This window comes from Paenibacillus sp. PAMC21692, assembly GCF_014303795.1.
GTDB lineage: Bacteria > Bacillota > Bacilli > Paenibacillales > Paenibacillaceae > Pristimantibacillus > Pristimantibacillus agaridevorans.
Window position 1 is genome coordinate 7,510,590 of sequence record NZ_CP060293.1, and the last position, 57,671, is coordinate 7,568,260.

The following is a 57,671-nucleotide window of genomic DNA, read 5'->3' on the forward strand; positions in this document are numbered from 1 at the left end:
GAGGTGTGCTCCGTGTTCAAGTCCCCATGCGCGTCCACCCAGATCACCCCCAGCTTGTCGTATACGCGAGACATGCCGGCAAGCGTACCTATCGCTACGCTATGGTCACCGCCAAGCACAAGCGGGAAGCTTCCGTACAGGGCGGCCCGCGCCACGCGATCCGCCGTTCGTTCGCACATCGCCCTCACTTGCGGCTCATATTTGATGATCCCGTCCTGTCGGTTTCGCGGAGACAGGTTAAGACTGCTGTTCGCATAAACGGACTCCGAGTTCGTATGCGCACTGGCGGCGTCCCGATACGGTTGTTCCATCCGTACCTCGTCACAACTCACCCCATGCGGCGCCAGATGCTTCAATTCATCCAGCAAACCTGCCGCCAGTATGCTCGCCGGCCCCTGTTCCGCACCGGCAATGGCGCCTCCCAAGCCAAACGGCACCCGGATTACCGATATTTTATCCCGCGAAATGTTCATGCCGCTCATCCTCCCAAGATGACTTTACAGGCAGCTACGGAGTGGCAGATTCCAAAACTCGCTTGATGCGGATAACGTCCCAGTCGATAGATAACATGAACCGATTGCCCTCTAGATCGGTGACCCGGATCCCTTCCCACTTGCAATAACAATGGGCATCGGCTTGTAATTGCAGGCTCTATATTACTCGGCCAGCGTCATGGCGTCCCATGATGAAGGCTTCGGCGTTGGCATGTTCTGCGAAAGTCCCCCTCGTCGCCTAATGTGTTATTATCCTATTCACGGGACAACGCCTGCGAACCATAAATCATTATTTTTTTTGGCTGACGGGCAGCTTCACGACGAACGTCGTACCGATCCCAAGCTTGCTCTTAACTTCAATTGAGCCCCCATGAACGGCGACAAATTCTTTGGCAATGGCAAGTCCCAGTCCCATCCCCCCGCTATTACGATCGCGAGCATCGTCGCTGCGATAGAATCGGTCAAAAATATAAGGCAGATGCTCCGGCGCTATGCCCGGGCCTGTATCCGCAATGGCTGCAACGACCACCGGCGCTTCGCTGCCAGCAGGTTCAAGCTCAGCGCTGATCTCGACAGTGATCGTTCCTTCGTCAGGCGTATAACGCATCGCGTTCCCGATCAAATTTAGGAATACTTGCGTCATGCGATCCCAATCCAGCCATAGCTGAGGGTTGCCGCTTCGATCCTCCAGGACGAGCGTCATCCCGCGCTCCTCTGCTTCCTCGCCGTATCGGTTCAAGATCCGTCCCAGCAGTTCTTCCAGCGACCCCGGTTTACGATCCAACACAAGCTTGTGCGCTTCCGCCATCGACAATTGATGTAGTTCGTTAACCAGCTTGCCGAGCCGGATCAACTCATCCTGCAGCGATAACAGCTCATGGGGCTCGGCGGCTCTCCCCTGCTGCTGAAGCAAGTCCAGCTGGCCTTGCAAGATGGTCAGCGGCGTCCGCAGCTCATGCGCAACGTCCGCCACCAGACTCCTTCTGGCCATCTCCGTTCGCTCCAGTTGAGTCGACATCGCATTAAACGACTCGGCAACTTTACCGTATTCATCCTTGCCGAGCACGGGCACCTGCGCGCCGAGTTCTCCGCCGCCCAACCGATCGATGGCGGGCACGAGCGCCTGAAGGGGAGCTGTCATCCGTTTGGCAAGCCAATAGGCCACGATGAGCGATACAAGCAGCAGAATAACCGAGAACGCCAGCAGGATCACCGTTACAGAGCTTCCGATCCCGTATTGGAGCTTGGTCAGATTAGCCGCCTCGGGATGGTAATAATACAGAATGCCGACTTCGACTCCATTCGCTACGAGATCATGCTTCTCCCCGAATGTTCGAATCTCGGCTTCATTGCGGGTACCGGCAAGAAGCAGCAATTCCCGATTTTTCGATATCAGGAGAAAGCTGGTCTCGAGCGGCCATGCGTCTTCGGATGTGATCAGGTTCGTTGCATCAATGCCGCTCCATGTGTTGTCGTGAGCGTTATAGTAGTCCAATAGCCGGTCCGCCAGATGGGCGATCTCTTCGTCGCGATTCGCGATATCCATATATTTTAACGCCCCGTTTACGACGAAAACGGCAATCAGGATATGAATGAGACTCAGACTGCCGACGAGCGCCGCCATCGCGAGGAACAGCTTGCGCCGAACGGTCATGAGGATGCACCGCCGCCGAATCGGTAGCCGAAGCCGTATACCGTTTGAATATAAACCGGGCTTGACGGATCGGCTTCGATTTTTTTGCGGATGCGGCTAATGTGCGCGTCGACCGTTCTCTCGTCGTTGAGCAGATCCTCGGCCAGCGCAGCCTGAAGCAGCTGCAGCCGGCTGTACACGATGCCCGGCTTCGCCGCCAGCGTCAGAAGCAGCTTCAGCTCCGTAGGCGTCAACGTTATTTCCTCGCCCTGCTTCCAGACTCTGCATTGCGATTCCGAGATCGTGAGTTCGCTCCGCTGCAGAATCCTCTCCTTGTCGCCTCCCGCTCCTCCCTCCATCCGCCGAAGAACCGCTCGGATTCGCGCATGCAGCTCTCTTAGGGAGAAAGGTTTTGTCAGGTAATCGTCGGCGCCCATCTCGAGCCCTACGATTTTGTCCGTCTCGTCCGTCCGGGCCGTTACCATGATGATGCCCATCGCAGTCTCGCGACGCAGCTCCCGACAGACGTCGATGCCGCTCATTTCCGGCAGCATCCAGTCCAGAATGGCAAGCTCTGGCTTATGTTCCTTCGCCAGACGAAGCGCATCAAGGCCAGTCTTCGCCGTTACGACGACATAACCTTCACCCTTCAGGTAAGGCTCCACGAAGTCCAGTACCTTCTGTTCGTCATCTACAAGCAGCAGCGTATGCGCCATGCAAGATCCTCCCTTTGTTGAAAATATAGAAACGAGTCGACATCCTTTTTCGATTTTTCCCGGAATGTAACGCGCTTCGCCACGAAAAGGCGACAGTCGTTTCACCTTGTGCTTCTAGGTTGTATGTTAGAGCTCCGGAATCGCCTTGTCAAAAAAAGAATAACCTTTCTCCGCAATTTCACGGAATGCGAAAAACTTCGTCACAAGTTCACAACATTTCATTGCTACAATCGGTACATCCACTTAGGAAATGAGGCGAAATCATAGATGAAACGACTACGATCCCCGCTGGTTCCGATGCTCTGCATCGCCGCCCTCTTGGCGCTGCTCCCCCTCGTAACGGCGGCCTGCGGCATGTGTAAGCTGAAATATCCGGAGGAGATCAATATGGCCGATATGAGCGGTCATGCCGACCATGCCGGGCATATGAACTCCGGGAGTGGCACGGCAGGCGATGGGGGCTCCTCCTGCGCAGACATGACGGAGGCGTCGTCCTCCGCGCCAACTTCGTCCTTTGAGATGACGGCCTATAAGACGAAGGTCGATATCGGCGGCCGAACCGTCTCCGCCTGGACCTTCGACGGGACGACGCCCGGTCCCGAGCTTCGAGTTCAACAAGGGGACCGCGTCATTGTCAAGCTTAACAACAAGGATATCGACAGCGGCGTCACCATTCATTGGCATGGCATCGTCCTTCCTTGCTCGCAGGACGGCGTCGCCGGCGTGACGCAAGATGCGATCGGCCCCGGCGAATCCTTTACGTACGAATTCATAGCGAGGCATGCCGGGACGTACTGGTACCACTCGCACCAGCAGAGCTCCGAGCAGGCTCAGAAAGGCCTGATAGGCAGACTGATCGTGGAGCCCCGCGAGAATTCTCTTCGGTACGATAGGGACTACGCGGTCACGTTGCAAAAGCTTGCCGACAAGCATTGGCTGACCAACGGCAAGCGCGAAGGCGACACGCTTGCCGCGAAGCCCGGGGAGCGTATTCGGCTCCGCCTGATCAACAGCGCAAGCGAGGTGCAATGGATGGGCGTTGCTGGAGCGGATTTTCAAGTCGTATCGATGGACGGACAGGATCTAAACGGTCCGGACGTCATCCGGGACCAATGGATTCCGATCGGAGGCGGGCAACGTTATGACGTGCTGCTGACCATGCCTCAGAGCGGCCAAGTCCAGGTGTACAGCCGGAATAAAGAAGCGTTGAGCGTTACGCTTGGGGAAGGGGCGCTACCCGCCCGGCTCGACAAAAAAGGCGCCGAATTCGATCTCGCCTCCTACGGCGCGCCGCTTGATGACGGCATTACGGCCGACATGACGTTCGACCGCGAATACGAGCTCGTACTCGGTCTTCTGGACATCAACGGCAAGCGATTCCATGAGATCCCTCCCCTTATGGTCAAGGAAGGCGAATGGATCAAAATCACGCTTAAGCACGAGTTCGGCGCAGAGCATCCCATGCATATGCACGGCCATTTGTTCAAGGTGCTGACGAAGAACGGCAAACCGTTGACGGGAAGCCCTGTATACGCCGACAGCGTTCTACTCTTTCAGGGCGACGAATACGAAATCGCATTCCAAGCCAACAACCCCGGACTATGGATGGAGCATTGCCACAATCTCGGCCACGCGGCGAACGGCATGTCGATGATGATTAATTACGAAGGCGTCACGACGCCGTATCGCGTTGGTACGAAGTCGGGCAATTTGCCGGATTAGTGTTAGGCCGAGCTGAAGTATGTACATTTTGCGGAGAGAAACGGGACGCGTATCGTGGGCATTTTTTTGGAGATATGCCGCCCGTACCGTAGGCATTTTGCAGAGATATGCCCCGCGTATCATGGGGTATTGTGCTGAGATATCCCGCGCGTATCATGGGTATTTTTGCTAAGATATGCCGCGCGTATCGTCGGCATTATGCAACGCCTGCATTTTGGGATATAAGGAACGGGTAAATGGGAGTAAACATTACTTTATAATGGGGGAAACGAAAATGTTGAGAAAAACGTTGTTTGCAATCGCAGGATTAATCGTAGGTTTTATAGGCGGCATTATCGTCAGCGAGGTTATCGCCATCACCGCCTACTTGACGTTAGGACAATCTGCTTGGCTGAAGGGATTAAAGTATCTCCCATGGATCCTCTCGATCCTTTGCGCCGTCGCAGCCTTTATTTGGGTCCCCGCCAAGAAGCAGCCGCGCAGGGCGACTTAGCCCGGGCGCGGGGCACGGCGCTGCTATAGCCCGATTTTTTCGGGCTATTGCGCTCGGCGGGGCCGGCAGCGCTGCTATAGCCCGATTTTTTCGGGCTATTGCGCTCGGCGGGACCGGCGGCGCTGCTATAGCCCGATTTTTTCGGGCTATTGCGCTCGGCGGAGCCGGCGGCGCTCCTATAGCCCGATTTTTTCGGGCTATTGCGCTCGGCGAGGCCGGCGGCGCTCCTATAGCCCGATTTTTTCGGGCTATTGCGCTCGGCGGGGCCGGCGGCGCTGCAATAGACCGATTTTTTCGGGCTATTGCGCTCGATGGGGCCGGCGGCGCTGCTATAGCCCGATTTTTTCGGGCTATTGCGCTCGGCGGAGCCGGCGGCGCTGCTATAGCCCGATTTTTTCGGGCTATTGCGCTCGGCGGGGCCGGCGGCGCTGCTATAGCCCGATTTTTTCGGGCTATTGCGCTCGGCGGCCCTTCGTACTTTGCTGCCGCAGTTTCAAGTAACTTGGTTACTCGTGATTACAGCTAGGCTGATGCATGAAACTTTCGTATGATGGGTGCCGCAGTTTCAAGTAACTTGATTACTTTGCTAAAAGGGGGATTGTGCTTAGTTCATTTCTTTAGCATATAACACAGTTCATAGCCGGTTGTAAATATTTCTCCCCCGCCTATTCCCAAGCTCATCTGTTAGTACATACGCGTGAACACGCTGTTTGCCGGTCCGCAGCGGTTTGATTCGATGTTTGGCTTGAAGATTCTTCAGTACTTTCCGACTCACGTCCTCGCCTCGTTTTAAACAATCTTGCACATCCTTCAGATAGATTGGCTTGTTGATATAAGCAGCGTAAGCAATTACCTTCTGTTCATAAAGAGATAACTCTTCTCCCTCTACTGCTCCTAGCGCTCCCAATAACTCGAACAAACTCGTTCTGCATTTATCCGGTCTCTTGCTCAGCTCGTCCCAAGTAAACGGGTAGTACAGATAACCTTTGTTTGTCAATGTACGTACTCGATGCCTTTCGAAATCGAATCTGTCGCGGGTAATGTTCTCCGCATGCGCGACAAAGCCCTCGCTCTCAAACGCAATGCCTAGCGGCTCATAGAATGCGTCAATGTAAATCGAAACTCCCGTAAAGGTAACAATCTCGAATTGCATCGTAAAACCTTTAAACGTTCGAAACGCCGGCCACAACACCTCTTGGAACATTTTCTTTTCCGCCAACAAATCCTTCTGGAGCATCTCCAGCCTTTTGCCGGTTGCTTCACAAAGTTGTTCTCTCGCAAATTGATCAAATAACGCGCCGAATGACATTCGCTTCAACTCCCTCAGACAAATAAAAAGGCGCCGCTATCTCAAAAAGAGACAACGGCGCGTGCTTCGCGCTAAGATGATTGATTGTTCCATTATACATGTTCTTATTTTACTATGGAAGAAAAATCGTAAGTCTTCTTCTTAACGAAAAAACTCCGCCCCTAAAGGATTGGAGTGCGTGCAAACCTATAATAGTCGCAAGCTTCAAGATCAATCACCCCATTGGCAGCCAACCCGATATCAGCGCCCCGCCATCCGGACCGTTGCCCGCCTCAAGCTCCCCGCCGTGTTTCCTTATAATCCGCCGCGAGATGGTCAGACCGAGCCCGGTGCCGCCTGTGGAACGATTTCTCGAAGCCTCCCCGCGATATAACGGCTCGAATACCCGCTGCACCTCCTCTGGCGCGAAACCCGGGCCCGTGTCTCCGATTGCGAAGTGGACAAGGCCGCCGTCCCGGTAACATTGAACAGTGATGACGCCCCCGCCTCTTTCGGGCGTATGCCGGACGGCATTCTCCAGCAGATTGACGAAAGTGCGTTCCAATAAGTGGTCTTCGCCGGATATAAAGCAATGACTCTCCAATCCCTCTGCGGCAAATAAAATCCCCCTTTGCTCCGCCTGCGGCTTCAAGCTGTCCATCGATCTCCGGAGCACGGCAGCCAGATCAACGGACGACGCATTCGGCTCCGGCTCCACGTAATCCAGCTTCGCGAAGTCGAACAGCTCCTCCACCAGCCGATCCAGTTGCGCGGACTTCTCCTTGCATACGGACAGGTAACGGGCCATCTTCTCGGGCGATCGGGCAATCCCTTGCTCCAGGCCTTCCAAATAACCTCGGAGCGCGAATAACGGCGTTCGAAGGTCATGCGCCAGCGCCGCGATGACGAAGCGGCGTTCCTCCTCAAGCTCCTTTTGCTTCAGACGGGATTGATTGAGCGCCTTCAACATGACGTCGAAAGCGTCCCGAACTTCGGCGATCTCGGTCAAGCGAACCGCCGGCAGCGTAATCTCCCGTTCTCCGGCAGCGACCTGCCGGGCCGCCGCGCCGAGTCCTTCCAGAGGCTTAAGCAGATACCTCCTCATTCTCATCGCCACGACGAACAACGCTAGCAACAGTCCCGCAATAAGCGCATGAACGGGCAATACGCTCGTTTTGTCTACGCCTCCCGTCGCAATCCGAATTGTTCCATACTCCAGATAATACGCCCCCAAGTAGAAGATCCAGGGAAGCAGCAAAAAAAAGAACAGGCATAACAACAAAAATTTGCGAATGCGAAGTGTCTTCATCTCAGCCTCCTTCGAATCGGTAGCCTACGCCCCAAACATTGACCAAGTGCCGCGGCTTGTCCGGGTCGGGCTCGATTTTGTCCCGCAGCCGGCCGATATGGACTCTTACCGTATGCTTGTCCCCGACGCCTTCCCAGAACTTCTGCAGCAATTGCTCATAGGAGAAAACTTGGCGGGGATGCTCCGCGAACAACGTCAACAGCTCATATTCCTTCGGCGTGAGCATAACGTTTCCTCCGTCGATGACGACCTCCCTGGCTGTCAAATTCAGTTGAATGCGTCCGTAGTCCAAGATGTTCTCCGCGCTTAGCCGCTTGCTGCCCATACGGCGCAATACCGCTTTCACGCGGGCCACGATCTCTCCCGGCGAAGCGGACTTGACGATGTAATCGTCTCCTCCGAGCGTCAGCCCTCTGATTTTGTCCACGTCGTCGCCGCGCGCGCTTAAAAAGAGGATCGGCACGTCGCTGTCCCTCCGAATCCGTCTGCACAAATCGAAGCCGTTCTCTCCCGGCATCATAATATCGAGCACGAGACAGTCTATGGCCTGCTGTTGGAATATCCTCCACGCCTCGGCCGCATCGCAAGCGGTCATCACTTCAAACTTTTCGTTCTCTAGGAAATCCTTTATCAATTCGACGATGCTTGAATCGTCGTCTACGACTAGCACCGTTGGCAATACGCTCATATCGATCCCACCTTCCTCTCCTACTTTACCACGATTCCCGCGATAACCAAGTTGACTTGCCGCTTTGTGACGGATTGTTCCTGTTCTGTGACCCCTTGCATGCTTGGTTCGAGATCATTTCTTGTTATGATTTTCTTCGAGAGGTTGTTCAAAAAGTCCGCTTTTGATTACGAAGTATGGTCGCGTTGCCTACTCAACATCGATATTGAATTCAGGCGAAACTTCCTTCAATCTTCTCGGTGCTGAAAACCGAACTTTTTGAACATGCACTTTGAGCAAAGCAAGTCGCAATAGGATCGCATTTTTCGAAACGGCTTCAGCCGCTTCAATATCAAAGGGGGATTTCAATTCATGTTATCGGTTCAAATCGTGTTATTTGACGGCTTCGACTTGTTGGATGCCATTGCGCCATACGAAGTGTTCTGCGCTGCCGCCATGTATACGGATGACGCGATTGTCGTAGAACTCGTCACTGCAGAAGGCGGCAGATCCGTCGCAAGCGGCGTAGGAGGGCTCGAGATCGAAGCGACCGGCAGATTGGCTCCGGAGAAAGCCGGCATCATTGTCGTCCCCGGCGCTTCCGGGGACGTCGCGGGCGATGGTCCGGACTCCGTCCCGACCATCCTGGCTCGCGCCATGGGCACGGAATTGACGGGGCTCGTCGAACGGGCGCTTGAAAGACCCGATGTCGTCGTCGCTACGGTATGCGGAGGTTCCCTTCTGCTGGCTATGGGAGGACTTCTGGAGGGCAGGCCTGCAGTGACGCATCATTTGGGCATGGACGCGCTGGGTGCGACCGGTGCCGCTCCCGTGCAAGCCCGCGTCGTGGATGACGGTAATCTGGTTTCCGGCGGAGGCGTTACGTCGGGTCTGGATGTCGCGCTGCATCTGGTGGAGCGCGAGCTGGGACCGCGTATCGCGCATGCGGTAGAGCGGTTGTTCGAATACGAGCGCAGAGGTACGGTATGGCGGGCAGCTGGGCCGGAGCCTGACGCCGCCAAGCTGCCAAGTTCTGTTCGCCCCGGCGAACCCTCGCCGCTCGCTGCGCCTAACTCGGACGAACACGCACCGTTCGCTGCGCTCAACTCGGGCGGACACGCTGTTGTTCCGGCGAGCCGGAGTTCCTCCTCCGACCTGGCCGGCAACTGGGAGACAATCATCGCCACGCCCGTCGGGAAGATGCCTGTCCTGCTTTCGATTATCATTCGGGACGGAGTTCTCCAGGGGACAGCCACGCAAGGCGACGAGACCGTGGAGTTGATCGATCCTGACTGGCAGAATAATAGGCTGACCTGGTCTCTTCGCGTGACGAAACCGATGCGCTTGAATCTGAAATTCGAGGTTGCGGTAAACGGAGACGTGATGACCGGAATCGCCAAAGCAGGCATTCTGCCGGCATCCAAAGTGACGGGAAAAAGGGTAACGCCTGGTGAAATCGCGGGAAAATCTGAGGAAAACCATCAATGAGAAAAGGAATATTTTCTTACAAAATGTTGGCTGCAATCGCCATCCTGTTCATTTTATACGCGCTGATTCGGAACTACATCATCGATCCCGGAGCGGAAAGCTTCCTAAGCCATAAGACCGGCTTGAAACGCGAACTGAATATGCCGATGTGGCTGAATGTCATGTATATCCACGTCGCGTTTGCGTGCCTGGCCATGGCGTCCGGGCTGCTTAACTTCTCGTCCCGGCTGCTCGAGAACAACCGGAAAATTCACCGTGTCAATGGCTATACGTATATCGTATCCGTTCTCTTCGTCGTCCTTACGTCCGGGTACATGGCACCTTATGCCACCGGGGGCAAGATCAGCAGCATGGGATTTAACTTCATGAACTTAATATGGTTGTTCGTCACGGTTACGGCCCTTGTCCTAATCAAGAAAAAAAGAATCATTCGCCATCGGAACTGGATGGTCCGCAGCTATGCCTTCTGCTTCGCGAATATGGCGATCCATCTGGTCTCGACGTTGTTCCATCAGGGCTTCGGCTTTAGCTACGCAGACAGCTACGCCATCGGCGTATACGGCGCGCTTGCGCTGCTGCTGATCATCCCGGAGGCGCTGATCCGAACGACTCTGAAGTCAGGCACATAAGCGAAGCGCTCTTCTATGGCAAAGGGCGGCCCCTGATGATGGGACCGCCCTTGTCATACCATTATTTAGTGAGTCCCCGCAAGCGTCAACCTCTTTGGTCAATTTGGCAGTCGAGCGGCATCGCGCCTGATCGCTTGCAGCCTCATCATCGTCGATTGGACGCCTGCCCCCAAGAAGGCGGCGCTTCTGAGGTTCTTAAGGCTCAGCGATCAATTTTACGACCTTCACTTCATCCGGATCGAGCGTTAAAGTGAATTGCCCGCCAACAAGGGAAAGCGGCATGCCTGCCGTCAATTCCTCGGCAGCAATCATCGTGCCCAGACCCATGGCCTGGCCGTCGAACGATATAGTCGACGTAACGGCCGAAGTTCCTTGGTTCATGAACGTGAGATACACTTCGTCTCCTTCGCCGTATCGTTCCATCGCGACCGACGGGGAGTCGGCGCTTGCCAAAGTGAGCGGCTCCCAGCCAGCCTCGGCTACGGCCTCAACCATCGGCACGTAACGAATGAACAATGCCCGGTCGCGATCATAGAAGCTCGCATTCTTCCAATAGTTCGTCGCATTGTCCGCCGTGGCGCTGAACGCGCTCGGGAAGATGCCGTAAAATAGCAGCTTCTCCATGTAGCGCTCCATGTACGCGTTGCCGAATTTGCTGAAATTCGTGTTCTGGAGCATCAAGTATGGCTTCGCTCCCGACAACGTTCTGTATTTGCTGAGCGTCTCGTCCGTGTCGGGGTTAAACGTGTCTCCCGCCCCGAGCCAATTGCGCTCGTTGCCCATCGCGTCCAGCCATGGCATATACATCGAGTAGGCGTGAGGCGTTCCGTTTGCCATTAGCAACCTGCCGTCTCCGTGAAGTTCGTCTGCCAGGCGCACCGTTGCTTCCCAACTGGAGAATGCCCGGTGTATGGCAGGCCGCTTTGTTACTTTGGAGAAGACCAGCGGCGCAATCGCGTATTCGAAGTGATCCCGATTATAGTTGAGCGTATAAGGCCAACCGTCCAGGGTGTCCAAATATTCGCCGTCCGGCTTCGGACCGGTCGTGTTGTAGCGGGCGTCCATCTTATCCTCGCTAAAATACATCTCGTAGCCGTTGGAATCGCCCGGCAAGTCCGGATTGGCGTTGATCATCCAGAGCGCGCCTACGTTCCATGGAGTATCCAGCCATTGCAGGTACGGATCTCCGGCCGGATTGCGCATGGCCGCGGCTTGCGCCATCTGCGCTTTCTCCTCCCCGAGCAAGGCTGCCGCGTCCCTCGCGTTCTCCGCGGTCGCGACCGTCTTGGGCGATTGCGGGTCGATGCTCTGCCACCAGGAGGACAGCTCCTGATAGTGGAATACCAAAATGTCGTTGGCGTTGGCATAAGCCGTATCCACGGGGTCGTCGTCGCCTTCCTTAAAGCGGAATCCGAAGTCCTCGTTGTCCGGTATGTCGGAAATGGAGGCAAACGGCATCCAAATGCCTTGCTCCGGTATCCGGACCTCGTAAAACTCCGGGAACAGATCCATGTATTTGTCGAACGCGCCGCGGAAGCCCTGTTCCCCGTCAAACCCGTAAATTACGAATCCGAAGTCCGCTGCGGAAGGGAAATTCGCGGTATCCGGCGCAAGGCCAAGCTCGAACGTAATCGTCAGTTGCTTCGTGCTGCCGTTGTAATCGAGCCGGTAATGCGTCGGATTGTTGTAGTCCGTGCCCAACGACAAACCTGCTCCCGTCGTCGGATTATAGATTGCGGAAATGGGATAGATAGACAACGGCCCCGTCTCGAAGTCGGGAATTTGGCTGTTGCTGTATACGTTTCCGGCCTGTCCCGTCTGGATGGTTCTCTCGCCGCGGATGTAATCGCCCCACTTCCACCCCTCCGCGTTAACCGGCAGGGCAAAGGTCAATGTCACGGCCCGGTCGTCGCCGCTGAGATCCGACAATCGGCCGGATACTTTAATCCCTTCGGGCAACACCTCGAAATCGGCTTCGATCTCGAGGTCAAGCTGATCCGCGAGACCATTAAACGAACCTGGGTCGTTGCCCGCCAATCGCTCGAACGCATAGACGTCGGAATCCGATTCGTGATCGCGGACCAGAAATCCCGATGCGACGCCGGCCGAAGCCAGCTCGCCGCTATTCCATTTCAACGAAGAGACGCCGCGTTCGCCCAATGACAACTCCAGTCCGTCCATGGTCTGAAGCGACGTATAAGCCGTGCCTGCCTGAAACGGCAGAGGGGTGACCAGCGCATCTTCGAATACGGCCGCTTCCGTCGTTATTTCCTTTACGGAGAAGTCGTCGAACCAGACATCCCCCCGGTGCCCGTCCCGGAAAATGCCATAAACCGATATCGTCTGGACCGGCTTCTGCGGCTGGAAGTATAGCTGACCTCTTGTCCAATCCTGCGTGCCCGTGGCAAAAGGCGCCGTCAAGGCGAATTGACTGGTTCCGTCCGTATAGAACACGTCCATGTACAAAGCGTAACCTCGATCAATGTCTCCGGAAACATTGGCGGCTTTGCTCCAGCCGCTGAAGACGATCAGCTTGGGCGTGCTTTGGTTGACATGAAGCGTCTGATAAATGCCGGATGCGTCAGCCCCCGAAGTGTTGCTTAGCTTGACGCCCCGGCTTCCGCCCCGCCCGCCGGCGGCTTCGATCGTATAGCCGTTGCCGAACGAACCCCAGCCTTCGATCGCGGTTCCGGCCACGTTCTGAAGCGTGCCGTTAGCCAGCAGCTCCGTGCCCGTCGCCGCGGGATCCCGTTTTCCCATGACCGCCCCTCCGGCGACGTGGTCCGGCAATTCCTCCAGCGAAAAATTATCGAACCAGACGGTGCCGCTCCGGCCGTTAAACAACGCATAGACGGTAACCGATTTGACCGGCTTGGCCGGAACGATGTACAGCTGCTGCGGCTCCCAATCATGCGTGCCGCCCTCGAACGCCGCGTATAATCCCCACTCTTGGCTGTCGTCGGCATACGTTACGTCCGCATAGATCGAATAGGAGGATCCCGGCGAGCCGCTTGCGGAATCCGCTTTGCTCCAGCCCCTGACGAGCAAAGGTTTGACGGCAGTCCGGTTAAGAGTAGCAGTCCGATAAATGCCGTATTCCGAGCTCGTCCCGGAACTGCTGATTTTAACCGCCGAGCTGCCTCCCCTGCCTTCGCCAGCGGCAACTGCGTAACCGCTCTGCCAAGAACCCCAGCCGGCGATCTCGCCGCCGTTCGACGATTCGAACGCGCCGCCCGGCAGCAGATCGGCCGGCAGCTCCTCGACGGACAAGTCGTCGAACCAGACCTTGCCGGTCTTGTTGCGGAACAAAGCATATATGGTGACGGCTTTAACCGGCTTCTCCGGATCGATATAGAAAGCTGCCTGCTCCCAATCGTGGGTCCCCGTCTGGAAAGCTTTCGCCTCGCCGTACAGATGCGAATCGTCGACGTAAGTCAGGTCCACCCATAAGGAATAATCGGTGGATACGTTGCCGCTTGCGGTTTGGGCTTTGCTCCATCCGCTCACCTTAAGCGGCTTCGTCTCCGTCCGATTAAGCTCGATATACTGATAAGCGCCGCATTCGCCAGTCGTTGCCAGCTCGCATGTCAACGAGCGGGTTCCGGAACGGGCGACAGAGCTATCGACCGAATAACCGGCGTACCAGCCCAACCATCCGGAAGCTCCTCCTCCGCTCAAGGATTCGGCGCCGCCGTTTGTCAATAATTGTGTCGAATCATGAGGATAATCCGGTTCCGAATAATAGGCCTCGGTCGATGAATAAGGAAATGCCATTAATCCAAACACGAGAAGCGCGCAAAGCAACGTCGATACCAAACCTCGCATACGATCGTTCACGTTTTTTCCTCCTCAATAGTTTATGATCAAACTTTCCTTGGCCCGCACAACGACATCCACTGCCAATATCGCCCTGCCGCCAGCAACGCGGCACTCCATCCCTCCTTTATTGAAATGTACCGTCGCCTCGGAGACTGCCTCCAATCGCTTGCTTCGAATCGACTTCAAACGCAGCTCGCCGCCCAACACTTGCAGCGCAAGCCTTCCCGGCACCATCTCTACAGAGCCCCAAGCGTTTCCGGCAGCCCAAAAGGAGCGGAAGAGCTCTCTCTCGTTCGTTGCGGGCGAGAATGCGATTTCCCCATCGTTCATATCGAACTGAAATCCGCTCATGGCCAGCAGCAGCGCATAAGAAGACATCGCGCGGGCGTAATGACTGCCGCATTCGAATTCGTTCCATGGATTGCGCCGCTCGCCGTCGTAACGTTCCCTCACCGCGCGGACGACAGACAGCCCTTCATCGACCAAACCTTCGTAGATCATGTGGCTTGCCGCCTGGTATTCGAAGCCCGTCATGCACTCATCCGCGTAAGGAACCGGCACGAGCGGCTGGCCGCCTCTCGGCCACGTGCACACCAGCACGCCCCGCTCATCGTTGAGGGCGTATACCCGGTTCGAATTGGCATGCTCCCGCATCGACGCGAAATTATAACGATAAATACTGGCAAGCGCGCTTCGAACTTGCGAGCGGTCGAATATGTCCCCCAGTCCGGCCACTCGAGCGTGCCACTGGCCGATTACTTGGTCGATATGGCAGCCTTGCCCGATCTGATATTTGATCTCTCCAAGCTCCGGGTCGACCGGATAAGCGGGATCCGACAGATCCAGCAGCTGATGGTAATATTCGCCGTTGAACGCGTTGGCGTCGATCCAGCTTTTTCCCTGCCGGTACATGGTTTCGTACTGATCGGCATCCCCGTCGCCGAGCGCCCGCCCCATGCGTGCCGCGGCCAGCAGCGCCGCCTGGTAATAACCGTTAAGATACGAATTGGGGCCGTATAGCTCGACGTCCAGCGTATGATGCTGGGCGCCTTCCAGGATACCGTCCCGATTGCGATCCCAGCCGTGCTCGTTATCCGAAGCCCAAGCGAACTCGAGCGCCTTCTTGACGGCAGGCCACAGCTTCCTCAGCCAACCCGTATCGCCGGACAGCCTCCATTCGCGATACGTCCGTACGATAGCCCCCATCTGACCGTCGACCGCCGCGTGGTAATCGGACTTCTCCCGTCCAAGGGGCAGCATCGTCCGGAAAGCCATCTTCCCATTGGGATACTGGTTATAGGCATAATCGAGCGACCGCATGGAACGAGCCAGCGCGGGGAACAGGAAGGCCGTAGCCTGCTCGTAATTCCATACATGCGTGCACGAGCCTTCGCATGAGCCTTCGTCCGTGTGGCAACCTTCGAAACCGTACAAAGAACCGTCCGTTAGCCGCATGACCGTCGGAGACTTAAGCGTCGACAGATTGGCGGATACCGCCTCGATCACAGCTTGCGGCAAGGTCGATTGAAACAGCGCCTCCTTGAACGACATCGTTTCCCGGAGCAGCCGGCCGTAGTTGGCGTGCGCGTAGGCGGCCGCGGACCTCGACCCTTCGAACTCGGTAGCGTAATAGTTTTTCCATTTCCCTTCCAGCAAGCTGCCCTCGGGCAATGGATTCCAGTCGTTGACCGCCCAGGGAAAGTGCCAAGCCAGAACGAATCGAAATTCCGCCCGCTCGCTGGGCCGGAGCGTTCGGTGACCGACCACGCTGCAGGTATCGAAGTTTTGTTCCACGACCCGGTAGGCGTCAAGATCCCGAGGCTCCGCATATTCGCGTTCGGGCAAGCGGCCCGGCCGCAAAAATTCCTTCCAGAATACCGTGACGTTGTCGAACCATTCGCCGCGGTACCAATAGGTCTGCAAGCTCGCGTCGGGAGCGTCGGTCGACAGCGTGATTTCCCCGTATTCCGGATCCGCCTGGGGTATGGCCGCCGTGGACAGCGTGACGCCCTTCATGACATCGTCCTGAAACGGGACGTTGACCGATCCTTTCGTGAATGGATTGGAGACGCAGCCCGCCAGCGAAACGTCCAGTTCATCCTTCGACCGGTTCTCCACCTCGTAGACGAATATCGCGACGGGGAGAGAGGAGTCCCGCTCGTTCATCGGGATAAACGGATTAAACGCGGTCAGCTTGACGGCAAGCGGAGAACCTTCTTCCTTGAAATCGAGCTCGGCGATCGGGAACTCGCCCCGAAACGTTGAGTCGCGAAAGTGGGGAAAGCCGGCCATCTGACCGCGTCGCGGACCGAAGCCATAACCTTCGAATCGCCCCCTGCCTTCTCCCGAATACGGCGGTTGCTTGTCTCCTTGGACGACCTTGGCCAGCACGGTGCGCCCCTCCCGCTCCGCTTTGACCGCAAAAAACGAAAAACCGTTAAGACTGAATTTGGCCGGACGGTTGCGAATTTGCCAGTCGATCAGTCCGCCGTTGCCCGACAAACCGATGCTTCCCGTACCGATTCCGCCGAGAGGAAATGAAATCTCCCCCGTATTCGCGCCCGTATATACAAAACCTTGCTTCAACTTTCCCCGCCTCCTTGGTCAGCCTTTGAGCGATCCGGCGGTCATGCCGGCGATAATATACTTTTGCAGGATCAAATAGAACAGGAGCAGCGGCGCGATGGACAGGAACAACATCGGAAACAAACTGGTCCAATCGACCGAGAATTGTCCAATATTTCTGAAAACTTCTAGAAGCAACACGCCTTTATCCCTCGACTGAAGGAACAGAAGCGGCGTAATAAAGTCGTTCCAAGTCGCCAACACATTAAGAATCGTCACCGTCGCGACGACCGGCGTCAGCAGCGGCAGCGTGATGGAAGCGAAGGTTCTAAACACCGAGCACCCGTCTATTTTGGCGGCCTCCTCAAGTTCGAGCGGTACCGTCGATTCGATAAAGCCCTTCAGCAAGAAAATAGAGAAAGGCAGGCCATATGCGATCTCGATCAGAATGACGCCAGTGAGGGTGTTCATAAGCCCCATCTCGGATATGAGCTTGAACAGCGATAGAATGCCCATCTGGTAAGGCACCATCATCCCAGCGAGAAAGATGCCGAAAATAACGCGGGAGTAAACGCGGCGCCTGCGCGCAAGCGTATAGGCCGCCATGGAAGCGAACAATACGATGCCGGTCACGGCGCCTGCGCTAATGATCAGATTGTTCGACAGCGCCTTGCCGAATTGCATCGTTTGAAGCGCGTTCGCATAGTTGGTCCATAACCAGCTTTGCGGCAGTCCGAGCGGATGAAGCAAAGCTTGCTCGGGCGTCTTAAACGTCGTCACGAACAAATAATAGACGGGAATAATAAAGACGGCGGCCGCGATCCACATCGCCGCTTCTCCAAGCCGGAGGCCGAATCGCCGTTTCAAGCCGCTTTCGCGTAATCGTTCCATCTAACGCTCCCCCCAAAGTCTGACCAGCCTGAGCTGCAAATACGTAATGAGGCCGACAATGCCGACAAACAATATGCCGAAGGCGGAACCGAAAGCGTAGAAACCTTCTCCGAGCCCTTTCTTGACCATTAACGAAACAATGGTTTCCGTGGCATGGCCGGGCCCGCCGGACGTCAGCGAATAAATAATATCGAATACTTTGAGTCCGCTGATCATGACCGTGACCGTGCAGAACGTGATCGCGGGCGCCAGCAGAGGCAGAGTAATGCTCCGAAACGACTGCAGCGGACCGGCTCCATCGAGCTGGGCGGCTTCGTAATATTCGGGATTGATGCTTTGCAGATTGGCCAGATAGATGACCATGTTGTAGCCCGCCCACTGCCACACTTGGGTAAAAATTACGGCGTAAAGCGCAAGATCCGCATCCCCGAGAAAATTGATTTTGCCAATTCCGAGCGCCGCGAGCCCTTGGTTAATGAGCCCGAAATCCGACGTGGAATACAGGTAGCTCCATAAAAATCCGATAATCAGCGGGCTGAATACGGCGGGAAGGAAAAAGACCGAACGCAGCAGCGCGCGCGTCTTGAATCCCCTGTTAAGCGCCACGGCGAGCGGGATGGCAAGCGCGTTGATCAATACCGTCGATATGAGCGCGTAGACGAGCGTGTTACGGATGCCCGTCATATAGATCTCTTCGCGGAAGATCGCCTTGTAATTTTTCCAGCCGACAAATGCCACATCGCGAGGGTTAATGTCGGACCAATTCGTAAAGCTGTAGACGAACGTGCTAAGCGCGGGATAAATAAAGAACAGACCGTAGATGGCGAGCGCCGGCAACAGGAGCAGCGCGTAAGTCGGCTCCAGGCGGCCGTTCATTTTCCATTTTGTCAAACCCATCCGGTTCGCTTCCTTTCCTGATCCATTCTAGGGCGTGTAATAAAAAGGGAGGCGCACCGTCGTTTGACGCCGCCTCCCGTGGTTTTATTTGTTTCTAAGCGATTCGGCTTTTTTGTCGGCTGATTCCAACGCCTGCTCCGGCGTTGCATGCCCTCCGACGACGGCCTGAATCATTTTGCCGAGCTCGTCGATGATGGGATTGCGCAGCGTACCCCAGCCGTTAGGAGGGAAATACACGTTGCCCTGCTCGAATGCGGCTTGAGCGTCCGCGTATTCTTCCGGCATCTCGAACACGACGCCTTTCAAGTAGGAAGAACCGCCTTTGTTGTCTTCCCAGTATGCCTGCTGCCCTTCCGGAGTCGACAGCAGCTCCAGCACTTCGAACGCGGCCTCTTTGACCTTCGACTTCGCATTGATGCCGAACGCGACTCCCGGTCCGCCGACCATCCAGCCCGCTCCGCCTTTCGTCCCCAAATTCGGGAACATGCCGATGTTCATGCCGGGATTCTTCTGCTTGAACGTGTCCATGTACCAAGGACCGGATTGGAACATTGCCGCTTTGCCGCTCGTAAACTCGTCGATCGCCTGTTCTTCTTCCAAGCCGAGCATGTCCTTGGTAAAGATGCCTCGTTCCAGATACTGCGTCCACGTCTGGAGAGCCGGCAGCAACGCTTCCTTCATCGTCGCTTCGCCCTTGCGGAACGCCTCGTCGAAGTCCTTGCCCTCCGCCGTGCCGATGTGGTCGTTCAGCGCCAATGCGATGAAGGACTGCATGGCGACGTTCGCGTTTTTGAGCCCGATGGCTTGCGGTTTGATGCCATTGTCGAGGAACATCTGGGCGACGGCAAAATATTCGTCCAGCGTCGTCGGAACCGTCAAACCGTATTGAGCGAATAAATCTTTGTTGTAATACACGCCGTTGAACCAGCTTGCTTGCGGAAGTCCGTACAGCTTGCCTTCGAAGGTGACGTAGGAAGTACCCGAATCGTGGTACTTGCCGGCGAACCGCTCCGTTAAATCTTCGAAGTAGCCCAGCTTTACCGTCGTGTCGTCGATCAATCCGCCGACGATATCCGGCCCTTCGCCAGCGGCCAATTGCGTCTTGATGATCGTGTCATATTGCGTCGCGTCAATGAACTGGTACTCCAGATCCACGTTAGGCAGCTTCTCTTCGATCAAGGCCAGCAAAGAGGCCATGCTTTCTTCTTTGTTCCAATAGGAGAGACGGACCTTGGTTTTGGCGGCCGTTTCATTCGGCTCCTTGGACGAACCCGTTCCGGCCTCTTGGCCGTTCTGACCTGCCTCCGGCGATACAGGCTGATTATTCGACCCGCATCCGGCCAAGACCGTAGTGGTTGCCAGCAGCATGGATACGACGGTAAACATCATTTTTTTCACGTACGGCACACATCCCTTTTATGTTCGAATTGGAGGCTGCGATCCCGGGCATCGCTGTTTCTTTCTGCAACTTAAGTATAGGACAGGGACAATACGGCCGGATATATAAGCTTTTATCGATATCTATCAGAAAATCGCTAAAGTGAGGCGTCAGCGTTCAGCGGCATGCGGACCGTGACGGTCGTGCCCTTGTCGACTTCGCTTGCCAGGGATACCCCATAAGGCTCGCCGAAGGAAAGGCGAATCCGTTCGCGGACGTTCCGAAGACCGTAACCCGGCGAATGTTCGGACAGCAATCGCATAAGCTCGTCCTCTTCGATTCCCACGCCCGTGTCGCGTATCTCGAACACCAAATCATCCCCTTCTTTGAAGCCCTTGAGCGTAAGGAGACGCTCTCCTTCAAGCTTCTCCTTCAGACCGTGGTCGATCGCGTTCTCGACGAGAGGCTGCAGAATCATCCGAATCATGGCGTGCCGGAAGATGGTTTCGTCCAGCTCGTACACGACTTCGAAAGCGTGACCGGACATGATTTGTTGGATTTCGACGTAAGTTTGAACCATTGTGAGCTCGTCCCGAACGGAAATCTGTTCCCTTCCTTTGTTTAACGCCGTCCTGTAAAATTTGGCAAGCAGCGTGACGGTTCGACTCACCTCGAACGCCCCTTTTCCGATCGCCTGCGAATTGATCAGCGACAGCGAGTTGTACAGAAAGTGGGGCTTGATCTGCTCTTGCAGCGCCACCAGTTCGGCTTCCTTTCGGGCGATGCGGTTGACGTACGCCTCCTCGATCAACACGTTGATCTGCCGGAGCATATGGCCGAATCGATTCGTCAACTGTCCGATCTCATCCTTGGACGCCGCGGAAACCATGATGTCCAGCTCGCCTTCCTCCACCCGCTTCATTCTCTCGTTCAGTTTCATGAGTCCATGCAGGAGCGTGCGGGAGAAAAGCAGCACAATGACGAACAACACGGCAACGCAGATGACGATCATTACGAAGGTCGCCTTTAGAATATCCTCCGTTCGCTCTCCGATATGGCTTGTACTGGCATAATAGAACATGGACCAGCCCGAATCGGAGATGTTTCTGCGATAGCTCAAATAATCCCCATCGACCGCCGATTCTCCTTCGTCCTGTTTAAACGTCGAGAATATGGCGTCTCCGGTATGGCTCTCTATCGCGATGCGGTCGTCTCCGCCCACTTTCCCGATCACTTCGTTAATCAAACGATCGAAATCGAATTCGATGTACAGGATGCCTTGGCGAATGCTTTGCCCCGGTTCGTAAATGTTGCGCGTGGCAAATAGCTTCTCGCCGTCGCTCCACCAGCGTGTTGCCGTATCAAGGACGGTCTCTTTGTACCACTTCGCCTCTTGGACAAGAGAAGCCGGCTGAATAAAGTTGCCGAACGGAGACTGGCGGTTCTCCGAATAAATGACGATTTCCTTCATTTCGGACATAAAAAAAAGATAGTTCCAGAAGATCGGCTCCACGTCCTCGTTCATTTCCACGGCGAATTGATAGACGTCGATCTCGCGGTTCGTAACGGCGTTTATGACTTTAGGGTTAAAGACGATGGATTTGATGGGGTATTCCTGCCGCTCGAACCGGTAACCAAGCTCGGAGGAAAGCTGATTGGCCGCCGTCACCGCCGACGTGTTCAGTTGGCGCTTTAAATCTTCGTTAGCGCTCCCGTACGAATAAACGCCGAGAACGCTAAGCGGCAGAATGATGACGATGCAATAGGACAAAATCAGCTTCTGGCGGAGAGGCATGTCGCGAAACGCGCGAAGCAGCCCTCTCATGGCCGCTCGCCTTGTTCCCGGTACTGCACGGGCGTGCAGCCGAACTGCATTCGGAACAACATGGAGAAGTAGGAGGGATTGGGATAACCGACCGCTTGGCCGATCTCGGCGATTTTCGTATGGGTCGTCGCGAGCAGCCTCTTCGCGTTCTCCATCCGTACCGAAATGATGTATTTGCCCAGATTTTGGCCCGTATGGTTTTTGAACAAATGGCCGAGATAACTGGCGGAAAGAAAGACTTCCGAGGCCAAATAATCCACGCTCAGTCCGGAATCTCCATAGCGGGATTGGATAAGCGCCTGGACGTCCCGGACCACCTTGCGCGTGTTCTCGTCGGATCCGCTCCCTGTTGGAAGTTCGCTTCCCCTTTGCACACCCTCATCGGATGACGAGCGGTCATCGAAACCCGAGGCCTGAAGCTCCCGGTACTTCCGGCATTTTTCGATCGCCTTGTCCATGACGGCGGCGAATTCTTCTCGATCAAGCGGTTTCAGCAAATAATGGATGGCTCCGAGGTCGATGGCTTCCTTGGCATATTCGAACTCGCCGAAAGCGCTGTATATAATGAGCTGAACAGACGGATTAAGCAGTTTGGCGTGACGCGCCAGATCGAGGCCGTTCATGCGGGGCATCTTAATATCGGTAAACAGGATGTCAAAGCTGTCGGAACGAAGCAATTCCAACGCTTCCTCGCCGTTCGAAGCGGTCGATACTTGCAGAGGCAAGCGTAAATTCTCGATAATGGTGCGTATCGTCTGCGTCTCGATTACTTGATCGTCTACAAGCAGAATAGCATACGTGGATTCCAAAACTTCGCCACCTTCATCCCAAGATGCTCAACATTATAGCAGGAGGAAGAAGGGTTGGGAAGACAAGCCGTGCGGCATCCACACAACTGACTGATACGCGCGAACGCCAAAAAGACGAAACCGCATGGGGCTGCGTTTCGTCTTTAATGGCTTATTTCATGACCTTCCTTGCCCACTTAAGCTTCCCTTTGTAGGGTGGGAACAGGAGGCCCGGCTCAAAACGCGTCGTGCGCTTGAGCAGGCTCTTTCGATGAGAGAAAAGCTCGAAGCTGTGCTTGCCATGGTACGCGCCGATGCCGGAGGAACCGACTCCCCCGAAAGGAAGATGGTGGTTGACGATATGCGACAAGGTGTCGTTAACGCAGCCTCCTCCGAAGGAGAGCCTGCCCATCACTTCCCTCTCCGCCGTTGCATCCTCCGTGAACAGATACAGCGCAAGCGGCTTGCTGCGACCGCGAACGAAATTGATCGCCTCTTCCAGATGAGCAAAAGTCAGCATGGGAAGAACCGGACCGAACAGTTCGTCTTCCATCGCCGCGACGCCTTTCCCGTCCTCTAGAGCCTTGCCCGCGTCAATCAGCGTCGGAGCCAGGTACAAGTCGCTCCGGTTTCGCTGGCCTCCCCATACAACGCGTTTCCCGTCCGCTTCTACGATCGCCGCAAGCCTGTCGTATTGCCGCTCGCTTACGATTCGCCCGTAATCCTCGCTTGTTGCGGGATCGTTGCCGTAAAACTGCCGCACGGAGTTCTGGAGCAGCTCCGACAACCGCTCCTTTACCGACTCGTGCACGAGGAGATAATCTGGCGCGATACAGGTCTGCCCCGCATTGATCAGCTTGCCCCAGACGATTCGTTTCGCCGCAAGCTCCAGATTGGCCGTCGCATCGATGATGGCCGGACTTTTGCCGCCCAGCTCGAGCGCAACCGGCGTCAAATGGCGGGACGCGGCCTCCATCACGATTCGCCCCACCCCCGTGCTGCCGGTAAAAAAGATATAGTCGAAAGGCGCATGGATAAGCGCCGAAGTCACCTCTTTGTCTCCCTCCACGACTCTCACGTAGGCGGGATCGAAGGTGTCCGCGATCAGTTCCTTTATCGCGGCCGACACATGCGGAGTTACCTCCGACGGCTTGATGACCGCGCCATTGCCCGCGGCGATCGCTCCGATTAGCGGCTCCAGCACAAGCTGAACGGGGTAATTGAACGGACCGATGATAAGGACGGTCCCATAAGGCTCATAGACCAGCCTGCTGCGGCTGCCGATCAACGTCAGAGGCGTCTTCACCCTGCGCGGCTTCATCCACCTCCGGATATGCTTTATCATATACGTAATACTGCCCAGCACGAGACCGATCTCCGTTGCAAAAGCTTCCGCTTCGCTCTTGCGCAAATCCTTGTACAGCGCTTGAAACAACGCCGCCTCATGCTTCGCGATCGCTTCCTTTAGCTTGCGCAGCTGCTCGATGCGAAACGCGGCGTCCGCTGTCTCTCCGCGTTCGAACCAGCGGCGATGCTCCGCCAGGATCGCCTCTACGTCCAGCCCGCTTTCCCCCGTACCGCTGACGTTATGTTCATGCGGCATAGCTTTGCCCCCGTTCTGCCAAGTCTATTGTTTTCATAGACGCGCTTTTTTATTTTAGTTTAACACTACAAGCTTTCTAACCGCTACTTGCTGATTTCCAGCTCCTTGTCTCAGTTGCCGTTCTCGGTACGATGCAAAAAACGCCCATCCCCCCAGGGACAGGCGCTTGCTTTTGTTATGGCCGCGATGCTTCTGATCAACGCTTCGGCAGCAGCTTCACGTATTCATCGGACAGCTTCATTAAATTAAGGATATAGTCGTAATCTTGACGATACTGGCTGAAGTCCGCGACGGGCTCCATCGTTTCGATATCGTAAGCTTTGCCGTCGTCGAAGCCTTCGCCCGGGACAAACAAGATATCATCGTTGAAAAATGAACCTGTCGGCAAATAATAACGCATGCCGATGACATTCCTCGTCGTATTGATCAAGTCTTTGCCGAAGACGGTTGCGCCCTTCTCCTTGAGATCGAGACCAAGCAGATTCGCTATCGTAGGCATAATGTCGACCTGGCCGCCGACTTGATCGGAGGTCTCGCCTTGCACGCCCGGCACATGAACGAAAAACGGAATATTAAAGCGGCCGATCCGGTCATCATATTTGATGCCGAGCTCTTCTTCGACGAATTCGGTCGGATTCTCTTTCGTTTGCAGACCGAAGTGATCGCCATAGACGACAAGCATGGTGTCGTCCCACATTCCGCTTTGCTTCAGATTCTCAATCAGCAGACCTAACGCATAATCCGTGTAGTTCGTCGCTTCGATGTAATAGCCGAGTTGCTTCTTCTCGAGGGAAGCCGGAATTTCGATATGCTTGAATTTGGCCGGTACCCAGAATGGATTATGGCTGGATGTCGTTATGAATTGGGCGTAGAACGGCTGGCCTTTCTCATGATGCTGCTTAAGCACGTCGAATCCGACCCGGTACATTTCTTCGTCCGATGCGCCGAGCGCATTAAAATTATCATTGTTGAAAGCGGGTTTATCATAGTATTTCGTAAAACCCAGCGCAGGATACATTTGATTGCGATCCCAGAACGTGACATCGTTAACATGGAATGTGTTGCTTACATAACCTTCGGACGCAAGCAGTCTGGGCAGTGCCGGGACGGCGCGGTCGCCGTAACCCTTGGACATGGCTTCCGTGCCTGTCGGATAGATGCCCGTGTTGACGTTCCATTCCGCATCCGAAGTATTGCCCTGACCGATCTGCTGAAATACGTTGTTGAAGTAGAAGCTGCCTTCATCGGAGATCAAGTCGTTTAGAACCGGCGTCACCTCTTGTCCGTTAACGGTCAAACCGACCATAATATCCTGGAACGATTCCAACTGAATAACGATGACGTTTTTCCCTTTGGCCGCGCCGAACAGCTTCGGCGTGCCTGCTTCTGTCGCTTCTCCGCCAAAATGTCCGCCCACAAGCTCGGCGAGCGCTTCCGCTGTTTTATTGGGATCGCCATCCTTAATCGCCTGGTTCTCCTTGCGTTCGTTAATGGCTGTAGCTACTTGATAATTCAGAACGCCAAGTCGCTGCGCCTGCACCAGCTCGTTGGAAATATGCAGGTCAGAGCGGATGTACAAAACCGACGCGCCTAACGCCACAACAAGCGCAATGCCGACATAAAGCGGCTTGCCCGCTCCGCTGCTTCCGTGTTTGGATGCTCTGCCGGGCATTCCGATCAGCGCTAATGCAATCATGACCACGAGATCAAGGAACAACAAGTAAAACTTAGGGTTGATAGCAGACTTAACGCTGTCTCCAACCTGACCCACCTGATCAAGACCGCTCAGTGCCGTATACGTCGGAATACTTCCAAAGAAGGAGAAATATACGGTGCAAGCAAACAATATAAACGCAAGCAGTCCATTAACGGCCCCGAAAACGAGCGGCTTCCAGCGGCTTGTTGTGAGAAGTTCTGCGATACATAAAATGACAAGAACGGCAGCCGCGTCTGCAAGCAGACGATCGATCTGCACCGTTCCGAAATTAAATTGACGGAATAAGACCATCTTTAACATGATAAGAACAAAGGTCGCCCAGAACGGCGAACGACGATATACATTCAGTATGGCATTCATGTTTCAATCACGCTCCTTGCTTGATACCGTTTAAAAAAAGAAAAACCGTCATAAAGACGGTTCCTCGAATCATAAATGTTAATTTCATATTAACGTAATTTCGAATAGAAATAAATAGGGAACTCCAGCCAGTCACTCTCCCGGACCACTCTCCTCCATATCCAAGACGACTCCGTACGCAATCCAAGCCGATTCCATACTCAATTACGTGTGATAATGGTTCAATTTTCCGCATCCCCATGCCACAGCTTGCGGAACGAATCGCTGGACTCAAGCAGCGCTTCCGCGGTGCCCTCCGCTTCGATTTTGCCGTCCTGAAGGACGATAATGTGATCGGCTCTTGCAAGAGCCGCCTTTCTGTGGGAAATGACAAGGCAGGTGGCATCTCCCCGTTCGCCGAACAGCCGATCCCATAGTTTTTCCTCCGTCTCTACATCCAGCGCGCTGGACAAATCGTCGAAGACGAACAGCTCCGACTCCCGTACCAGCATTCGTGCCGCTGCCGTGCGCTGCGCCTGACCGCCGGACAGCTTAACGCCGCGCGGGCCGATCGTCGTCTCAAGCCCATCGGGAAACTTCGCCAGATCGTCCTCCATGACGGCCGTGCGCAAGGCTCGGTCCAGCTTGACTTCATCATCGGGCTGGCCGAGCAGAATATTTTCGCGAAGCGAATCGCTGTACAACCTTGGAACCTGCGCGGTGTAGGCGCTTCTCGGCGGGATAAAGAAATCTCCGAGCTCCCCCTTTACCATCCGTCCGTTCCATCGCACGATGCCGCCATCCTTGGGCAGCAGCCCCAGCAGGACGCGGGCAAGCGTTGTTTTGCCGGAGCCGATCGGTCCTGTCACGACCGTAAAGGAGCCTCTGGGCAGCCGCAGCATAATATCCTCGATTCCTCTCCCCGTCTCCGGATAACGGTAAGTCAAGCCCGTCGCTTCCAGCAGCTCCAGTTGTTCGAATGAAGGGGAGCCCGACTTGCTGCCAGACTCATGATCGACGCCAGCCGTTTCTCCTCCCAGGCCAAGCGCCCGATGCGCCGTCAGAACGGAGGCCGGAGCGCCCTGCAGCATAAAGGTTAGTCGTCTCAGCGCCACGCCCATCTGCTTGAAGTACGTGAGGAACTTGCCGAAGTTGGAGATGAACTGGGTAACGAACGTTAAATAATAGACGAACAGCGCAAAATCGCCGACCGTGAATTCCCCGCCCCTCATCTTCTGTCCAGCCAGCAACAGAATCAATCCTGTGCCAATGTTAACGGTATTGGAGAAGATGGAGTCCAGCATTTCGGTCATCAGCTTGTCCTTCAGCATGGTGCGCCTGCGATTCTCTCCAAGTCCCCGGAAGCGGTCGACGACGCGTCCCTCCGCGCCGGCCACTTGTATGGCCTGCACGTTGCCGAACATCTCGCTAATCGCCCCGGTAACCTTGGACGTCGCTTCCCGGCTCGCCTCTCTGTACTTTTGCAGTCTGGCCGTCGCCAGCTGCGCCGCGATGACTACGAGCACAAGGGGCAGGAATACGAGCAGGGTCATGCCCGCATCGATCCCGATCAGAATATAGCAGGATACCGCGGCGAAGCACGTCATCCCGAATACATCTACCGACCAGCTGACGGCCTCTTCCGTCTGATCCACATCATCGCGGAAGTAGCTGATCCCTTCGCCGGGCGAGCAAGGAATCGCCTTGGCGCCGGGTTCCTTGAGCACATGCTCCAGCAGATTCCGTCTAATGAGCATGCCGATTCGAAAGCGGAATTGCACATCCGTAATAAAGCCGAACCAGATAAACACGCTGCGGGCAAGAGCAGCGGCAATAAGCAGCATAACAATCATACCTACGCCAAACTCCGCAGGCTGATCGGGTACAAGCGAATCAAAAAACGCTTTGGTCAGGAGGCCGGGAAAAATCGGCATCAAATAAATAATCGTCCAAAGGATAGCGTTGGCGATGTACCAGCTCTTGCGATAGCCGATCAAACGCATCATATAGGTGAATGTGCTCAAGCCGTCACCTCCTCCAATCCAATTGCAAGCATGCGGCTAAACCGCGATGAAGGATCGCCCGCCAGCTTTTCGCGATCCCCGCTCTCCGCCAGCACGCCTCCATCCATAATGGCAATTCGGTCCGCTCGCTGAATCGTGGACAGCCTGTGGGCAATAATGATGCATGTCCGCCCTTGAAGAAGCCTGTCCACAGCCTTCTCCAGCCGCTGCTCCGTGAGCGGATCAAGGCGGGATGACGCCTCGTCCAAAATGACAAGGCCCGGGTTCTGCAGGAAGACGCGCGCGAACGCAAGCAATTGCCCCTCTCCTGCCGACATGCTTCCGCCGCCGGAATCGAGCGTTGTATCCAGACCATCCTTAAGCGAGCGCAACCAATCGCCGAGCCCAAGCTCTTCTAGCACGGCGCAAATCGCCTCGTCCGTAATAGAAGGATCGTAGAAGGTTAAATTATCGCGGACCGTGCCTTGAATGATCTCGATATTCTGGGTGACGATCGCGACCGTGCTCCGGAGCTCGGATAACTTCATGTCGCGGATATCGGTTCCGTTGAGGCGAATACCCCCTTGCTGAGGATCGTAGAAGCGCAGCAGCAATCTCGCTATCGTCGTCTTCCCGCTGCCCGTACGCCCTAGCAATCCCAACACCTCTCCAGGCTTCAATTCCAGATTGAGACCCTTGATGGTCGGAGACTCTCCGTAGCTGAACGACATCCCGTTAAACGATACCGCAACTGGACCGTCCGCAAGCTTGACGCCGGGACCGTCCTTAATGCCGGACTCCATCGCCATCAACTCGCGAATGCGATGCATGCTGGCGTCCGCCTTTTGCAGGTCCTCAATCTGGGTCCGGATCTTCTCGATCGGCTTGGCCAGCAGCTCCGTGTAGAAAAAGATCAAATATACGGTGCCGATAGTAATGGCTCCCGTCTTCCACAGATATGCGCTGATGACGAACGCCATAACGTTGCCGAGCGCAAATACGATGATCGTCGTGATCCACATCGACGCGAAGCCGAGAAACGCCTTCTGTCTAAGCGGCAGCATGCGGCGGATCAGCCCGTAAAATCGACCCATGACGTAACCGGAAGCGCCGTTCGCCCGCGTATCCTCCGTCCCCTCCAGATGCTCTCCGGTAAAGCCGTAATACTCCGCGTTAATGCTTCTCCAGTCACGCCACACCGGCGCGGCGTATTTGCGGATATGCTGCACGATAAACACCGCGAACGCGACGAAGAGCAGCATGCCGGCGCCGATCCATACGTTCTCGCGAAACAGCAGGACGATGATGCCGATCATAAGGAGCAAATTGCCGCCCAGATGGATAATGAAGCTGGAGAAAAAATTGGCCAAAGCGTTGACGTCGCCATCCACACGCTCGATAAGCGAGCCCGACGTATTGGACTTATGAAAGTCCATATCCAGTCGCAAACAATGCTCCGCAAGATCGCCGCGAAGCTTGTTCGTTGTTTTCCATGCAAGATTTTCGCCGACATACGTCGATATGATCGCGATGATCTGCTGCATGATAGAGAAGCCGATAAATAACAGTGCTGCGTACATCAGCTTCTCCAGAGGCTCGTCCGAGCCTGCCGTGTCAATGAAATAGCGAATGACTTGCGGACTGGCGAGCTGCAGGCCGATCAAGCCGAACAGCAGCAGCGTCAGAGCGATCAGCGAGCCTCGGTGCGGGAACAAATATTGCCCCAATAACTCGGCATATACCTTCATCCCGCCGGCTTTTGTTGTTTTGTTCATGATCCTCACTTCCTACTTTCTCCCATTTGACAAACGTACGTTCCCCCATTCTATCATAAACTCTATGTTTTAGGTTGTATCTCCTAAGATGATTTGATATTTTTGAAGTACTATAGTAAAGCGAGGAGACGAAATAACGATGGGCATCAAATTGGTTTCTTGGAACGTGAACGGACTTCGCGCTTGCGTCGGCAAAGGTTTCCTGGACTACTTCAAGGAGATGGACGCGGACATCTTCTGCCTCCAGGAGACGAAGCTGCAGGAAGGTCAGATCGAGCTGCCGCTGGGGGACGAATACTACCAATTCTGGAATTACGCGCAAAAAAAAGGGTATTCCGGCACCGCCATCTTTACGCGATACAAACCTCTCTCCGTTCGTTACGGCATGGAGACCGACGAAGAGCCGGAAGGCCGCATCATTACACTGGAGTTCGAACAGTTCTACATGGTTACCGTCTATACGCCGAACGCCAAGCGCGACCTCTCCAGGTTGGAGTACCGGGTGGAATGGGAAGAGCGATTTAGATGTTATTTGAACGAACTGGACAAGCTGAAGCCTGTCGTCGTATGCGGGGATCTAAATGTCGCGCATGCGGAGATCGATATCAAAAACGCGAAATCCAACCACGGCAACTCCGGCTTTACCGCGGAAGAACGTGGATGCATGACGAGCCTGCTGGATTCCGGTTTCGCCGATACGTTCCGCCGGCTTTATCCGGATCGCTCCGACGTATACACCTGGTGGTCCTTTATGCCGAAGGTGCGCGAACGCAATGTCGGCTGGCGGATCGACTACTTCCTCGTGTCGGAGCGGCTGGTCCCGCTCGTCAAGGACGCCGGCATCGACGCACATATTATGGGCAGCGACCACTGCCCCGTCACGCTGGAGCTGGAGGAGTTGCAACGCTAAGCTAATGTTTCTCCGCCATGGCCGCCCATAGAGGCCACGCTTCCAGGTAGGCCGTCAAGTCTTGTGGATGATGCAGCAGGCAGATCGCGATTCTGCAATAGAGCTGGAACGCCGTCTCGAGAATCACTTCCTCTCGTTCGACCGTCCGTATGTTCAATTCGTTGTAGGCGCCCAGCAGCGTTTCGACGTTCAAGTCGTCCGGAGACGAGCAGAACGCGTAAGTAAAATCGTAAACAATCGGCCCGGCGATCGGCGACGGGTCGATGACGCCCGTCATTTTGCCCGCGTTGTACACAAAATTATGAACGCCGGTGTCGCCGTGCAGCCAGTACTTATCCTCCTCGCCCCAATCCCTCAATTGATGATCCCATATTCGTTCGACCAGTTCATGGTCCTTCGCAGGCAGGTAGTCGCCAATCCGTTCCGACGCGAAGGCAAGGCTTCTCCTGTTAAATTCGCGCCAAGACTCGCAAGGCGAATCCGGTCTTCCATATCCTTGGAACGATCGTTCCGGCGTATAATGATTAAGCAGACCTCGCGCGAGTTTGCTCATCCAATCCTTTTTGCCGCCGCGATTGACGTGCGTCGTTCCACGCTGATACTCATACAGCAAATAACGGTGCTCCTGATCCGCATATAGCAGTTTAGGCAGCAAGGGGGCCTCTGCATAGCGGCTAAGGAATTGCGCCGTTTCCCGCGTATATTCTGCCTCTTCGAGCTTTAGCACGTACGAAGGCGCTCCGTTCCTGGTCAGTATGTACACTTGTCCCTCCGTCGTTCCTTTGACTGCCTCGGCAGCCAGCTCCTCCACCCGGCCTACGATTCTCAAGTCTGACAATTGCTCCAAAATTTCACGCAACGAGCCGTTCATCTTCGTCCCCTACTTTCCATGTCGTCCAGCCTTAACCTTCCAATAGATTAAGTATAGCCCATTCTCCAAGCGACGCCCGGTAAAGTTTAGCTATAAATTTCCTCTCACCTTGCGGAGACAGCTTCAAGGGATTTAAAGTTCTAATAACGATTCATTAACGACTACGGTTCGAAAAATGAAATAAACCATGCGCCGGAATCATGATGATTCCAAGGCATGGAAAGGGGAAGATGATGAAAGAATACCAATGGCAAAACTGCCCGCCGAACGTTAGACGGCAGGCAGAGCTGGTCACCAATTATTTGCTTGATTATTTAGGGAGCGCGCTTGTCGGAGTATACATCCACGGCAGCATCGCGCTTGGCAGCTTCTTGCCGGCCAGGAGCGATCTCGATCTGCTGATCGTCGTCGATCGCACGTTGACGGCCAAGGAACGATTCAAGCTGATGATCGCTTTCCTCAGCCTGCATCGCCAGCCTCTGCATGTGGAAGCCAGTATTGTGCGCAAGTCGGATATGGACAACTGGACATTCCCGACGCCCTACGAGTTCCACTTCAGCGAACATTGGCGGAAGCGGTTCGAGGCGATGGAAGCCCGCGAGGACGACTCGTTCTGGCAGTTCGAAGACGAGGCGACGGACAGCGACCTGGCCTGCCATGTCAAACTGGCAAGACAGGCGGGAATCGCCTTATACGGTCCGGAGCCGTGCGACATTCTACCGGAAGTACCCCATGATGATTTCTGGCAATCCATTCGTACCGACGCGGATTATTACGCGAAGCACAGCGGCGATCTGGAGAACGCGGGCATCTTGTCCCTGCTTCGCATCTGGGCTTATAAGGAGCTTGGCGAGATCCTCTCCAAAACCGACGCTTGCCGCTGGGCAGAGGGCGCGCTTCCAGAAGAGCTCCGCCACATTGCCGTAAACGCGATGAATGAATATGCGATGAACGTGGTCCCCGCCCGCTACAACCAGAACGAGCTCCTCGCCTTCAAAACCTACTTATTGAATCGGATAGATGCAGCTGTTTCGGTTGGTTGGACAGGGGTTCAACTCCCCTCGCCTCCACCAACCAAATCCACAACCGCATGAGGTTGTGGATTTTTGCTATTCCTCGATACTAACTGCCCAATTAAATTCTACATGTTCCTAATGGACAATCAAGATTGCAGCACTTCAAACCCTCCATTAAGCCACCATCCCATAGCTCTTTTGTTATAGTTACGTCCTAAGATGTATTTGGGAGGTTAGAACATGGTACTGAAGGTGAAAAATTTGTCGGTTACATACGGTCAGAAAACGGCCGTCGATCGCATTAGTTTTCAAGTAAAGTCTGGGCAAGTAATAGGTTTACTAGGTGCGAATGGGGCAGGAAAATCTTCAACAATTGCTGCAGTGCTTGGTATTGAAAAAAGCACTCATGATGAGCTTGGCATCGTTGGCAAATCACCGATACGCAATCGAAAGGAGGTATTTGAACAAGTAGGGGTGCAGTTTCAAGAAACCAATTTCCAAGATAAATTAACCGTTTCCGAAGCATGTGGACAGTGGCAGGCACTTTATCAAACATCGGCTGACGTACCTGCTTTACTACAAACCTTTGGGCTGGCAGGTAAGGAGAAGCAACTTGTTAAACTACTTTCTGGTGGGGAGCGTCAGCGACTAGCCGTACTCCTTGCCCTCATTCCTGAACCGAAGCTTGTGTTTTTAGATGAACTGACAACAGGGCTTGATACTAAAGCTCGTCGTATGCTGTGGAAGCAGCTCTTAACCATGAAAGAAAATGGTTTGGCGATTGTTTTAACATCACATTACATGGATGAGGTTGAAGCGTTATGTGACGAGGTATTGATTCTACGTGAGGGTCAAACCGTCTTTCATGGAACAATTCAGGAAGCGTTAATCGCTAGTGGGAAAACAACGCTTGAAGACGCATATTTACTTTTTGCAGGTGAGGGGGAACACTGGGGATGAGTACAATGTTTACACTTTTGAAAATAGAAGGAAAGCTAGTATGGAAAGGTATTGATATTTTAATTTTCGGTATATGCTTTCCGATCATTTTGGCGGCCCTGTTTGGTTACTTGCTTAGTAAAGATGCATCGGCAGGTTCTTCTAACTTTGAATTATCTTACTCGGCTGTTATAACTATTGGCGTACTAGCAACGGGTGTAATGGGTCTACCGCTAACCATTGCTGATTATCGACACCGAGGCATCCTGAAACGATTTCAAGTGACGCCAGTATCTCCTTTACAGATTTTATTTGCACAAGGTCTAATTCAACTTTCCTCTGCCCTTGTTTCATTCGTAGGTGTTACCCTGGTGTACTACTTATTTTTTGATTATCGATTAGCGGGTTCCTGGTTTATGTTTTTGAACGTATATGCTTTCGTTATTTTAGCCATGTACAGTATTGGTATTTTCATTGGCAGTGTCGTACCTGATCAAAAGGCAGCGAATATGTGGAGTTCTGTTGCCTACTTTACCATGTTATTGTTCTCGGGTGCGACGATTCCATATGAAGTGATGCCGCGCTTCGTTCAATGGATAATGGATATCCTACCTTTGTCACATGGTATTCATTTATTAAAAATGGTAACTACAGGTGAAGCCATGGCAGGTATGGCGGTGCCCATGTTAATATTAGGTATTTGTACGGTTATCAGCTTGATTGGGGCGTTCAAATTTTTTAAATGGAAGTAGGGTTACGGGATGTACAAAACCAAAGAAATCGCAGCATTAGTTGGGGTACATCCCAACACCGTACGGATTTATGAAGACTGGAACTATATCTCATCTGTTCCGAGAGGTGAGAATGGATACCGCATTTATTCAGACTTGCATCTATTTCAACTAAAAGTAGCTAGAGTCGCATTTCGTTGTGAAATTGTTCAAGGACTCATTCGGGCAAAGGCAAGAGCTATTGTAGAAGCTAGTGGTAAAGAGGATTTTGCTCAAGCACTGGAATACGCACAAGCCTATCTGTCACATTTAGAAAAAGAATATTATCAGGCATTAGAAGCTATTGAGCTTTCGGAGCAGTGGATGTGTGGATTGGAATCTGCATCTATTCAAACGTATACACGAAAAGAGGCTGCTCAGGTACTGGACCTTACGTCTGAAGTTATACGAAATTGGGAGCGGAATGGATTGCTAACAGTCCCTAGACTTTCAAATGGATCTCGCTCATATACAGAGAATGAAATAAAGCGATTGAAAATTATTCGTACTTTAAGGGCAGCACATTATTCAATGAGTGCAATACTTCGGTTGATGAATAAAGCAGAGATGATGAGGGCAACTGATATAAATATTAAGAAAGTACTCGAAACACCTGAAGATCATGAAGATATTATTTCGGTGACAGATCGACTGACCATTTCATTAGAGCAAGCCATAGAGTCTGCAAAGGAGCTTTTATTGTTACTAAGGGTAAAACTAAACTTAGAATGACACTTTAGCTTTGAAGTTCAGAACATGTTTCCGCGAATTGTGGATTTGCACAGCCACGGTCCACCTCCACCAACAAAATCCACAACCGTGTGAGGTTGTGGATTTTGCTTTTCCTCCGCCCTACTTCCTTAAAATTGAATCAAAGGTCCAACAATTAAGTCATACGTTTTCCAATAAATTCAAAATAGCTTGAATCGCTTCGGTACGGCTTGTATGCGCTTTGGGATCGAACACCCCATTGCCTTTCCCTTGCATCAAACCAATCGCCAACACTTGATTAATATCATCATGAGCCCATGTTGCGATGCGGTCGGCATCGATAAATCGATCAAGCGCTCCGCTTGCGTCGGACGTTTGGCCTGTCAATCGCGCATAGGCTCTGAACAACATGACTGCCATCTGCTCCCGGCTGATTGCACTCTGCGGATCAAAGCGGTTCTCCGTGCCTGAACAAAGTGCCAATCGCTCCAGCGTCGCTGGAATAATTCCCATATGCCCGTTCGCAATCGTCAAGCGCATACTCATGCGTAATCATGGCCTGAACCGAGATGCGCCGCTCGGCCAGCAGCCGGATATATTCGGCCGTATTCCGTCCTTCCGTCCACCGTACGTAACCGACGGGATAATCGATATTATCCCGCTCGTACCGTTCGTCGTAACGTCCCGGCCCTCCGGCGCGCGATATGAGCACCTGCGCTTCCTTGGCGAACATCTTGCCGCGGTTGAATTCCGTGCTCAGGTCGCCCACCACCACAATTTTGCCGCGATCACGCAGCCAGCCGAACGACGCGTCAATCAACTCCGATCCCGCTCCGCCGGCGCACAGTAATACGGCATCGGCGCCTACGCCGCCTCCCGTCGCTTCCCAAAGCTCGGCCTCCAGCTTTTCTCGGCTATCATATACCCGGGATAACCCGTATTTGCGCAGCATATCTGCCCGTCCGGCATCCACATCCAGGGCGATCGTCCGGTACGCTGCGGCATGAGCAATCTGAGCAATCAAATTGCCCAGGATGCCAAGTCCTGCCACAATGGCCGACTCGCCGAAGGCCAACCTGGCGGTTCGCAGCGCATGGATCGCTATCGCTCCCAATCCTGCATACGCGGCTTCCCGGGCATCCACATGCTCCGGCACCACCGCCGCCAGATTGGCCGGCACCGACAGCCATTGCGCATGGCAAGTATAGGGAGCGCCGTAACAGGCGACCCGCTGTCCTTCGCGAAAGCCGTGTACGCCTTCTCCCACTTGCTCTACAATTCCGACCGCGCTGTATCCCAATATGCGCGGATCGTCCGAGCTGCCGCGAACCATCCCAAGCTCGGTGCCCGGACTAATGGCGGAATATTCGGTCCGCACGCCCACATGTCCCGGCAGCAGATTCGGCTTCTCGATGTCGGCGACGGCAACGCTGCCGTGTTGCGCGGCAATCGCTCTCAAATTCCGCACTCTCCTTTGTGTCGCCCGATATAAGGGGGTTCTGTTATTCGTTAGACAGTTTTCTGTATTCGCTCGGCGAGGTGCCATAATATTTTTTAAAGGTCGTCGTAAACGTCGACGAATTCATATAGCCGATTCTCTCTCCGATTTCGGCAATCGACAGTTGCGAATCCTTAAGCAGCTCCCTCGCATGGGCCAGTCTTATTTTGTTGAGATATTCGACATAATTGACGCCGAACGTTTTCTTGAAGTAGTTCGAAAAATATTTCGGAGTGGTTTCCGCCACCGCGGCAATTTCATCCAGATATAAATTCCGCATATAATGCAATTCAATGTATTGGGCAATGAAGGACGGGTTCAGCTTGCGTCCGTTCTCCTCCTGCTTGGCATGACCCGCCAATTGTCTCGCGGCATCGAGCAGCGCGTTCTCCATTTCGGCATAGTCCTGCGCTTGCTCCAGCCGTTGCATAAATTGCCGCTCCAGTTCGTACAGCTCCTGACCGGTCTTGGCCGAACCTTCCGCGTGCCCGACCATGTAGAAGAACATGCTGTTCGCCAGATGGATCATCTGATGATAATGAATACGCCGCTCGGCATTTTCCCTGATCGTCTCCCGAATCAATTGCGTCGCTTCATGCAGCTTGCCGATCATCAAATAATGGGATAGCTTCTCCATCTTCTCGATCGGATAATAGGCCAACCGTTTGTACTGGATTTCCGCCACATCCATCACCGGACTGGCATCGTTGACGGCACGGTACAGACTTCCGTCTTTAACGGACTGGTAGGCGCGGCGGCAGTTCGGCACATTGGAGGTATAGAGAGCGCTTACGCAAGCCCACAATGAAAATCCGGAAAATTCCTCCTTCTGCAGCCGGGTCACGGATATTCTCAGTTGTCTGATCAACCCGCTGCGCTCCTGCAGCCGCTCGACGCCAAGCATAACGATAAATTGCATTTGTCCGGCGTGGAATGCGTTGGCTGCCACCCCGTCCCGGCCAAGCCCCTGCTCGATCCGTCGCCCCATTTCTTCTATCGTCCAATTCTCCGCCGCTTCGTTCGCGAGCCGGCCAACTTGCACAAGCGCCATGATGAAGTGCTTGTTGCGGTAAAAATCGGCATAGTAGGTCTGCATTCGGATATCTTGCTCTGTCTCATGCGGCAATCCGTCAAGCGTCTGAAGGAACGTTGATCTGCGCAGTTCCTCATCGGCATATGCCGATTGCCTCCGATTGTCTTCATTTTCGGATTGCAGCTTGACAATGCCGCTTAATATTTTGCGGAAATCGTTACCCTTGCTGTTGCCTCCGCCCAATTGCTTCAAAATTCTTTTGACGGGATTGTTTAAATAGACGCTGAGCAGCAAAGACAGGATGATAGCGCATACACCGGCAGTCAACATAATCTTTAAATTGGCTCCGGCCACGGCATCCACATTGGAGAACTGGTACGGCAGCCGTTCCATGTAGATAAAGTCGTTATACTCCGACTTCAGAATCCGGTATTCGTAATCCTGGCGCTTGACCGTCACTTCGCCGGCATCGCTGAAATAAGCGTCGCTCAGCGCATCCACCAAATTCCAGTTGTCGTCGGTGCTCATCAGCATGTCGCGGTTCTGGTCCAGAATCATCATGGAGCCGCCGGAAAAGATCGGACCCTGGTTCACTTGCTTGAGCAGCGCTTCCAGATCGATCAATACCATAACGTTTTTACCGGACGAACGGAGCTTGTTGCCTCCGGTAACAACAAGCAGCTTTTTATTTTTGTGATGAATCGAGTTCTCGCCGGTATTGACCTTAAACGGCGATGCCGGAAAAACCTTGTACGTTCTCTTGCTCCGCATATAATTTCGCCAGTAATCGGCGTTATAGGTCTCATGCGAATATTTCATATCGAAGAAATAATCGAAGCGGTTCGTGCCCCTGGTGGTAATGACAATATCCGAATCGTCATAAAACACCGCCACCTCTTCGATAAAGTCGTAAGGAGCCGACAAATTGGCGATATGCTCGATCATCGTGTAAGCAATGGACATATCCGTGCTGTCATCGATCATCGAGCGGAGGCTGTCCGTTCCGGGCATAATGTGGATGGTATGGATCAAATTATTGACCACCCTGAAGCTGTTGTCGAAGGCCTGCACCGTCGATTGCATCATCAGCGAATTTTTGTCGGATACTTCCTCATAGATGCCCGATATCGAGTTGCGGTACACCATATAAGTCGAGACGAACATAAGGACGATAACCAACATCAAAGCCAAAAATATTTGCATAAGCCCCAGGCTGGTCATTCTACGTCTCATTGCGCACGCCCCTATCGATACGATGTCCCATTATTTTAACACATTAACCTTTCTCCGAGCCGAGCATCACTCCTTTGGCAAAATACTTTTGAGCGAACGGATACACGATTAATACCGGTATCATCGCGAGTACGATCGTCGCATTTTTCATCGCCTGGGGCGCAAGAGCCGCTTTGTCCACCAGACCGGCAGTCGAACCCTCGTTAAAAATAAGCATGCCTCGCAGTACAACCTGCAATGGATACAACGCCTGATCGTTTAAATAAATCATGGGCAAGAAAAAGCTGTTCCAATGCCCCATAAAGTAGAACAGGCCGATTGACGCCAACGCCGGCTTTGATAACGGAATGACGATATTGAACAGAATGCGGAACTCCGATGCTCCGTCGATCAACGCCGCCTCGCGGATCTGGGAGGACATATTCTCATAAAACGTCTTTAGAATAATCAACTCGAAGGTCCAGATCGCATTCGGCAGCACGAGCGCCCAGACGGAATCGATCAGTCCAAGCTGCTGCACGATCAGGTAATTCGGTATGATGCCTGGGCTCAGGAACAAGGTTAGCACAATCATCAGCATCCAGAACTTCCGGAACACCAGATCCCGGTTCGCGAGCGGGTAAGCGGCTATCGCAGTCATGAGCAAATTGACGAATGTCCCGAAGGCGGTATAAAATATCGTGTTCAAATAGGCTCTGGGAATTTTATCGTCCTTAAGCACTTCCGCATACGCCTCGAAATTAAGCCCTTTGGGCAGCAGCCATACTCGCCCTTGCGACACGCTGGCCGTATCGCTCAGCGAAACCGCGGCAATGTACAATACGGGATACAGGGTCGCTATAGCTACGCCAATCAGTATAATCGCATTGATAACGCCAAAAAACGTAAACCTGGCCTGGCCTACCATAATCCGCTCCCTCCCAGACGCTTGCTGATAAAGTTGGCTCCCAGCAGCATAACCATGGCAACAAGCGCTTCGAACAGACCCACCGCCGCCGCATAACTGTAATTGGATTCCAGCAATCCTTTGCGATAGACGAAAGTGGAGAATACATCCGCCACCTCGTAAGTCATCGGGTTGTAGAGCAGCAACACCTTCTCGTAACCGATACGAATCATCGATCCGGTCTTCAGGATAAACATGATAATGATCGTCGGCAGTATGCCGGGAAGCGTTACATTCCATATGCTGCGAAACCTGCCGGCACCGTCCACTCTCGCCGCCTCGTACAAGGTTGGGTTGATGCCCGCCACGGCAGCGAGGTAGATAATGGCGTCGTAGCCGGTGTTGGTCCATATTTCCGAAGTAATATAGACAGGCCTGAACCAACTCGGATCGACCAGGAAATAATGGCTTTCCAAACCAAACGATTCCAACAGCCGATTGACGATACCGTTTGTCGGCGACAGAAAATCAATGATCATGCTGCTGATAATAACGACCGAAAGAAACGCCGGCAGATAACTGAACGTCTGTATCGATTTTTTGAACCGGGCGACGCGCACTTCGTTGAGCAGCAACGCAAGAATGATCGGGAACGGGAAAGACGCAATCAGGTTGAAAAACCCGAGCGTTAACGTATTTCTGAACAGAAGAAAAAAGTCGTCGCTGCCAAAAAGTTTAGAGAAATGCTTGAACCCCACCCACGGACTGTCGAAAATGCCTGTAAACACGCTGTAGTCCATAAAGGCTATGGCCAATCCGGAAAGCGGTCCATAACGAAATATCAAATAGAAAACGAGGCATGGAATTAATAGAATCAGCAGCTGCCGGTCCCGCTTTATCCGCTTGCGGAGATCGGACCAATAGGAGCGAAATGTCGCGGTCCGACGAATCATTTGGAGCTGTCGAACCGTGCTTGCGCCGCATTATAGATGCCGATATATTCCGTCTCGCCGATCTTGGCCGCATTCTGCACCCAGGCTTCCCATTCGCTGTTGCCGTAGGTCTTATTCAGAACATACTTGGAATTAAATTCGGCAGCCGCCTTTTCGAGCGAAGTCTGTATTTCTGCAAGTCTTGCGTTTTCTTGATCCGTAAAATTAAGAACGGGATCAAGCGGCTCGAATTTGTTGTCCGAAAGCATCAAATCCTGGGCTTCCTGCTCTTTTTCGGTGAAATTGTAATAGACGCTTCGTCTGTCGGGAGCCAGATACATGCCTTCCATCCACATGCCGTAACGGTCGTTCAACACATTGATATCCACCGTCGGCAAATCGGAGAGCTCCGGATACGATGCTTTGCCGCTCTCATCCCAGTTAAAGTTGACTCCCTCCGCGCCTATGGTGACCAATTCCGCGCCGGACGGGCTGCTCAAATAATCCAGAAGCTTGAGCGCCGCTTCCTTATTGGCGTTATTGGCCACCGTTATGCCCCACGAGGCGTCGATCTTCGGCAAGGTGCGAATGTTTCCGGTTGGCCCGATCGGGTTGGCATAACGCAGATCAAAGTTTGGATTGACGTCTTTGATCTGGTTATAGAACAAGTCGAGCCGTCCGATCCAGTCCCAAGTAACGAAGGATTTATCCGTTGTCATCTTCGCCGTCCACGAGTCGGGGGTATCCGTCAGAAACTCGGGGTCGATCAATCCTTCATTGTACAGTTTTTTAATAAAATCAAGCAGCTCCTTGTGCTCCGGTTGAATCGAAGCAAACTTCCAGACCTTCGCCGCTTCGTCAAAGTAGGCCGGATAGCTGTCTCCCGCTATCCCCCATCCGTAAGCCAGATCCTTAAAGATCAGCTCCTTCGTCTTAGATGCGAACGGGTAGGAATCCGGGTACGCGGCTTTCATCGCCTTTAAAACCTCATAGAATCCGTCCGTATCCTTCCACATTTCAAGACCTAATTCTTTTAAAATATCCATTCGCGCCATCAGCCCGTGGTTAACGTCTCGATTCATATTGTAGATCGGCCAAGCGTACATCTTGCCGTTCTCGTCTCCGTAGGATTTGATCACCCATGGGTTCTCCTCTACGTACATCCGGTTGAAGTTGGGGAGAATGTCGAGATAGTCGTTAATGGCAACAACAGCTTTCTGCCCGCCAATCTGCTTTAACTCGGCAGGCTTCAATCCGTGGAAAATATCCGGCAGCTTGCCCGAAGCTACGGTTACTCTCAACTTGTCCTGATAAGTAGAGTTGGAGAATGCCTGAAAATTAACTTTAATGCCTGTTCTTTTTTCGATTTCCTGAGCGACCAGCTTGCCGTTCGGATCCGACTCTCCAGTGAGCATCCAGGTAATGGTTGTTGGTTTATCCACCAATGGAAGCGTCAATCCGCCGGTATCGCCATACGTATTCGGCTGCTCCGTGCCAGCGCCGGAATCGGATGGCGCTGCGGACGGCTGCTGCGTAGCGTTTGTGCTGCCGTTATTGTTATTCCCTGCGCATGCGGCCAGCGAGGATATCAGGAATACGCAAGCGAGAATGGCACTTAACCTTCTTTTCATTTCTTGTCCTCCCCATTTCATCTATTTGATACTTGACGACCGTTTGGCGACCGGTACCGGGTCCCTTCGGTCAACCACATTCTATATTCAACTTTCTTTCAGCGTAAACAAAGCGTTTTCATTTGTCTGCAATTTAACGCCGCAGACTTGTTAAATTCCTGTTAAATCCCTGTAATAGCAAGGTTTTAGGGGCTGTAGAAAATGCTAAAGAGGTAGAAATTCATAATAAAGTCCGGACTATATTAGTGTAAGATACTCTTACAATAATACAATCCGGACTTCTTTAATTCTCAAGTATTAACCGAGCGACAAGACGAATGTCATCCAAATCAATGGTCATGTTGCCATCCAGATCTAGATGGGCAATCTCCGCCCAATCGGGATCGGAGTCGTTCTTGTCTTGTAAGGAGGCCATCATGGACAAGTCGCCAATACTAATCGCGCCATCGCCGTTCGCGTCGCCGGCAACGACGTCCGGCGCCTCCATGATCATAGCCGGCGCGCTTGGCACGCTCTCATGATGCAGACGATTCGCGGCGGTAACGACATAACCGGTTGTCTGCTCGGCATCGGCAGCCTTGTCCAGAAAGCTGTGGGTCGTTCCCCCGTCCGATTTTCGGACGAAAGCCGCAATGGAAGACGGGTCGGCCAGGTCGGGCATCCCCTGCCCATCCATCCGATAAACGACGTAGTATGCGTTCGTATTGCCGCTGTCTTCCCAAGTCACAAGTACGCCTTCCGGTTTCTGTTCCGCGCGGACATCCGCAGGGACTTCGGGCATCGGGCTCGCGCCGCCTGCTTTGGCCGGAATCATGGCCGGATATTGGAAGACCGTTTCCTTCAACTGATTCAGAATGTTAAGCGGATTGGCTAACAAAGGTTTGCTTGAGTAGAAAATGCCGCCTTTCACCTCGTCAAACATGCGATTGTAGCGAATTTGCTTAATCAATTCATCCGGCTGCTGCCATTGATTATCGGAATTGTTGGCAATCTTGTAGGCGGATTGTCCGATATAAAGGTCCACGCCTCTATCCTTCACTTCATCGGCCCACCATTCTACCAGCACGTCGTAATCGGCAGCAGCCATTTCGGTGCTCCAATAGATTTGAGGCGCGATATAATCAATCCACTTATTCTGAATCCAGGACCGGCTGTCCGCATAGACCGCATCGTACGATTGAAGACCATTCGTCGCCGAGCCGGTTGGATCCGTCGAAGCGTTGCGCCAAATGCCGAACGGGCTAATGCCGAACTGCACCGAAGGTTTCTCCGTTTTTATCTGCATATACAATTGCTCAACGAAAGTATTGACGTTGCTTCTGCGCCAGTCGCCCTTATTGCCGAATCCGGCTCCATATGCCTGATAAGCCGCTTCGTCATCAAATTGCTCTTCTCCTACGGGATAAGGATAGAAATAGTCATCGATATGAACGCCGTCAATATCGTATTTTTTTACAACCTCGATAATCGTTTCAGTGGCGAATTGACGCACGCCTTCGATACCCGGGTTCAAATACAACCCGCTTCCATAAGGCACTACCCAGCCTTCCGCCATTTCCCTAATCGGATGATCGGCCGTCAATCCATTCATATTGGGACGCGTATTGGCACGGAACGGATTGAACCAAGCATGAAACTCCATATTTCTTTTATGAGCTTCCTTGATTGCGAACTGCAGAGGATCATATCCCGGATCCGTGCCTTGCGTTCCCGTCAACCACTCCGACCAAGGAAGAATGTCGGAGGGATACAAAGCATCCGCGCTCGGCTTTACTTGAAAATCAACGGCATTTATGCCGATCTCCTGCAGCCTGTCGAGCATGCTGACCAGTTCTTGCTTCTGCGTCTCTTGGCTTGTATATCGATTCGACGGCCAATCGATATTGCTCACCGTTGCAATCCATGCCCCGCGGAATTCCGTCTTCGGCGCGGGATCTTGCGAGCCGTCCGCCATGGCCGGACTGGCATTCCCGAACGCCAACAATAACGAAAGAACACCTGCCGCCATTGTCAATATACCGGATCGTTTTAATAGACCGCTCAGCCTATTATGATTAATCGTCATTCCGCTTCTGTCCCCTCTCATGATGCTCACTCCGTCGGAGGATTCATATAGTCCATCATCGAGATAATGACTTGAACCGCTTCCGCCCTTGTCATAAGTCCGTTAGGTTTGAACATGTTGTTGCCTCTTCCTTGCAGCAATTTCTCCTTCGCGACGGCAGCAATAGAAGGCTCCGCCCAGAACTGCATGTCGGAAGCGTCGCTAAATGTGGAACGATTAGAGGAATTGACATCCAGCTTTACGATGGATGCCATCATCACCGCCATCTCGCTGCGATTAATGGAGCGATCCGGACGGAACGTGCCGTCATCATAGCCGTTAATAATACCTTCGGCCGCTAATGCCGATATGGCTTCTCTCGCCCAAGACTCTATTAAAGCCTGATCCTTGAATGGCAGCGACGCCATCGAATTCGCTTCATATTCGAAAGCCTGATAGATCATAACGGCAAATTCATCACGACTTACTTCTCTGTCCGGACGGAAGGTTTCGTCGCCATACCCCTTTATAAAGCCAAGCTCAACCGCGCGCCTAATCTTGTCTTCCGCCCAGTGTCCGGAAATATCCGTAAATGAAATCTCCGAATTTTCCTTGGGCTCTTCAACAAGTCGAATCTGGATCCGTTCATTCACTTCATGCCGGGTCGAAGAAGCTGAACTTGTCGCAAGCTTGACCTTGTTCAGCTTTATCCCAACCTCTTTTCCTTCGCCAATCACCTCGAATATGACCTTGCCCAGCATAACCTCTCCACTTGCGCCGCTGACGTTGCCCATTTTCGTACTGACGAGCAGGAACGTCCCATCGTTTGATGTTTCTATCGGATAGATCAGGCTCGATATGCCGCTGCTTGCCTTCTTGAATTGAAGCATGCTTGTATCAATACTCAACTCCATTTCATATCCGTATAAATCTATTATATTGTGGCCTGTTATCGTAACCTCGACTTCATCTCCCTTTTTGGCTTCTTGCGTATTGATTTCTATATCGAATGAAACGGATGCCGCATGCGTGATTTGAACACTACTATATAAAGTTATAAGAATAGTGATGATTGCCAAAGCGAAGGATTTAAGCTTCATCCGGTTTATCTCCTTTTTGAAAATGCTTATAGTTGAACGAAAGGAAGCACAGTGGCTCCCTTTCGTCCGCATTGATGCCATTAAACTACCGCTTATGCTTTGCCCAGAATGCGGCGCGCTACGTATACAAGGTCTTCCAACCCGATCTCGCCGTCATCGTTGTAGTCGAATGCCGCGTACTTCGTTGCCCACTCCGGATGTTTGTCATTCAAGCCATACGCGCCAACGATTGACGACATATCTCCAACCGTGAACTGGCCATCCTCATTTACATCGCCTGGCTGCGCAACGTTAACGGATGATCGGAATGCTGCCAATGCAGTGCTCAGATCCTCTATAGCATCGCTAACTTCTGCTTCTGTCGCGTCACCGTTGATTGCCACCAACTGTGCCGCATCAATTGCCGCTTTCAGAACAGCCTTGGAACCGATAGGGTATTGACCCGCGGCCGCTCCTTCTGTTGCAGCCGTATGGATGCTATTAGCCCCCGCAACCAACTCTAGCAATTCCGTTTTGTCGACTTCGTCCAGTGCCGTAATCATGACGGAATGGTCCGCCCCGGCTGCCGATGTTTCCATACCTTCCAAATTGCCGATCTTAACGCTGGCAATGCTGATTGTCGTGCTGGCGGACTCATCTACGCGCAAGGCCTCAAACTGAAGTCTCGCTAATTGCGTGTTCGATGCATCCGCATCTTCCGAAATATCGAATGCAATGAATCTGACCGTTCCCGTAACATCCTGGTCATCCGCCAGCAGGATCCAGCCTTCCTTCTCCGATGGCTCGCCAAATCCAACGAAACGAACCTTCTCTTCGTCGAAGGTGACGACAACGTCTTGACCTGCTACCGGACCGTTAATTCCGTTCAATCCATATACAAGCTCGAAGGAAGCACCTTCTGCCACTTCACCGACGCCTGTCAACAATGCCGAGATTTCAGGATCTGGAGTCACATCCGGACGAGTAACCGTAATAATCGCTTCCGCGAACACGCCTGCTGCAATCGAGCTAGCCGCTCTTACTGTCGCGGTTCCTTCTTTTAACGCGGTGACTAGTCCTGTTGTCGATACGGACACGACGCCTTCTTCCGAAGAATCGCTAATGGTCCAATTGATTGCTTGATCTTCAACCTCATCCGGTTTAACGGTTGCAGCAAGCTGCACGGTTTCACCGATTTCAAGTTCAGCCGCTTCCAAGTTAAGCTCTACGCTTTCCGGCTGCGGCGCAGGCGATTCGTCTTTCATCAATGTAAAGGAATCAACGGTTCTGCCTGCCACTGTCTTCGTAACTACATTCAGCTCATTGCCGCTCGCTTCGACAGTAGCGTACATTTGCGTTTGCTCTGTATCCGTTACCTTCTGCCATGGGTAAGGGTTCAAGCCATAGAACTTATCGCCCGTAGCGCTAGGAATCAAATAGGTTGTACCTTGCCCGTCGGCAACCGGCTCTCCGTTCTTCATCGCATGTGTCCGCAAGTAAATATGATCATGTCCGTTCAATACGAGATCTACGCCGAACTCGTCGAGCACCGGAACCCAGTGGGTACGGACATTCTCCGTCATATAGGTGCTTCCGTATGGAGATCTGTGGAACACGACGACCGTCCATTTTTTGTCATTCTGCGCGAGATCCGCTCTTAACCATTCCTTCTGCTGCTCAACCTCGTATTCCGTATTCAGCATGACGAAATGAATGTCATTGTAATCGAAGGAATATACGGTTCCCTGCATATCTTCGCTGTCATAGCTGCTGTTCGGATTGTTGAAGTGGGCGAGATAGTCCTGATTCTTTTTGGTTCCCGTCACCTCGTGATTTCCGACTACGGTAGCTATAGTCGTATTCATCAATCGTTCTTGGGCAGTCTCGAACCACCAGTTCCATTGCTGCTCATTATGTCCATGGTCGACAATGTCGCCAAGGTGAATGGCAAAATCGGCATCGGGATGTTCGGTTGCAGCTACATCAAATGTATGTCCCCACTTCTCGAAACCAGCCAAGCTTCCGGCTTGCGAGTCCCCGAACACGAAAAACTTCGTATCTGCATTTCCTCCGGCCGCTGTTGTAAATGTACCTTCATCGCCGAAGTTCGCCGCACCGTCGCCGACGCGATACACGTATTCTGTTCCGGCTTCAAGACCGGAAGCGGCCGCCTTATGCACCTGGATCGTTCCATGCGATGTCGTGTTGTAGCTATGATTCGTTCCCGTGAAAGTCGTCACATTAGCCGCGTCGAAGTTTGTAAACTCCGACTTCTTCGCAACCTGTACAACCGTTGTTTGAACGGAAGGATTCGTATTCCAGTTAAAGCGACGCTCGCTAGTCGTATCGGCGCCGAATGCAACGTTGACATTGTAAGGCGTTACCGAACCTGCAAAAGGAGATACAGTAAATTCAACCGGTTTACTATGCTGTTCGCCTTTGACTGCCTGCAGCATAAGCGTCTGTACTGTTGCCGTCAGCTCCCTTGTCTGCAGTTGACCTTGTTCATTGGTTACGAGTGCTCCACCGCCAACTGGAACGCCGCCGGATGTAATGTGTGCTCCGGCTACGGGTTGATCGTTCTTATCCGTAACGGTGAAGGTCGTTTGTTGCCCATGAGCGTATCCTTCATCCCATGCAAGCGCCAATTCATGATCAAATTGGAATTGCAAAGCCGGACCAACGAAACCTTTCGTTGTTTCCGTGCCTGCCTGAACGATGCCGCCCGATACAAAGTCAATCTTGCTTCTGTTGCCGGATGCGTCTGCTTTCACTTGATAGCTGATTTGCGCCAGTACGTCCTCGTCCGTCAGTTCCAACGCATCGAGATCATCGAATGTGACACGTACAGCGCCTGTACCCGAATTGGCGGTTCCCGCCGCATGCGCTTCCGTCAGCTTCGCGCCGGGCGTTACGCTCCAGTTCGCGGTTGCGGTCGGATCGAATTTCAGCTCCAGATGTCCGCCCTTCATTTGTTCGATAGCCTGGCCTTTGATGTCGACCGTATAAGTATGACCGACCAACAATTCTGCCGGCGTGGCGTACTTGAATTGGGATGATCCCGTGTCTACGATAAAGGACCACTCTCTGATCGTTTCATTGCCCTCATAATCCCGGACAGCCAGCTTGACATGATGAATGCCGTCATCAAGGGATTCGCTTGGCAAGTAGCTGATTTGTCCGTTTGTAACATATAGATGATGTTCAACAAGTTCGCCATTCAGGTAGAAACGAATCTTTTCCTGATCGATCAATGTATTCGCGGGATTTTGTACCGGATCGTATCCCGCGTCTTCGCCGTACGCCAAAATGGTAGGCAAATTATTATTAATGATAGCGTCCGGCGCCGGACTCATGTTTTTGATGATTGGCGCCGTACGATCTTCGGTCACATTCCCGTAGATTAATCTGATATCGTCGACGTAGATCGTTCCGCTTCTCTTCTTTGTATTATTCGTTTGCATAATTCGGACAGGCTCATCGATTTTAAGATCCAATGGTCTTCCTGTCAGTATATTGGCTTCGACATACTTCCAGCCTGTCCAGTTAACGCCGGTAGTCGCTGGAGTTAAATCTATCCCCATTACAGCGCCGGTAGCCGAGCTTCCGTCGCGGAACTGCGCCCGCAGCCAGTCGCCTGAATTATCGCCGTATACCCACATGCTTATCTTCGTCGGATAACCTGACACTGGAATGTTGTTGCTAACGCTATTTGCTTTCAGATATGCTCCCGAGGTACCTGTCTTTCCTGTAAAATCATATTCCAGCTTCAAGGAGTTTGTGCCGGAACGAACATAATCCGGATTTGTTTCCAGGCTCACTCTAGCGGTGTTGTACAAAGCTCCTGCCGTTTGAAGATATTTCTGGTAAAATGCCGTATTGTTGGCGTAGCTTTCGAAATCCTCGACGACTACAGGGGCCAAACCAACATTGACGCGCATTTCCGTCGAAATATCGCCATAGCTGACGATGATCTTCCCGCTTACATTGTTCGTGCTTGCGGCAACGAATATGCCTTGCTCATTAATTGTTCCAATCGGACCTTCCAGGCTCCAGTTCAACTGATCCGCATCCGCTTTGATGACTTTGCCATCAAGCAGCGCCGTTGCGGGAATTGTAATCGTTTGGCCTGGGTTTACCGAACGTTCTTCGGTAGGAAACTTCAATTCGGTCAACGAGTCGACAACCTCGACCGTCGCGCTTCCCGTCAATGTATCGCCATTAACGGCTATCGTAGTTGTTCCCGCTGTATCGGAAGCTTGGAATACATGTTCAGCGAATGAACCGATCGCCGAATTGGCGGCGCTCCATGCAACCTCTTCGCCAAGCGGCGCCGGATGTCCGTTGACGTCAACGGCCTTTGCCTGATAAGCAAGCTTGGAATTAACGAGCACGCGATCGAAGTTGGGAGTGACGGCAAGTTTAGCGGCCATACCCGTTTCCGGCGCTTTGCTGACGAGCAGCAATCCGTTCGCATTGTTGCGCTCGCCGCCGTCGGAGCCGCTGTTGACCATGCGTACGGCGCTATCGCCAGGCATTCTGGCAGCTAAAGTAGCTGAACCGCCGCCATCGAGATTCATTGCATTGACGACGCCCATATCTTTTAATATTTGGCCTACTTCTCCTGTCGTAACGCCTTCGCTGAAGCCGGGCTGACGTCCGTCGATCTCGAACAATACGATGCTGCCATCGGCTTTCGTTCCAATTGCGGAACGCGGATGAACGGCTGTATCGCCGGTTTGAACGACTCCGTCTCTCAAGACCATCGTATTGCCGCCGATTGCTACCACGACATCGTTCCAAGGGCTGTTGAATTGGAATTGAGCCGTAATCTCATCGTTAACCTCCAAGCCTGCGAGCGCGGCTCTTGCGGTTCCGGAAGCCGACAGCACAATGTGCCCATTCGGAATCGGCGTATTGCCTTTTCCATTATGTACGGCCGTTACTTTCAATTGCATCGTTTCCCCGCTCTTCACTTCACCGGACAATACTTCCAATACAACTTCATCGCCATTGCTGTCCGATTGCGTGCTTGTATTGAATTCAGGGGTAAACAAAACCAACTGATTGTTGTCTCTCAGGCGGTTGATATGCGTAATGCCGTGAGTCGCGCCTTCGATCGTAACCGTCTTCGTCAACGTCGGGGGCTGGCCATACACGCTGGTACCGTCCGACGTTAATCCGAATGCATAGTGCGTACTGCTTGAAGGAGTATTCAAAATCTTGCCGTCGGTTATAAACAAGCCGAGCGGGATGCCGTTGGAGACCGTATAGAAATCGCCATTCACGCCGGCGATTACCCGATTGCCCGGCGCATCCACATCCTTGGCCATATTAGTCAAGCTTCTGAAGCCCATGACATGGCCATTGCTTGTGCCCGCCTGCAATTCCAAATGCTCGTTTTTCGGATCGAACTCGACGAAATGTATTTTCTCCAAACCACGATCTACCTTCATGTCATACCAGTTATATTCAACACCGGGCACCAGCTCGACAGATCTTGCATCCAACACATCGCCGAATTCCGTTTCCGGAATCGGTGCGGCGGCAGCCGAATTTTGCAAATATGGAGTAGCTACCGTCAGCAACATAACCAACAGACAAATCCATTTCGCGCGGCTCAACCTTCTCGTTACTTTCGAGTGATCATTCATTCTTCATTTCCTCCCGCATGTTTTATACTAGTTCAGAAATGACTAGCACCTAGGAAGAAACTATAGTATTAGATTATTAAAACAAACGCCTCATTTAGTTAAGAGATTGTCAAAACGCCCGATTTAACAATAACAACATTATGGTTTTATATGTATGATACGGCTTCTATTATACAGATGAGGAAAATACTCCAAGCGAATTATGAACTTTCGTAGCTGCGGATCGGGTAAATTAAAAAATCCACAACCGAATGTGGTTGTGGATTTTGCTTAATGGACTAACTATGGTTGCCTCATTGCGGAGTTCTAAATCGATGTTTTTCAGCATGCCCCCATCGTTCAGCGCAAATTAGTTTAGACTGCTATATTCCACTCTTTTAAATGAACCTGAGCATCTCGCTGATGAGCGGATGGATGACCGAAACATGGCCCTCCTCCTCGAATTTGCGGAACGAGAGTCGCAGCCGCCCCTCTTCCGCCGCCAACGGAAGCAGCCGCTGGTATAACTGCTCCGCATCCTCCACCATACCGGCCTTCTCCCGGCCGCCGACCCCGATTAAGAGCGCCGCGCGGACTTCCCCCGACGACAACCTCCGTTCGAGCTCCGGCAACCGATCCAGCAACGCGTGATTTTTCCACCAGATGGACGGACTGCCCGCAATGTAAGTCTGGAAGCTGTCCGGGTTCTCCGCAAGCGTCCGCAGCACGTAATACCCTCCAAGAGAGTGGCCAAACAGCGTCTGCCTCGTGCGGTCGACGGGGTACAACGCTTCGATCGCAGGCTTCAGTTCCTCTTCGATAAAATCGGAAAAAGCCGTCGCACCGCCGGTAACCGGCCAATCGGAGCCATCCGGTCGAACGGGAAGCTCCGATGGATCGGCATGGTCCGTATAGTCGAGAAATCGTTTCTCGGACACGATCGGTCCTTCGGCGTCATAGCCGATGCCGACCACGATGGTCGGGCAAATCCCTTGCGGTCCGCGTACCTGCAGACGCACCGCTTCCGCGATGGAAGCGAACGACGCGTTGGCGTCCAGCGTGTACAACACCGGGAAACCTTCCGGCGGGGGATCGCCCGCCGGTATCGAGATGAAAATACGATACCTTCTCCCGATACGACGCGACTGGATTTCGTGTTGCTCGGTACGCGGGACGGCATAGCCGTTCGCTTCGCGGGACATAACCGGCTTTAACGCCGCGACAGCCTCCTTCGCCGCCGGGGCGAACAGCCACTGCAGCGCCCGCGGGAGATTGCCCGCCATGCAGAGCGCGTCATGCGTGCCGCCCTCCTCCAAACGGAAGCGCAGACGGTCGTCCGGGAAACCCTTCTCCTGCCACAATCGGCGCGCTTCCAGCGTTGCTTCTACCATATGGCGCTGAATATTCGCCTTGTAAATACCCTCTGCGTCCCCCACCGACATATAGATTCGCAAGTCGTCGCGAGGCGCGCCGTTGTCCCGCAAGTATGGCATAACGCCTTCGTACCAGAAAGAAGCCGACAACAGGCCTAGCAGTCCAAATGAATCCGGCCGCCATAAGCCGCCAAGCAACGATACCAGGCCGCCGAAGGATCCACCGATCAACGCCGTATGCTCCCGCTCCGGCTTCGTCCTGAATTGCCCGTCGACGAACGGCTTCACCATGTCCGCGAGTTCGTCCAGGTAGGCGCGCGCGCCGCCGCCGAACGCCGGATACGCCGACAGCAGCGGCGGCGCCGGCCACGGCGTATATTCATCGTTGCGATTCGGCGTATGTACGCCGACATAAAGCACCTCTTGCAGTTTTCCTTGCAGGGTCAAATGCTGCAGCTGATTGGCTACAAGCTGGAACAAATCGCCCCCATCCTGCACGTAGGCGACCGGATATCGCCGGTCGCGTCCTGCCTCCGTCTCATAGGACGGAGGCAGGAGTATGGTAAGTTGGCGGCCGTTCGCCTCCATATTCCGAAACCAATTCAATGATCGCACGCTCCCGTATTCGCCCGCCTGCCGCTCGGACGGGGTAAATTAGTACCGCTGGCCATTCGCTTGTTCGCCTTCATCGTCTGGCCCGGATGAGCAAAAACACAAAATAAGGAACGCCGATAATCGATATAACGATGCCGACCGCGAGTTCCGCCGGGGCGAACACCGTCTTGCCGATAAAATCGCCGACGACGACCATCGCCGTCCCGATCAGTCCGCTGAGCGGCAACGTTGCGCTATGGCGCTCTCCTACAAGCCTTCGAGCCAAATGCGGAGCGATCAGCCCTACGAAGCCGATGCTTCCCGACACGGCAACGGAGGCGCTGACGAGCGCGATGCTGCAGGCGAGCAAAATATTTTTCTCCCTCTCCACGTTCACTCCGAGTCCTCCAGCCGTCGGTTCGCCCAGTTGCAATAGGTCCAACACCCGCGACCGTCTCCACAACAAGATCGGCATCGCAAGCAGCCACGGCAGCATCGTCACGACGAACTTCCAGTTGGCGCTATAGATACTCCCGGCGAGCCACACCGCGGCCATCTCGAAGTCGTTCGGATTCATCTTAAGCGAAACAAAAATCGTAACCGCCCCAAATCCCGAAGCGATCGCTATTCCCACCAAAATAAGGCGTTGCGGATCCAGGCTGCCGTTATGCCTCGCGAACAGATAAATCAGGGCGGTTGCGAGCAGACCTCCCGCGAGGCCGAACATCGGCTTGAGCATGACGCCCAGCCAACCCGACGCCGCTATCGCTCCTTGGGTCAGAAACATGAACAGGACGACCGTCATCCCCGCTCCGGCGTTAATGCCAAGAATGCCGGGATCGGCAAGCCCGTTCCGCGTGACGCCTTGAATGACGTTGCCCGCCATGCCGAGCGCGGCGCCGACCAGCATGGCCAACACGATCCGGGGCAGACGGAACTCGAACACGACAAGATCATGCTCACGGACGGGGTCAATGCGAAGCAGCGTCTTCACCACGTCGAGCACGGACATATCGAACATGCCGTTCGTTACGCTCAGGTACATCGCGGCAAGAATAACAAGCGCCGTCCCGCCGAACGCCGCGCCTATCCGGATGGACGAACCGCTACGCATGTTTGCCGCCTCCTCTCGTCTTGATCAGGTAGAGGAAGAACGGAACGCCGAACAATGCCGTCACGACGCCGATCGGCGTCTCGAATGGCGCGTTCAGGAAACGCGAGATCAGATCGCACAGCCCGAGAAACAGGGCGCCCATCGCGGCGGATAACGGTATGATGCGCCGATAATCGACTCCGACAAGAAATCGCGCCAGATGCGGGACGATCAGGCCGATGAAGGCGATTTTTCCCGCCAGCGCAACGGCAGCTCCGGTGAGCACCACGACGGCGAGAATAACGAGTCCTCTCGTCAGCGCCGTCCTTTGTCCAAGACCGGAGGCTATATCCTCGCCGAGCGACAACACCGTCACCGACTTCGCCAGACAAAGCGCCAGCAGAAGCCCGGCCGCCACGAACGGAATCACGATCATTAGCAGCTCGGGGTCTATTTGATGGAGCCTGGCGTTGTACCAGAAGCTGACGCTCTGCGAATACTGAAAGTAGCTCGCGGCAGCAGCCGATACGCCGCTCAGGAAGGTGCCGACGATCGTGCCGAGAATGGCTAGTTTGACCGGCGACAGGCCACCCGGAATAAGCCAGGCCAAGCCGAACACCAGCCCCGCACCGAGCGCAGAGCCGATCACCGAGACGATAATGAGCCCCGTCGAACCCGAATAGGGCAGGAAAATCATCGCGAACGTCACCAGCAACACCGAGCCGTCGGAGACGCCCATGATCGATGGCGAAGCGAGGTAGTTGCGCGTCATTCCTTGCATAAGCGCCCCGGACACGGCAAGCGCCGCGCCGATGAACAGAGCCCCGACCGCGCGGGGAAGCCGGGCATGGCGGATGATCTGGTGATCGACATTATCCGGGTCAAAGTGGGCGACGGCCTGCCATACCGTAAGAGCCGTAATATTCTTGGAACCGTACAGAATGGACAAAATGATCAATAGCAGGGCTGCTGCCGGCGCCATCACGAGGATGACTGCCGGCAGTACGTTGTTGTGTCGCATATTCACACGCCTTATCGGATTCGGTTATGGAGTAAGCTTGGCTACGGCCGCCTTCAGGAATTCGATCTTGCTATAAGCCGTGCCGCCTTGCGCGAGCGGATCGACAACGTTGATGAAGAGATTGCCGTTCTTGAACGCCTCCGTCGTCTTGGCGATTGGATTGTTCTGCAAATCTTCCAGGGCTTTAGGAGCGTCCGCGTTCTCCGTCGGCTCGAACTGCAGGAACAGAAAGTCTGGATTGATCGCGGCAAGCTGCTCGGTTGTGATCTCTTCCTGCGCTTTCGCCGCGGCGACCGCATCCGGAGCCGTCAGTCCCAGTTCCTCGTACAGGATCGGGTTAAAATATACGTTCGTCGGGTAGATGAACATTTTGCCGCCTTGGCGAATACGAACGACCGCGACCTTCTGGTCCTTTAGCTTGTCGCCAAGCTGCGACTTCGCCGCTTCGAGATCGGCCTTGTATTTCGCTACTTCTTCTTCCGCCTGCGCTTCCTTGCCGCTCAGCTGGCCCAGCAACTTCAGATTTGCTTCCCAGTTCGTCGAGATATGTGAATACAGAATTGTAGGCGCGATTGTCGCCAGCTTCTCCGTTACTTCGGCAGGGAACTTTGTGGAGCCCAAGATGACATCCGGCTTCAGAGACAGGATTTGCTCGAAGTTCGGCTCCGTCTTCTCTCCCACCGATACCGCATCCGTCGTGATCGACTGGAACAGCGCCGGGAATTCGCCGCCGAACGAAATCGCGCCAACCGGCTTCACGTCGAGCACGATGGAGTCTTCCATTGCTTCTACCGCGCCCGTGATTACGATTCGTTCTACGTTCGCCGGAATTTCATATTCCTGGTCCAAATATTTAATGACCTGCGTGCCTGTCGCCGTTTCTTCCGTAGGCTGCACCGTTGCTTCGGCCGTTGCCGTCTCCGTTGCCGCCGGGCTCCCCGCCGGCTCGTTGTTGCCGTTATTTCCTCCCCCGCAAGCCGTTATCGCAAGCGACAACGTAAGCAGCAGCATAAGACCCGCCATACCATTTTTCAACTTCATTGCCAGCACCTCTCCTGTTTCTCTAATTGATATTGATTATCATTAGCGATTATAGGATATGAATGCTGTTTCGACCATGGATTATATCCAGATCGAACATGGAAATAATCCAGATTACTCAACTATCATAGTAAACGCCATCTCCAGACACCGCTCGATTGCAATCGGCGAATATTCCCGCCATGGATCGGAGGGCAGCAGTCTGAGCCGGTTGTCCCTCACTACGGGGAGCGCCTGCCAATCCGACGATTCGCGCAGCGTTCTCCACCGTTCAAGCGTCTCGGATTCCTTGCGGATCAGCATGAACGCCCAATCGGCGTCCAGCCTGCCGAGCTCCTCCAGCGTAATCGGACGACCGTGATCCGAAGGCATATAAGGATGCAGCGATGTGAAGCCCAAGCCTTTCACCATCACATCGTGAAACGTCGAGCTGCAATCCAGGTACAGTCGGTCTTTGACTAGGCGGATTTGCAGAACGTTGCGCCCTGGTCCTAGCGTTCCAGTGCGAACGAGGAAGCATCGCTCCTCCGCTTTTCGCTCGTAGTCGAGAATCCACTGCCGTGCCTCGGCCTCGGCGTCCAGCCTGGCGGCTAACGCAAGCAGAACGGACTCCCAGCCAGTCTCCTCGGAAGGCAACAAGAACACAGGCGCAATCTTCGCAAGCCGCTGCCGCTCCCAGTCCTCCGTTTCGTTGGCGCATACGATCAGCTCCGGCTTTGTTCCGACGAGCTGCTCGATATTCGCCATGCGGCGATGATTCTGGCGGAAGGCGTCCAGATGAACCGGAATATCCGCCCCGTAACGCTCGATGTACAGCTTCGTCCACTTCGGATGCAACGGGGCCGCATACGGAATAATGCCGAGAGCCAGCATATAGCCGATGATCGAGGAGGAGCCGTATACGACGATTCTCTTGCTGCGAGACTTCATATAAGCCGTGGGTGACATGCCGGCGAACTTCTTGAACCTGCGGCTGAAGTAAAACTCGTCGGCAAAGCCGACCTGATGAGCCACCTCCTTCATCCGCAGCCCGGAATGGAGCATCAGTTTTTTCGCACGGTTCATTCGAATGTTCGTCAAGGTGTCGATCGCGCTGACGCCGTACGTCTTTTTGAACGCATCCACATAATATTTCGGACTCAGCTTCGCAATGGAAGCCAGACGCTCAATAGATAAGTCTTCATGGAACCGTTCCTCCATGAAAGCCTTCGACCTCTCCAGAGCGGACTCGGTCGACGCCTTGCTGCCAACCCTCTCCGCCGACAGCAGCGAATAGATCAGCTCGTTCATATCAAGCTCCGCCCGCCATCTCTTAAGACCGTCT

At 53.6% G+C, this 57,671-nt stretch carries 41 protein-coding genes (2 of these 41 cut by a window edge); 9 read left to right on the plus strand and 32 right to left on the minus strand.

Annotated elements, in window-relative coordinates; translation table 11 throughout:
* From rocF to H7F31_RS30030, 3 genes are all read right to left on the minus strand, one after another.
* On the minus strand, positions 1-473 hold the start of the coding sequence (gene rocF, locus H7F31_RS30020) for an arginase (protein WP_187101809.1). It extends 502 nt beyond the left edge of the window; 473 of the gene's 975 nt are visible here — the first part of the coding sequence; its start codon is at positions 471-473; the stop codon falls past the left edge of the window.
* A gap of 310 nt (positions 474-783) precedes the next feature.
* Positions 784-2,148, minus strand: coding sequence for a sensor histidine kinase (locus H7F31_RS30025; protein ID WP_187101810.1), 1,365 nt, complete (start codon positions 2,146-2,148; stop codon positions 784-786).
* The gene (locus tag H7F31_RS30030) at positions 2,145-2,843 is read right to left on the minus strand and encodes a response regulator transcription factor (protein WP_187101811.1); all 699 of its coding nucleotides are present in this window, start codon (positions 2,841-2,843) and stop codon (positions 2,145-2,147) included. The genes H7F31_RS30025 and H7F31_RS30030 overlap by 4 nt, the downstream gene beginning before the upstream one ends.
* Before the next feature lie 267 nt (positions 2,844-3,110).
* Between H7F31_RS30030 and H7F31_RS30035 the strand changes: the two genes are divergently transcribed.
* Complete coding sequence (locus tag H7F31_RS30035; protein WP_187101812.1) at positions 3,111-4,565, plus strand: multicopper oxidase family protein; 1,455 nt, start codon at positions 3,111-3,113, stop codon at positions 4,563-4,565.
* A gap of 274 nt (positions 4,566-4,839) precedes the next feature.
* Positions 4,840-5,058 (plus strand): DUF5957 family protein, encoded by a 219-nt coding sequence (locus H7F31_RS30040; RefSeq protein ID WP_187101813.1) that lies wholly within the window; start codon positions 4,840-4,842, stop codon positions 5,056-5,058.
* A 634-nt stretch (positions 5,059-5,692) separates the two neighbouring features.
* Here the strand turns inward: H7F31_RS30040 and H7F31_RS30045 are convergent.
* The 3 genes from H7F31_RS30045 to H7F31_RS30055 form a co-directional block, all read right to left on the minus strand.
* On the minus strand, positions 5,693-6,367 hold the full coding sequence (locus H7F31_RS30045; protein WP_187101814.1) for a hypothetical protein: 675 nt from the start codon (positions 6,365-6,367) through the stop codon (positions 5,693-5,695).
* A 214-nt stretch (positions 6,368-6,581) separates the two neighbouring features.
* Positions 6,582-7,655, minus strand: a complete 1,074-nt coding sequence (locus H7F31_RS30050; protein ID WP_187101815.1) for a sensor histidine kinase — start codon at positions 7,653-7,655, stop codon at positions 6,582-6,584.
* A 1-nt stretch (position 7,656) separates the two neighbouring features.
* The gene (locus tag H7F31_RS30055) at positions 7,657-8,343 is read right to left on the minus strand and encodes a response regulator transcription factor (protein ID WP_187101816.1); all 687 of its coding nucleotides are present in this window, start codon (positions 8,341-8,343) and stop codon (positions 7,657-7,659) included.
* Positions 8,344-8,694: 351 nt separating this feature from the next.
* On the opposite strand from H7F31_RS30055, the gene H7F31_RS30060 reads away from it, so the two are divergent.
* Positions 8,695-9,810 carry a DJ-1/PfpI family protein gene (locus H7F31_RS30060; RefSeq protein ID WP_187101817.1) on the plus strand — a complete coding sequence of 372 codons (1,116 nt, stop codon included), beginning with the start codon at positions 8,695-8,697 and terminating at the stop codon, positions 9,808-9,810.
* A complete protein-coding gene (locus H7F31_RS30065; protein WP_187101818.1) occupies positions 9,807-10,439 on the plus strand; it encodes a DUF2306 domain-containing protein in 633 nt (210 codons plus the stop codon). The genes H7F31_RS30060 and H7F31_RS30065 overlap by 4 nt, the downstream gene beginning before the upstream one ends.
* 195 nt (positions 10,440-10,634) lie before the next feature.
* Here the strand turns inward: H7F31_RS30065 and H7F31_RS30070 are convergent, their stop codons facing one another.
* The 11 genes from H7F31_RS30070 to H7F31_RS30120 all read right to left on the minus strand — a co-directional run bounded on the left by H7F31_RS30070 (position 10,635) and on the right by H7F31_RS30120 (position 30,039).
* Positions 10,635-14,276 carry a hypothetical protein gene (locus tag H7F31_RS30070; protein WP_187101819.1) on the minus strand — a complete coding sequence of 1,214 codons (3,642 nt, stop codon included), beginning with the start codon at positions 14,274-14,276 and terminating at the stop codon, positions 10,635-10,637.
* Positions 14,277-14,288: 12 nt separating this feature from the next.
* A complete protein-coding gene (locus H7F31_RS30075) occupies positions 14,289-16,844 on the minus strand; it encodes a GH116 family glycosyl-hydrolase (RefSeq protein ID WP_187101820.1) in 2,556 nt (851 codons plus the stop codon).
* Positions 16,845-16,862: 18 nt separating this feature from the next.
* On the minus strand, positions 16,863-17,714 hold the full coding sequence (locus H7F31_RS30080; protein ID WP_187101821.1) for a carbohydrate ABC transporter permease: 852 nt from the start codon (positions 17,712-17,714) through the stop codon (positions 16,863-16,865).
* Entirely contained in the window at positions 17,715-18,611 is an 897-nt protein-coding gene (locus tag H7F31_RS30085) for a carbohydrate ABC transporter permease (protein WP_187101822.1), read from the minus strand.
* An 84-nt stretch (positions 18,612-18,695) separates the two neighbouring features.
* A complete protein-coding gene (locus H7F31_RS30090) occupies positions 18,696-20,000 on the minus strand; it encodes an ABC transporter substrate-binding protein (protein WP_261800579.1) in 1,305 nt (434 codons plus the stop codon).
* Between the two features lie 146 nt (positions 20,001-20,146).
* Positions 20,147-21,814, minus strand: a complete 1,668-nt coding sequence (locus H7F31_RS30095; RefSeq protein WP_187101824.1) for a sensor histidine kinase — start codon at positions 21,812-21,814, stop codon at positions 20,147-20,149.
* The gene (locus H7F31_RS30100; protein ID WP_187101825.1) at positions 21,811-22,623 is read right to left on the minus strand and encodes a response regulator transcription factor; all 813 of its coding nucleotides are present in this window, start codon (positions 22,621-22,623) and stop codon (positions 21,811-21,813) included. Before H7F31_RS30100 ends, H7F31_RS30095 begins: the two co-directional genes overlap by 4 nt.
* 151 nt (positions 22,624-22,774) lie before the next feature.
* On the minus strand, positions 22,775-24,205 hold the full coding sequence (locus H7F31_RS30105) for an aldehyde dehydrogenase (RefSeq protein WP_187101826.1): 1,431 nt from the start codon (positions 24,203-24,205) through the stop codon (positions 22,775-22,777).
* A 196-nt stretch (positions 24,206-24,401) separates the two neighbouring features.
* Complete coding sequence (locus H7F31_RS30110) at positions 24,402-26,282, minus strand: LTA synthase family protein (RefSeq protein WP_187101827.1); 1,881 nt, start codon at positions 26,280-26,282, stop codon at positions 24,402-24,404.
* A gap of 221 nt (positions 26,283-26,503) precedes the next feature.
* Positions 26,504-28,285, minus strand: coding sequence for an ABC transporter ATP-binding protein (locus H7F31_RS30115; protein WP_187101828.1), 1,782 nt, complete (start codon positions 28,283-28,285; stop codon positions 26,504-26,506).
* Positions 28,282-30,039 (minus strand): ABC transporter ATP-binding protein, encoded by a 1,758-nt coding sequence (locus tag H7F31_RS30120; protein ID WP_187101829.1) that lies wholly within the window; start codon positions 30,037-30,039, stop codon positions 28,282-28,284. The genes H7F31_RS30115 and H7F31_RS30120 overlap by 4 nt, the downstream gene beginning before the upstream one ends.
* A 145-nt stretch (positions 30,040-30,184) precedes the next feature.
* Here H7F31_RS30120 and H7F31_RS30125 point away from each other — a divergent pair, with 145 nt between their 5' ends.
* The gene (locus H7F31_RS30125; protein ID WP_187105609.1) at positions 30,185-30,949 is read left to right on the plus strand and encodes an exodeoxyribonuclease III; all 765 of its coding nucleotides are present in this window, start codon (positions 30,185-30,187) and stop codon (positions 30,947-30,949) included.
* Between the two features lies 1 nt (position 30,950).
* Here the strand turns inward: H7F31_RS30125 and H7F31_RS30130 are convergent, their stop codons facing one another.
* On the minus strand, positions 30,951-31,820 hold the full coding sequence (locus H7F31_RS30130) for an aminoglycoside phosphotransferase family protein (protein ID WP_187101830.1): 870 nt from the start codon (positions 31,818-31,820) through the stop codon (positions 30,951-30,953).
* 230 nt (positions 31,821-32,050) lie between these two features.
* Between H7F31_RS30130 and H7F31_RS30135 the strand changes: the two genes are divergently transcribed.
* The 4 genes from H7F31_RS30135 to H7F31_RS30150 all read left to right on the plus strand — a co-directional run bounded on the left by H7F31_RS30135 (position 32,051) and on the right by H7F31_RS30150 (position 35,277).
* Complete coding sequence (locus H7F31_RS30135; RefSeq protein ID WP_187101831.1) at positions 32,051-32,914, plus strand: aminoglycoside adenylyltransferase domain-containing protein; 864 nt, start codon at positions 32,051-32,053, stop codon at positions 32,912-32,914.
* 162 nt (positions 32,915-33,076) lie between these two features.
* On the plus strand, positions 33,077-33,796 hold the full coding sequence (locus tag H7F31_RS30140) for an ABC transporter ATP-binding protein (protein ID WP_187101832.1): 720 nt from the start codon (positions 33,077-33,079) through the stop codon (positions 33,794-33,796).
* Entirely contained in the window at positions 33,793-34,527 is a 735-nt protein-coding gene (locus H7F31_RS30145; RefSeq protein WP_187101833.1) for an ABC transporter permease, read from the plus strand. Before H7F31_RS30140 ends, H7F31_RS30145 begins: the two co-directional genes overlap by 4 nt.
* Before the next feature lie 9 nt (positions 34,528-34,536).
* Entirely contained in the window at positions 34,537-35,277 is a 741-nt protein-coding gene (locus H7F31_RS30150; RefSeq protein WP_187101834.1) for a MerR family transcriptional regulator, read from the plus strand.
* Positions 35,278-35,436: 159 nt separating this feature from the next.
* Here H7F31_RS30150 and H7F31_RS34640 read toward each other — a convergent pair whose 3' ends face one another.
* The 14 genes from H7F31_RS34640 to H7F31_RS30220 form a co-directional block, all read right to left on the minus strand.
* Positions 35,437-35,802 (minus strand): S-layer homology domain-containing protein, encoded by a 366-nt coding sequence (locus H7F31_RS34640; protein WP_397373360.1) that lies wholly within the window; start codon positions 35,800-35,802, stop codon positions 35,437-35,439.
* Positions 35,705-36,715: a zinc-dependent alcohol dehydrogenase gene (locus H7F31_RS30160; protein ID WP_187101836.1), complete on the minus strand. Its 1,011-nt coding sequence runs from the start codon at positions 36,713-36,715 to the stop codon at positions 35,705-35,707. Before H7F31_RS30160 ends, H7F31_RS34640 begins: the two co-directional genes overlap by 98 nt.
* Before the next feature lie 43 nt (positions 36,716-36,758).
* Entirely contained in the window at positions 36,759-39,020 is a 2,262-nt protein-coding gene (locus H7F31_RS30165; protein ID WP_187101837.1) for a helix-turn-helix domain-containing protein, read from the minus strand.
* Between the two features lie 43 nt (positions 39,021-39,063).
* Positions 39,064-39,927, minus strand: coding sequence for a carbohydrate ABC transporter permease (locus tag H7F31_RS30170; RefSeq protein ID WP_187101838.1), 864 nt, complete (start codon positions 39,925-39,927; stop codon positions 39,064-39,066).
* A complete protein-coding gene (locus tag H7F31_RS30175) occupies positions 39,921-40,859 on the minus strand; it encodes an ABC transporter permease (RefSeq protein ID WP_187101839.1) in 939 nt (312 codons plus the stop codon). Before H7F31_RS30175 ends, H7F31_RS30170 begins: the two co-directional genes overlap by 7 nt.
* Positions 40,856-42,469, minus strand: a complete 1,614-nt coding sequence (locus H7F31_RS30180; protein WP_187101840.1) for an extracellular solute-binding protein — start codon at positions 42,467-42,469, stop codon at positions 40,856-40,858. Before H7F31_RS30180 ends, H7F31_RS30175 begins: the two co-directional genes overlap by 4 nt.
* Positions 42,470-42,752: 283 nt before the next feature.
* Positions 42,753-44,555 (minus strand): family 10 glycosylhydrolase, encoded by a 1,803-nt coding sequence (locus tag H7F31_RS30185; RefSeq protein ID WP_261800185.1) that lies wholly within the window; start codon positions 44,553-44,555, stop codon positions 42,753-42,755.
* Positions 44,556-44,560: 5 nt separating this feature from the next.
* Positions 44,561-45,613, minus strand: coding sequence for an S-layer homology domain-containing protein (locus tag H7F31_RS30190; RefSeq protein WP_187101841.1), 1,053 nt, complete (start codon positions 45,611-45,613; stop codon positions 44,561-44,563).
* Between the two features lie 92 nt (positions 45,614-45,705).
* Positions 45,706-51,246, minus strand: coding sequence for a phosphodiester glycosidase family protein (locus H7F31_RS30195; RefSeq protein WP_187101842.1), 5,541 nt, complete (start codon positions 51,244-51,246; stop codon positions 45,706-45,708).
* Positions 51,247-51,623: 377 nt separating this feature from the next.
* On the minus strand, positions 51,624-53,213 hold the full coding sequence (locus H7F31_RS30200) for an alpha/beta hydrolase (protein ID WP_261800186.1): 1,590 nt from the start codon (positions 53,211-53,213) through the stop codon (positions 51,624-51,626).
* Between the two features lie 70 nt (positions 53,214-53,283).
* Positions 53,284-54,306, minus strand: a complete 1,023-nt coding sequence (locus tag H7F31_RS30205) for a FecCD family ABC transporter permease (protein ID WP_187101843.1) — start codon at positions 54,304-54,306, stop codon at positions 53,284-53,286.
* Positions 54,299-55,306, minus strand: coding sequence for a FecCD family ABC transporter permease (locus tag H7F31_RS30210; RefSeq protein WP_187101844.1), 1,008 nt, complete (start codon positions 55,304-55,306; stop codon positions 54,299-54,301). Before H7F31_RS30210 ends, H7F31_RS30205 begins: the two co-directional genes overlap by 8 nt.
* Positions 55,307-55,330: 24 nt before the next feature.
* Positions 55,331-56,341: an ABC transporter substrate-binding protein gene (locus H7F31_RS30215; protein ID WP_397374766.1), complete on the minus strand. Its 1,011-nt coding sequence runs from the start codon at positions 56,339-56,341 to the stop codon at positions 55,331-55,333.
* Positions 56,342-56,461: 120 nt separating this feature from the next.
* Positions 56,462-57,671, minus strand: the 3' portion of a protein-coding gene (locus H7F31_RS30220) for an AraC family transcriptional regulator (RefSeq protein WP_187101845.1). Its footprint extends 440 nt past the window's final position; only the last 1,210 of its 1,650 coding nucleotides appear in the window; its start codon lies off the right edge, out of view — the gene reads right to left on this strand; the stop codon is at positions 56,462-56,464.

Bases quoted from the DNA above. Each gene is read 5' to 3' on its own strand.
- H7F31_RS30040 (WP_187101813.1), top strand. From the start codon at position 4,840: ATGTTGAGAAAAACGTTGTTTGCAATCGCAGGATTAATCGTAGGTTTT.
- H7F31_RS30030 (WP_187101811.1), bottom strand. From the start codon at position 2,843: ATGGCGCATACGCTGCTGCTTGTAGATGACGAACAGAAGGTACTGGAC.
- H7F31_RS30045 (WP_187101814.1), bottom strand. From the start codon at position 6,367: ATGTCATTCGGCGCGTTATTTGATCAATTTGCGAGAGAACAACTTTGT.
- H7F31_RS34640 (WP_397373360.1), bottom strand. From the start codon at position 35,802: ATGAGTATGCGCTTGACGATTGCGAACGGGCATATGGGAATTATTCCA.
- H7F31_RS30130 (WP_187101830.1), bottom strand. From the start codon at position 31,820: ATGAACGGCTCGTTGCGTGAAATTTTGGAGCAATTGTCAGACTTGAGA.
- H7F31_RS30140 (WP_187101832.1), top strand. From the start codon at position 33,077: ATGGTACTGAAGGTGAAAAATTTGTCGGTTACATACGGTCAGAAAACG.
- H7F31_RS30055 (WP_187101816.1), bottom strand. From the start codon at position 8,343: ATGAGCGTATTGCCAACGGTGCTAGTCGTAGACGACGATTCAAGCATC.
- H7F31_RS30095 (WP_187101824.1), bottom strand. From the start codon at position 21,814: ATGAGAGGGCTGCTTCGCGCGTTTCGCGACATGCCTCTCCGCCAGAAG.
- H7F31_RS30180 (WP_187101840.1), bottom strand. From the start codon at position 42,469: ATGAAAAGAAGGTTAAGTGCCATTCTCGCTTGCGTATTCCTGATATCC.
- H7F31_RS30190 (WP_187101841.1), bottom strand. From the start codon at position 45,613: ATGAAGCTTAAATCCTTCGCTTTGGCAATCATCACTATTCTTATAACT.
- H7F31_RS30165 (WP_187101837.1), bottom strand. From the start codon at position 39,020: ATGAGACGTAGAATGACCAGCCTGGGGCTTATGCAAATATTTTTGGCT.
- H7F31_RS30120 (WP_187101829.1), bottom strand. From the start codon at position 30,039: ATGAACAAAACAACAAAAGCCGGCGGGATGAAGGTATATGCCGAGTTA.
- H7F31_RS30060 (WP_187101817.1), top strand. From the start codon at position 8,695: ATGTTATCGGTTCAAATCGTGTTATTTGACGGCTTCGACTTGTTGGAT.
- H7F31_RS30145 (WP_187101833.1), top strand. From the start codon at position 33,793: ATGAGTACAATGTTTACACTTTTGAAAATAGAAGGAAAGCTAGTATGG.
- H7F31_RS30185 (WP_261800185.1), bottom strand. From the start codon at position 44,555: ATGAGAGGGGACAGAAGCGGAATGACGATTAATCATAATAGGCTGAGC.
- H7F31_RS30090 (WP_261800579.1), bottom strand. From the start codon at position 20,000: ATGATGTTTACCGTCGTATCCATGCTGCTGGCAACCACTACGGTCTTG.
- H7F31_RS30050 (WP_187101815.1), bottom strand. From the start codon at position 7,655: ATGAAGACACTTCGCATTCGCAAATTTTTGTTGTTATGCCTGTTCTTT.
- H7F31_RS30205 (WP_187101843.1), bottom strand. From the start codon at position 54,306: ATGCGTAGCGGTTCGTCCATCCGGATAGGCGCGGCGTTCGGCGGGACG.
- H7F31_RS30110 (WP_187101827.1), bottom strand. From the start codon at position 26,282: ATGAATGCCATACTGAATGTATATCGTCGTTCGCCGTTCTGGGCGACC.
- H7F31_RS30105 (WP_187101826.1), bottom strand. From the start codon at position 24,205: ATGCCGCATGAACATAACGTCAGCGGTACGGGGGAAAGCGGGCTGGAC.
- H7F31_RS30035 (WP_187101812.1), top strand. From the start codon at position 3,111: ATGAAACGACTACGATCCCCGCTGGTTCCGATGCTCTGCATCGCCGCC.
- H7F31_RS30210 (WP_187101844.1), bottom strand. From the start codon at position 55,306: ATGCGACACAACAACGTACTGCCGGCAGTCATCCTCGTGATGGCGCCG.
- H7F31_RS30085 (WP_187101822.1), bottom strand. From the start codon at position 18,611: ATGGGTTTGACAAAATGGAAAATGAACGGCCGCCTGGAGCCGACTTAC.
- H7F31_RS30150 (WP_187101834.1), top strand. From the start codon at position 34,537: ATGTACAAAACCAAAGAAATCGCAGCATTAGTTGGGGTACATCCCAAC.
- H7F31_RS30175 (WP_187101839.1), bottom strand. From the start codon at position 40,859: ATGATTCGTCGGACCGCGACATTTCGCTCCTATTGGTCCGATCTCCGC.
- H7F31_RS30025 (WP_187101810.1), bottom strand. From the start codon at position 2,148: ATGACCGTTCGGCGCAAGCTGTTCCTCGCGATGGCGGCGCTCGTCGGC.
- H7F31_RS30195 (WP_187101842.1), bottom strand. From the start codon at position 51,246: ATGAATGATCACTCGAAAGTAACGAGAAGGTTGAGCCGCGCGAAATGG.
- H7F31_RS30170 (WP_187101838.1), bottom strand. From the start codon at position 39,927: ATGGTAGGCCAGGCCAGGTTTACGTTTTTTGGCGTTATCAATGCGATT.
- H7F31_RS30065 (WP_187101818.1), top strand. From the start codon at position 9,807: ATGAGAAAAGGAATATTTTCTTACAAAATGTTGGCTGCAATCGCCATC.
- H7F31_RS30135 (WP_187101831.1), top strand. From the start codon at position 32,051: ATGATGAAAGAATACCAATGGCAAAACTGCCCGCCGAACGTTAGACGG.
- H7F31_RS30080 (WP_187101821.1), bottom strand. From the start codon at position 17,714: ATGGAACGATTACGCGAAAGCGGCTTGAAACGGCGATTCGGCCTCCGG.